The sequence below is a fragment of the Irregularibacter muris genome (assembly GCF_024622505.1).
Lineage (GTDB): Bacteria > Bacillota > Clostridia > Eubacteriales > Garciellaceae > Irregularibacter > Irregularibacter muris.
In genome coordinates this window covers 1-49,350 of the sequence record NZ_JANKAS010000018.1, presented here as the reverse complement: position 1 = coordinate 49,350, position 49,350 = coordinate 1, and the positions used below count along the sequence as shown (strand labels likewise).

The window sequence follows — 49,350 nt, the reverse complement described above, 5'->3', positions numbered from 1 at the left end:
AAAGCTAATAATTCACCCTATGCAAGTGAGAAATTCAACCTGTATATAAAAGGATATGAGTTATACCCAAATGATAGTAGATTTAAAGAAGGTGTAGCCAGCAGTGCAGTAAATATATTAAATTTAGGAAAAAAATATCACAGGCAAGAAAGTTTTAATACAGCGATTGATTACTATGATCGAATTATAAATATAGATTCAGTACCAGAAAATATTAAGAATAAATCACGGGAATACAGAAATCTAGCGAATCATGGTATAACCAGGGAAAAGCTTTATGCACAGGCCAATACTTCACCCTACGCTAGTGAAAAATTTAGCCTGTACATTCAAGGATATGAATTGTATAGTGGAGAAGAATTTAAAGAAGGTATAGCTAGTAGTGCAATAAGCATGTTAAATTTAGCCAAGAGGTATCATAGTCAAAGAAATTTTGATACAGCTATATCGTACTATAATAGAATTTTAATAGCGCCTGCAGTGCCTAGTGGGATACTCAATCAAACAAAGGAATTGCTAAAACTAGCCCAGGACGGAAAGATATATAATTCATTGCCTCTCACTGGTAAAACCATAATCCTTGATATAGGTCATGGAGGGATAGATGGGGGAGCCCATCGTTCAGGAATTAATGAAAAAGATTTAAATCTTTCTATGGGACTAAAGTTAAGGGATGCACTTGTTGCCCAGGGGGCCACAGTTATTACCACTAGAACTACTGATAAATATGTAGATCTTTACGACAGAGCAATGATTGCTAATAAGATTATTGTAGAACGTGAATTGTCGAAAGCAAAAAACTCGGGAGATAAAGCAAAGATATCCGATTTACAGTATAAGTTACAGTTAATACAACAAGTGTTGGACAATAGCCATCGTGTAGGAACCAGAGAAAATGTGGGAATTGTTAAGGCAGAGCAGAATAGTAAAGGTGACTATGTCATCCCTAAGAATCTTAAGGAAGTATTTGATATACAAAAACAATACAAAGATACTATTTTTCTATCTCTACATAACAATGCCTCAACATCAACAACATCTAGAGGTACACAGGTATATGTAGCAACCAATAAAACTTTTACTGGAAAATTGCAAACACCATATTTAGGATATTACAATGGATATGATGATGCTAATCGATTGAAACTAGCAAATAATATCTTTAATGCTATGCATGGGAAACTTGGTCTTGATGGTAAAAATGCTGGAGTATATCAAGACTTTCATGCAGTAACTAGAGAAACCAATGTAATAAGCGCAATACTGGAAGTTGGTTTTATGAGCAATCCTTCAGAATTAGAAATTTTAAAACAAAAATCAACTCATGATAAGGTTGCAAAATATGTTACTGAAGGAATTATTAATTATTTTGAATAAAGACAATAAAATATCAAAAGAGCGTTCGGATCTATTATCTTGAACGCTCTTTTCTTGTAGGGCTATTAATTTTCTAGATTATTTATTATAATAGATATATAAATAATTGAAGGGAGAACTACAGATGAGAGTGCGAAAGGCAATTATACCAGCAGCAGGTCTAGGAACACGTTTCTTACCAGCTACCAAAGCTCAACCAAAGGAAATGTTACCAATAGTGGACAAACCCACTATTCAATATATTATAGAAGAAGCTATAGCCTCTGGCATAGAAGAAATATTAATTATTACTGGACGAAACAAGCGTTCCATAGAAGATCACTTTGATAAAAATATCGAACTAGAAATGTCCTTAAAAGAAAAGGGGAAAGCAGATCTATTAGAATTAGTAGAAGATATTTCCAACATGGTAGATATTCACTATATCAGGCAAAAAGAAGCCAAAGGACTGGGACATGCTATATTACAGGCTAAATCCTTTGTAGGCAATGAACCCTTTGCAGTACTATTAGGAGACGATATTGTAGATGCTCAAAAACCCTGCTTAAAACAACTCATCGATATATATGATGAATATAAAACCCCTGTTTTAGGAGTACAAGAAGTAGCAGATCAAGATGTTTCGAAATATGGTATTGTCAATGGAAAGCATATTGAAGATAGCGTCTATAAAGTGAAGGGGTTAGTAGAAAAACCCAGCTTAGAAGAAGCCCCATCCAATGTGGCGATTTTAGGTAGATATATTATTACCCCTAGAATTTTTGAAATTCTAGAGCACACTAAGCCTGGAGCGGGAGGAGAAATTCAACTTACCGACGCCTTAAAAGAGTTAGCTAGAGAAGAAGCTATGTACGCCTATATCTTTAGTGGAAAGCGATACGATGTAGGAGACAAATTAGGCTTTTTGTCCGCTACCATTGAATTTGCTCTAAAAAGAGATGATCTGAGGGACGACTTTGTAAAATATTTAAAGGATTTGGTCCATGATGAAACCTTTAAAGATATTTTAACAGAGGTTGCAGCTTCTAAGGTCGAGTAATAAATCTTGGAAAAATGAGATAAAATTATTATAGAGAATATTTTGGTAAGTATAGGAAGTTTTTAAAACGAGGTATGAATGAAGTATAATAATAAGGGTAGCTTTAATCTTAAAGCTACCCTTATTATTAAGAAAACTTAAAGAATTATCGTATAAAATGTTACAAAACAGTATTGTTTCTACTTAAAGAATGCTTCATAATATAAAGAGACGGAATAATACCCTAGAAAGAAGGGAAAACAAAATGGGAAAAAGGAAAATAAAAAATAAAAAAAGATTCTATACTACCTTAGTCATTATAATTGTTTTATTAACTTCTGGAGTTGCCTATGGGGCTTATACCTATTTCCAATTAAAAAACCCTCAGGATTTATTTTCTCCTATAGAGGAAGAAAAAGGGATAAATATTGGTGACCAATTTGATAAGAACATCATTAATATTATGTTTGTAGGTTTTGATAAAAATTCTGCTAGAAGCAGGAAGAGTGAGTTATTTCGTACAGATACAAATATTGTAATGACCATTAATTTACGAGAAAAGACAATAGATATGGTATCCATCCCTAGGGATAGTTATGTAACTATAGCTCATAGTGGCGGAAAAGATAAATTTAATGCTGCTTATGGTCATGGTTATTTAAATGGCTCTAATGGTGAGAAGGAAAAGGATGGATTTAAATATTTGATGGATACTGCCAGTGAATTATTAGGGGACATACCTATTTACCATTATGTAGCGGTGGACATGGATGTAGTACAGCAAATCGTAGATGCTATAGGGGGAGTAGAAATAGAAGTCCCAACAGACCTATATAAAGAACATGGTAAAGATAGAAGTGGAATTGTGGTTAATAAAGGTTATCAAAAGCTAGATGGAGAAGCACTTTTATATTATGCACGATATAGACATTATCCCAGAGGAGATATTGAAAGAGCAGAAAATCAACAAAAAATCATGATGGCTATATTCGATTCTCTCAAAAAATCTAATATGTTTTCATCTTTACCCAAGATCTATCAAAGTGTACAAGAAAATGTGAAAACAAATCTGAACTTAAATCAGATTGCAGCACTAGCTCTATTTGCTAAAGATATGGATAAATCAAATATCAATGCTCATATGATGCCAGGGGATTTTGGAGAGTTAAATGCCCTATCCTATTGGATTATTAATCAAGAGGAACGGGTAAATCTTATTAAGGAACTATATGGTGTAACCGTGCAGGCAGAAAAACAAGACCCTTACGAAGAAAAATTAGTCTCCTTAAAAGCATCGGTTACACAAAATATACTAGAAATAGGACAAAGCGCTCATATTGCTGTAAGTGGAACTACTAGCTTAGGACATAATAAATTATTTGACCCAGGTGATGTAGGCTATAGCAGTTCTAATAACAAGATAGTAACTGTAAGCAGTGGCGGTGTCGTTTCTGCCGTAGGTTCTGGAAATGGAACGATCACAGTAAAAGTTCAAGAGGTTATACAGACTATAAATGTTACTGTAAAGCAACTTAAGGATATAACACCACCCGTTTTAACTTTAAAAGGGAGTGAAACTATCACTATAAAGGCAGGAGAAAACTTTACTGATCCAGGAGCAATAGCCAGGGATGAACAAGATGGGAATTTAACAGGTTCTATCAAGAAATCTGGAACAGTAAATACCCAGAGAGCTGGAAGCTATAAAATAATATATAGTGTTGCAGATAAATCTGGAAATACTGCTCAGAAGATTAGGACCATAATTGTAGAAAAAAGGGAGACTCCACCACTTCCTGAGAACAATGCTCCTGTCATTAAATTAAATGGAAATCAAAATATAAAGCTAAATATTGGAGATGCTTTTACTGATCCAGGAGCTACTGCAATAGATAATGAAGATGGTAATTTAACAAACTCAATTAAAACACATGGTTTGGTAAATACTAATACAGAAGGAACCTATACCATTACCTATACGGTAGAGGATAGTGGTGGAAAGACAGCATCTGTTGTAAGGAAAATAATTGTAGAATTAAATAAGAGTGATTCAGAGAAAAGTAGATAAAAACTTTCCAATATAACTCTATAAAGGTTAAGTAGAAAACTGCATATGCACTGTGATTAAGTAACATATGGAATAGTAATAATATTATAGAAGGGAAAAATTGCATTTACTTATGAAATGCTTAATCCTTTATTTATCATTATAAAAGTGGTATTATTATGTAGGAGTTTTAAAAATGCTATTTTTAGATATTATTTTTATAAGAAGTAACTATAAAAAGGAATCTTATAAATAATGTCGAAATAAATAGTTTAGAGAATGATTTAATAAAGTTGTAATTCACATAAAATCACGTCAGATAATTAAGAGGATGGTGAATAATGGGTAATTTAGGCAGTGAAAGTTTATATGATTATCAAAAGAACCTCACTTCACACTCTGGGTCCATTAACAATATAGAAAATAAGGTTATACAATTTACCACATCTATTGAAGAAGATAATATTAAAAATGAGGATATTCGTATATCTATCAATACTAATAGATACGTCTCATATTATTTTTGGAAGGGGGTTCTAGATCGAGTACTTGCGGTTCTGGGGCTAATAATTACGCTGCCAATTTTTCTATTAGTTGCTATTTTAATAAAATTCAGCTCTAGAGGCCCTATCTTATTCAAGCAGGAAAGAATAGGTATTAACAGTAAATCATTTAAAATATATAAATTCCGTACTATGCTTACAAATGCACCAAATGTTCCAACCAATAGTATGAAGAATGATAAGAATTATGTAACAAAAATAGGATCGATATTAAGGAAATTAAGTATCGATGAAATGCCTCAATTAATCAATATCCTTAAAGGGGAAATGAGTTTTATAGGCCCTAGACCAATGATTAAAGATCATCAATATCTAATAAAAATGAGGCAGTTAAAAGGAATTGATATTCTAAAACCAGGAATAAGTGGACTAGCTCAGATAAATGGTAGGGATGAAATCACCGATAGGGAAAAATTTAAATATGATCAACAGTATTTGGAAGATTTTAATATTAAAACAGATATAAAAGTATTAATAAAGACAGTTAGCAAGGTGCTACGTAAGGAAGATATTTCTATATAGATATTTTTAAATTAATAATCTATAAGATAAGGTATTCCATTCCTTATATTTCCATAGTAAGATAAATCAATTTTGTGAATCAACTAACAGTAAGAGGGATAACTAATGAAAAATAGATCGTTATTTATAGATAAAGTAATTTGCTATATGTTACTATTCGTTACACTTATTGACTCTATTAATGGATTTTTATTAAGAAGTTCAATTGATTTACCCGTAAGTCTTTCCCAATTTTACAAATTAATAATTATTCTATTAGTCATATGTAGGCTGACTATCGACAATAAAACTAGTAAATTATACTTATGGTTATTAAGTTGCTTTATATTCATTTCAGGAAGTGGAAATTACTATTTTGGCCAATCATTATTGGATATTGCACAAAGTTTTTTAGTTTTTTTTAAATTTTTTACTATTGCTCTAATATTTTATTATTTTAGGAACATAATGACTATTTGTGGCTTGGATAAAATAAAGGAAATTCATAGAATATTTAAATATAATTATGCAGTTATATTAGCAAATATAGTATTAGGACTTTTGGGACTAGGATTTAATTCCTATAAGCAAGGTATTGGCATTAAGGGATTCTTCTACTCAGGGAATGAGTTTTCCGCTTTATTTATACTTTTTACAGCATATTTTTTATATTATATTTGGAACAAATGTAAGAACATATATGTTCCATTTTCAATTTTTTCGATAATATTGGGATTTATGATTTCCACGAAGGTTGCGATATTTGGAAGTGTAATTTTAGCAACGAGTGTTCCTCTGATTTCGGGTTATAAACTTCCTACCTTTAATACAAAGAAGTTTGCTAGGATAGGAGTATTTTTTTTACTTATGTTGGCATTGGTAGTTGGGTATTTAGCGAACACAGAATTACTTCACAGATGGGTGTACTTTTATAAGAAGCAAGGGTTAGCTGGTGTGCTATTATCGGGAAGAAATAATTTTGTAAAAGAGGCTATCAATTATTCATTGAATGAGTATAATATTTTTCAATTTCTATTTGGTGGTGGCTCTGTGCAAACTGTGGAGATGGATTTATTTGATACTCTTTTTAATTATGGCATATTTGGTTTTATAATAATAATTAGTTTCTGGATTTGTATTATATATAAGTCTTTTATACTTGCAAAAGCTAATAAGAATGAGTATGCAGCATTAATATTTTTGATTAATACATTATTGCTAATTGTGGCTAGCATATCAGGGCACGTTATTTATTCGGGATTAATAGGGATATATATTGGCCTGTTTAACAGTTTGCTATATTATCAAGATAATCATAAAAAATCATATAGTGGGAAAGAGAAGGACAAATTAAGGATTCTTTTAATTTCAAATATGTTTCCTTCTGACAAAGATCCTACCTATGGAGTATTTGTAAAGAATTTTAAGGATGGTTTAGAGAAAGAGGGAGTAGAATTTCCTCATATGGCTGTAATTTGTGGAAAAGGAACAAATATCTTTCAAAAAATTATTAAATATCTAAAATTCTATTATGACATCATTAAATATGGACTCAGTGAAGATTATGATGTTATTTATGCACACTATATTATCCATTCCGCAATTCCATTAATTTTTGTCCAATTATTCATAGACAAACCAATTATTCTAAATGCTCACGGTAGTGATGTCATACCAATTAAAACCTTAAGTAAGTATTTACAGGTATTTACAAAGGTTATAATAAAACAAAGTGATTTAATTGTTGTACCATCAGAGTTTTTTAAGGAAGTTGTAATGGATAAATTTTCTGTAGGGAAAGAAAAGATTTATATATCTCCATCTTCAGGAATAGATGTAGAATTGTTTCATGAAAAGGATATTATGCTTCCCAATATAGATGTGGAAAATAAGTTTATAATAGGATATGTATCCAGAATAGATGAAGGGAAGGGATGGGATACCTATCTGCAGGCCCTATATACATTAAAGAAAAAACAGGGCATTGATTTTGGGAGTCTTGTAATAGGAGATGGATCCCAGAGAGAGGATTTCTTAGCAAAAATTGAAGAATTAGGTTTACAGGATAAAGTCCTATATTTAGGCAGAAAAAGCCATGAAGAATTGGCAGATTATTATTCCATGATGGATATCTTCATCTTTCCTACAAGAAGACTAGAAAGTCTTGGCTTGGTAGGGGTGGAAGCTATGGCTTGCGGGACACCGGTTATTGGTTCAAATATTGGCGGATTAAAGGGATACATTAAAGATTCTGATAATGGTTATCTTTTTGAAGCAAATAATCCTATTGAATTATACAATAAAATTCTTCAATATTATGAATTAAATGCTCATAAAAAGGCAGAGATGAAAAAGAATGCCAAGGATACTGCACAGAATTATCGTTCGGATATAGTAGTAAACAAGTTGTATGAAAAAATATACTCATTTATAAAAATAGAGAAGAATTAATCCAAAACTATTTATTGTATTGAGAGGATGGAACTATATTATGAAAAAGAAGGTAATGTTTATTTCTTCATGCGGAGGACATCTTACCCAACTAATGCAGTTTAAAGAACTTTTTGGCAAATACGATTATCATATAGTAACAGAAAAGCTTTGCTATACGGAAGATTTATCTGAAAAATATCCAACTTCATACCTAGTTTATGGAGCTAGGAATTATTTATTTAAATATATTTTTAAATTTCTATATAACTGTATAAAATCATTTTTTATCTTTCTAAAGGTAAGGCCTGATATTGTGATTACAACTGGTGCCCATACTGCTGTGCCTATGTGTTATATTGCTAAAGTATTTGGAAGAAAAGTAATTTTCATGGAGAGTTTTGCAAAAATTAAAACTCCTACTTTATCAGGTAGAATAGTTTATCCGATTTCAGATGTTTTTATTGTACAATGGGAATCCTTAAAGAGTTATTACCCTAAAGCTGTATATTTAGGTGGTGGAATTTATTGATATTAGTTACCTTAGGTACTCATGAATTGCCTTTTATTAGATTAGTTAAACAAGTTGAAGAGTTAAAAATAAATAATGTTGTTGACGATGAAATCATCGTTCAAAGTGGGAATACTCCTTATGAGAGTAAAAATCTAAATATACAACCATTTTTTAGTTCCGATGAAATGGACAGACTCTACGATGATGCAGATATTATTATAACCCATGGTGGGACAGGATCTATCATACAAGGGGTAAAAAAAAGGAAGAGAGTAATTGCTACAGCAAGGCTAAAGAAATATAATGAGCACAACGATGACCATCAGGTAGAAATAATTGATCAATTTGTAGAAGCTGGATATATACTAGATCTGAAAGAAGATGAAAATATCGGAGATAAAATTAGAGAAGCGAAAATTTTTCAGCCAAAAATATTTATAAGTGGTAGAGATAAAATAATACAATTTATTAATGATTATATACAAAATATATGATATAGATAAACTAGTTTATTAAAAGGAGAAAAAATGGATAAAAAAGTTTCTATTATAATTCCAATATATAAAGTTGAGAAATATTTAAGAAAGTGTTTAGATTCTATCTTGGCACAAACAAATAAGGAATTTATTGTATACTTAGTTAATGATGGATCTCCAGATAAATGTGATGAAATTATTAATGAATACAAATTGAAATATCCAGAATTATTTATTGTTCTTAATAAAGAAAATGGAGGTCTTTCTAGTGCTAGAAATCTTGCATTACAAGAAGTAAATACTAAATATGTTATGTTTATCGATTCCGATGATTATGTGCATAAACAATATGTTGAAGTATTGCTTAAAAATGCTGAAAAGTATGATGCTGATATAGTAGAATGTGGGCATAAAATTGTTTATATAGATAATGATTGGAAAAAAGACATTAAGCCAAAACTTTCTGGAGTATATAGTGTCCAAAATGATCCTGATGTTATATGTGATATGTTAGTAGAGGCATGTGGAAAGATATATAAAAGTGAATTGTTCTTAAAACATAATATTTTTTATCCTATAGGTTTGATTTATGAGGATACAGCCACCACACCAAGATTAATCGCACGTAGTAAAATCATCGTAAGTATCCAAGATTGCTTATATTATTATCTTCAGCGTCAAGGTTCTATTATGTCTGAAATGGATCACAGAATATATCAGCTATATAATATATCAGACTTGTTGGGTGAGGATAGGCATGCAGATATTTTCCCTAAACAGTTTGAACTTTGTCGTATAAACCGTATATTAATATTAATTCAAAAAATAATAATGTCAAACGGTTCCAAAAAAGAAGTTTGTAGAGCATATGATTATCTGGATTCGAAAATACCAAACTGGAAAAATAATGAGATTTTTATCAAAAACACAAAAAATTCTCCATTGCCAACTAAGCTATATAGATTTTTAGTTATAAATAGATATTTGTCATTAATGAAAATTGCTATTAAAATGAAATATAAGTTAAAACTTAGGTATTAGTTAATTTTATTGTATAATAGCAAATAAAGACAAATTTTTCATTTGATTTTTAAATGGAGGCAAGCTAGAAATGAATACAAATATACGTAATATAGTTAAAAAGGCTTTACCTCAAAAACTTATTGAATTCATAAAACGATTTGTTAATGGAAATTACAGTTATTTTTTTTGGATTTTTCCAGTAAAAAGAAATAAGATAGTTGTTTGCAACTATTACGGTAAAGGTTATGGGGATAATGGTAAATATATTGTAGAGGAAATTTTAAGACAAAAGCTTAATTATGATATTGTATGGTTGCTGAAAAATGATTTAATTGGAAGATCAGAGTTACCCTTGCAAGTGCGTGTAGCTAAATATGGGTCACTAAGAGCGTTGTATGAATTAGCTACAGCGAAAATATGGATTAACAATAGTAGAATTGCGTTTAATCCCCCTAAGAGAAAAAAACAATACTATATTCAGACATGGCATGGAGGAATTGCTTTAAAGCAAGTTGAAAAAGACGTAGAATCTAGGCTTAATAAGGACTATATTGAAAGTGCAAAGTATGATTCTTATATAGCTAATTTATTTATATCTAATAGTACCTTTTGTACTAATATGTATCGTTCAGCATTTTGGTATAATAGTGAAATTTTGGAAATTGGATCTCCAAGATGTGATATCTTAGTAAATCAAGATAAAGAAATTATAAAACGAGTAAGAAAACATTTTAAAATAGACGAAAATTCTCACATTCTTATCTATGCTCCTACTTTTAGGGCAGATTCTAGTACACAGGTATATAATATTGATTTTAATAGATTGATGAAAGTTTTAGATGGAAAATTTGGAGGTCAGTGGAATATCTTGGTTAGATTGCATCCCAATATATCATCTAAAGATAGTTTTATGCAGTATACATCAAAGATAATAAATGCAACGAATTATACGGATATGTATGATTTATTAGTAGCTGGTGATATCTTAATTACTGATTATTCTAGTACAATGTTTGAATTTTCTTTTACTCATAAACCTGTTATTTTATATGCAGCAGACATAGAGTCTTATGTGCAGGACAGAAATTTTTATTTTGATATTCGGTCTTTACCTTATCCTCTAGCGGAAAACAATGATCAGTTGATTAATATTATAGAGAAATTTGATTTGAATAAATATTCGAAAAGTCTAAAAAATTTTTTGACAGATTTAGGAATTAAGGAAAATGGAACTGCATCACATCAAATTGTTGAAAGAATCAAAAAAATTATATCATAATTAATTCGAAAATATGCAGAAAGTGTGGAATATCAATGAAAATTAAGAAACATAGTACCCTTATAAATAATACATTAATGTTATATATATTAATATTTTCAAATTATTTCTTTGGGTTTATTACTGTCCCTTATCAAACTAGAATTCTTGGACCGGAATATTACGGGAAATTAGGCTTTGCAACAGCCTTCACGGTATACTTTCAATTATTCCTAGACTTTGGATTTATTTTATCAGCAACAGCAGAAGTGGCAAAGCATAGAAATAATAAAGAAAAACTATCTAAGATAATGAGCTCGGTAGTTATAGCAAAGATATTATTAATGATCACATCTTTTTTATTATTGTTAATACTATGTCTATCTATACCAAAACTTAAAGAGGATGCATGGTTGTATATCTTATTTTTTATTTATGTTTCTATAAACTCAATGTTGCCTGACTATTTATACAGAGGTTTAGAAAATATGAAAATTATAACGTATAGAACAGTTACGGTGAAATTATTTTTTACAATAATGGTTTTCGTATTTCTAAAGGAAAAGTCACAGTATTACTATGTTCCAATTTTGAATATTATTGGATCAACAGGTGCGGTTATTACTGTTTATGCACATGTATTGCATAAGCTTAAAATTAAGTTTGTAAGGGTAGATAGTACTTATATATGGGAAACTTTAAAAAATTCAAGTTATTACTTTTACTCAAGGATAGCTACTTCAATCTATGATGCGACAAACACTTTTATACTCGGTTTTCTTTACCCTACAGGAAATATAGTAGGATATTTTACTTCTTCAAATAAATTAGTTACAACTGCGCGTAGTGCATTTTCACCGATCGCAGATAGTTTATATCCACATATGATAAAAAGTAGAGATTATAAACTCATAAAAAAGATTTTAATAATTTTTATGCCTATCATAATAGGAGGTTGTATTATAGTTAGTATTTTCGCTGAGCCCATTTGCATTTTATTATTTGGCGATGAGTTTAAAAATACAGCACCTATATTGAGACTATTACTGCCTCTTATTGCGCTAGCTTTACCAAATTATCTACTAGGTTTTCCTACATTGACTCCATTAGGATTAGCTAAATATGCTAATATTTCAACTATATTAGGTGCAATAATACAGGTAGTAGGGTTAATAATACTGTATATTATAAGTATATTGAATGTATATACAATATGCATTCTTACATGTGTAACAGAATTTTGTGTATTATTAATAAGAGTATGGGCTATTTTGGTGAAGGGTAGGAACCAATTTTCTTTATCAAGTGGGCATGATCGTATATAATATTGATCACTTCTGGGGTAGAAAACCTGTTTTATTACGGAAATAAAGCAAAACTCTCTTCTCTATTTTATCGTTGGTGGCACATATTCTGATTACCAAAGTCTTACACTTTCCAGGCCTTCCCGTTTTTGACGATTTTAAAATATAAGGTTCTAATAATAATTCCCCGTATATTTATCAGAATATTTATGCAAAAAAGTATCTTGATTCCTAGTAATTCAAAGCTACATCTTCCCTAGCCTATAGGTTTAATAAGCTTTACTTTATTAATCGTACCTTTCACTTTCAAAGAGCTGTTGGTGTATTTTGGCTTCATGCTGTTTCCAATGGCATAAATGTCTCTAGATATTCTAATAGTAAAGCTGTCTAATTCATGTATTTTAAAATTTTTAGCATTTGTTATCCAGTAATTTAGATTTAACCAATTACTTTCTTTAAAGAGACCTTTAAACTCATTAATAAACGTATATAAGTTTTTGAGCTAGGGATAATTTATAATTATTTTATGTAAATTATCAGCTTCATTGAACTGCCCCCTGTCAAGTAGACAGTGGAAATAATTAAAAAACGTGTAGCGTCAATCCATCGATTGGCGCTATTTCCAAGCACTTAATTCTTTAAGATGATCCTGATACTCCAACGGTACCATGCAATTTATGCGCTTTTGATAGCGTTTAGTATTGTAGTATTCGATATAATCTTTAATAGCAAACTTAAGGCTTTCATAATCACTAAACCTCTTAGCATGATATACTATTTCTGATTTTAACATGCCCCAAAATCCTTCCATAGGTCCATTATCAATACAATGACCCACCTGTGGCATGCTTTGAACCATTTCTGCTTTATCTAGTTTCTATTTAAATACTTTATTTGTATATTGAAAACCACGGTCACTATGGAATATGGGCTTTGCATTAGGGTAAGTCTCGATAGCTTTATCAAATATTTTAAATCCCAGTACATTATTGTTTGATTTTCCGATTACATAAGACACTATGCTTCTATCTTGGAGGTCTAAAATTGCACTTAAATATGCTTTCTTTGCATTTTGATACTTAAATTCTGTAACATCAGTAAGCCACTTTTTATGAATATTATTTGCTTTAAAATCTCTATTTAATATATTTTCCGCTGTGATCTGTGGGGTAGATTTAATATATTTTTTCCTTTTTTACGGCATACAGACTTCAGTCCAAGACCTTTCATAATCCGATATATCCTTTTATGATTAACGATTAAGTCTTTCTTACGGGCAAATCTTGATATTCATTTGACGATAGCCTAAAATGCCATCTCTTTCTTCATATGCATTCTTTATCATTTGTGATAGATGCCCATTTTCTAGCTCTCTTTGGCTTTTTTCTTGCTTAAGCCATTTATAATATGAAGATCGGCTAATCTCTATTACTTTACAAAGAGTTGCTATTGGATAACCCTTTTTGCTGGCTAATGATTTGATAGAAAGATATTTATTTTCCTGTTTAATAGTATTTAATCTCGTCCCCTTTGATTTAGTAGGTTCTCCATCTCTAAACGCTTATTTTGAGCTTCAAGTAGTTTCATTTCTGTTTTAAGTTTATCAACTTGAATCAGTTCTCCTTCTGATTTACGTTTCCTTCTACGATCTAAAAGTCCATTAACTCCTAACTCTTCATACTTTAATACCCAACTACGAACTTGCTGGTAAGAAACCTGATATTTTGTCGCAGTTTTATTATAATTTTTACTATTTTCTATACAATACTTAACAATGGCTCTTTTATTGTTGTAGATTTTCCTTTAGTCATGATTTGGTCACCCCCTGTAGATGATTTAATCTTTTCATGACTATTATACTTCATTATCCAGTCTCAAAGCTGTGCGTGAGAAGATAATCCATATTTTAGACTGATATCCCATTGAGAATCTTTACCTGCAAAATAATCTTCTATAGCTGCTTGTTTTAACTCTTTTGAATATGTGTTATGTATCTTCTTTGGTAGCAGTCCAGATTCACCTTTTGTACAATAAATCTTAACCGACGTTTTAACTGTACTAACATTAATATTTAATTCTTCACTTATTCTCTTAACACTTTTTAATCCTTTAAAATAGTCTTTCATAGCCATTACTTTTACTTCATATAATATATTGTTTTTTCTTCCCATAATAAAACTCCCCTTATAATAAACAATTGGGGAGTACATCAATTATTTTTTTCGTAGAAAGACTACAAATAATATCGGCATACTTATTACCTTTTTAATATAAAATCATCTTTACTCATCTGCAATCACTTACCAATAAAAGTGAGAGAGAACCACTTTTTACTGACAAAAGCAAAAAGTGAGAAATTGTATCTTTCTACATTGAAGATAATGAAAATTATCTAGTTTCTTATCAGCAAGTTTATTACTGAGTAATAAAATACAAAAAAGGCGGCGTGGAAGTACTTGATGATCAACAAGGAAAAATCTAGAGATGATATCAGAAAGTGAAAAGCTTACTGCATAAGTTAAACTTCTTAAGGTAAAAACAAGCAATTACAACTGGAGGTTGGATTTAAAAAAACTGATAGCAGGAAAACTAAAAGGTCTAACTCCATTCGAGTATAGAAATCAGACCCTTATAATATTTTTTTACTTTTGATCTGTCCACTTGACAGATCAAAAGTATTATATTCTAATTCTTTCTTGTTGTTACTTTCATATCTTCATAAATAAATTGATTTAATAATTTAATATTATCTTCTAAAGTATTTGGAACAATATAGGAAACTCCATTAATTTTTTGCCCACCACCATACCCATCAACAGGAATTCGATATTGATCAATAGTCCTGATTCCTGAGGTAAGGGTAGAGGTGCCAAGGGAAACCATGTCGGTTTTAGAAAGACTAGTCTCTACATAGGGTAACATTGTATTTAATAATTTAGGATACTTAGTTATACCTGCGTTCATTCCCTTATGAATAACTTGTTCTAAAACTAGTCTCTGTCTTTCAGTTCTTTGATAATCACCATTACCTATATTACGGATTCTTGCATAGGCTACGGCTTGTCTACCCGTCAAGGTTTGTAAACCAGAATTATTTACTTTAGGGGAATTTTCCTTTGTAATATCATTGATTTCAGTAATATTTTTATTTAAAGAATTCACTTCATTAGAAGCAATTTCAATCTCTATTCCACCCATAGCATCTATAATTTTTTCTAATCCATAAAAGTCTACTGTTACAAAGTCCCTTATATTCATAGCAAAGTTTTGATTAATGGTCTTGATAGCTAATTCAGGACCGCCAAAGGCATAGGCGTGATTAATTTTATCCATTCCTCTACCCGGAATGTCTACATAAGTGTCCCGCATAATAGAGGTAAGTTTGATTTTTTTATGTTCTTTATCTAAAGAAGCAATCATAATAGTATCAGATCGAGTATTCCCTTTACTTTCTCTACGGTCTAGACCAAAGAGGGCAATATTTACCACCTTGCTGCTTTTGTTGTCTTCATTATTAATACCCAGGTCTTCATCACTTTGAGATATCTTGGTATTATTGATTTTATCTAACATACTAAATCCATAGGCGCCAAAGGCACCACCAAGAAGACCGACTATAATAAATAACAATAATAATTTGCTAGTTTTTTTCCTCTTATTCCTTTTGTTTCTTCGTGCCATGATTATCCCCCTTGCATAATATAAAAGTGTTTTTGGTAAAGGCTATAATTCAAAGAATATTATGCTATTACTATGAATTATTATATCAGATAGTAAAGGCAATACCAATAAAGTAATTGTTAAGAAATGTCGGAGAATGTAAAGAAGTTATTACAAACTATTAAATGAGTAAATGAAATTACAAGAAAAAAGAAATTTGTAGTATAATGACTATAGAAAATATTTATAGGATAATTTTGATTAAAATATATCGTAGGAGGAATTTAATATGAAGATTGCAGTGGCTGGTACCGGGTATGTAGGATTGTCTAATGCTGTCTTATTAGCCCAGAGTGATGAAGTAGTAGCACTAGATATTATTCAGGAAAAGGTAGAATTAATAAATGCTAGACAATCTCCAATAGTAGATAAAGAAATTGAAGAATTTTTAACCACTAGGAATTTAAATTTGGTAGCAACTACGGATAAAAATAAAGCCTATGAAGGTGCAGAGTTTGTTATTATAGCTACCCCTACGGACTACGATCCTGAAAGGAATTTTTTTGATACAAGTACTGTGGAAGGCGTGATAGAAGATGTTTTGTATATTAATTCAGAAGCCACAATGATTATTAAATCCACAGTACCAGTAGGCTATACTAAAGAAATTAAGGAGAAGTTTAATACAAATAACATTATATTTTCCCCTGAATTTCTTAGGGAAGGACAAGCCTTATATGATAATCTCTATCCATCTAGAATTATAGTAGGAGAAAAGTCGGAAAGGGCAAAAAAGTTTGCAGACTTATTGGTACAAGGAGCTATTAAAGAAGATATCCCTGTTTTGTTTACTGATTCCACAGAAGCGGAAGCTGTAAAACTATTTTCCAATACCTATCTCGCCCTTAGGGTGGCATATTTTAATGAGTTAGACACCTATGCTGAGCTTAGAGGGCTAAATACAAAGGAAATTATAGAAGGTGTTGGGCTTGATCCTAGAATTGGGAATCATTATAATAATCCTTCCTTTGGTTATGGAGGATATTGTCTACCTAAGGATACCAAACAATTAAGAGCAAATTATGCAGATGTTCCCAATAATATTATAGGAGCAATAGTTGATGCCAATAGGACTAGGAAAGATCATATCGCTGATATGATTACAAAAAGAAAACCTAAAACAGTAGGAATATATAGATTAACCATGAAAACCAATTCTGATAACTTTAGAGCTTCATCCATACAGGGCGTTATGAAAAGAATAAAGGCTAAGGGGATAGAGGTCATAGTGTATGAGCCAGTTCTTGAAGAAGATTCTTTTTATAATTCACGGGTAATTAAAGATTTAGAAGAATTTAAGAAAATATCCGATATTATTGTATCCAATAGATTGTCCAAGGAACTTAAAGATGTGAAGGAAAAGGTTTATACAAGGGATTTATTTAACAGGGATTAGGAACATTTTTATATAAAAGCTTAAATTGGTCTGGGTATAATACAATAATTTTGCAAAAAAATTATATCGGAGAGGGGATTATAAAATGAAAAAGATTATAACCTATGGAACATTCGATTTATTGCACTATGGACATATTAATCTATTAAAAGCTGCAAAGGAGTTAGGTGACTATTTAATTGTGGCTCTAGCTACCAATGAATTTAATGCTATTAAAGGGAAAAAATGCTATTTTTCTTACGAGGACAGAAAAAATCTTTTAGAAGCTATTAGATATGTAGATCTAGTTATTCCAGAAACTTGTTGGGAGCAGAAAATAAGTGATGTGCAAGAATATAAAGTAGATACTTTTGTTATAGGAGAAGATTGGAAGGGGAAATTTGATTTTTTAGAGGATTATTGTGAAGTTATTTATTTACCGAGAACTCCTGAAATATCTACTACGAAGATAAAGCAAGATTTAGGATTAGGGGAAAGCCTAGATTTTAAATAATATTTATAATTTAAAATAACAAAAGGATAATTATTATTTAGGTAAATAATAATATTTTAATACATAAAGCATGCTCATAATTGTATGGATGGAGAATAGTAAATGGAGAGATTTATACAACGCATATTTAATTTTTAAGTTGTTGAATTAGCAGTTATACCCATAGAAGTATTACTAATTATCAAACTAAAAGAGGGAATTCTTATAGGAATATCCTTTGGTCTATCACCTATATAATCTACTATCTTAGGTTTTATAGGACCATAGCAATACATTTATATACTATTCACTATTAGACTAGTTTTAAATTTTCTAAAGTATACAGAATTATCTAAAAGACCGTAGAAAAATTTACAAGAAAATCCTTAAGTAAAAGTATAAAGATTAAAAAATATAGTGTATAGAGATTGATGCTGTTTGTAAATATTCCTTTATCGGGAAAAGGGATATGGAGTGTTATGTTAGTAACTACTTTATTAGAGTTTAAAATGGACCTTTTCCGCCATTGAATTTGGAAATTTCATTGTTTCCATTTTTATCATAATCCGTAAAAAATAATTAATTACAAAATAATAGTTATTCTAGAATAGAACTACATAGAATAGCTAATAGTTCTATTTTTATATTAACTTTTTCTAGATTACAATGTGAGCAACTTTTGTAAAAATCTGTATCTAAACTATTATGTAGAAAGAATTATTCTTAGAAAACTAATATAAAGTTTATGCCTATAATTTATGAAAAAAGGAAGTTAATTGAAATGAGGAAAATTTAAAATAAAAAAATAGATATTCTTTTAATGATAATTACAATACTATCTAAATTGTCGATACTTTTGAGTTCCAAAACAAACATAATCATTCTAGCTATCGGGAGTGTTATTGCTACTGCACCTCAACTATTATTGTTAATCTCTTTTATCTATAAAGAGAGAGATAAATATTGTTTTATTATAGATTTCAAAGATAAGCATGTTAAAATATGGTATATCTTGCTCTACCCATTACTATTTTGGCAGAGGGAATTTTGATCAAAAAGCAATATTTATGACTTCAAGTGCATTATTTTATTATTCGCTAGGAATGATTGGTTTTGGGCTTAGACAAATCATATCCAGAGGATTTTATTCACTCCAAGATACCAAGACCTCAATGATTAATGCTGCTTTATCCATGGGATTAAATATAGTATTAAACTATCATTCTTTCGAGATTTATAGGCATAGGTGGTCTTGCCTTGGCTACCAGTATATCTGCCATTGTTTGTACAATATTATTATTTGTAAGCTTTAGAAAGAAGGTTGGTTCCTTTGGTTTAAAGGATATAAGTATTTCATTTGTAAAAATTTTGGTGGCTTCATTACTAATGGGCATAATAGCTAAAGGAACATATAATATTCTATTTAAGATGATAAGTGGAAATTTATCTCTTATAATTTCTATAGGGGTGGGAGCATTGGTCTACTTCATCGTTATTTACTTTATGAAGATCGAAGAAGTAGAGACATTGGTTAGTGCTGTAAAAAAGAAATTTGCTAGAAATTAGATTATAATACTTAGATGAGTTTTCAGGAGGTAAGCAAATGAAAAAAGTTATCACTTACGGTACTTATGATTTTTTCCATGAGGGACATTATCGTCTATTAAAACGTGCCAAAGAGTTGGGAGATTATCTTATTGTAGGAGTCACTACTGATAATTATGATGATAGTCGGGGGAAATTGAATGTTCAGCAAGATATTATGAAACGTATTGAAAACATTAAAAATAGTGGTTTAGCAGATGAAATCATTATTGAGGAATATGAGGGCCAGAAGATCAATGATATTCTTAAATATAATATTGATATTTTTGCTATAGGATCTGATTGGATAGGCAAATTTGATTATCTAAAAGAATATTGTGAGGTAGTGTATTTAGAAAGAACAAAGGGAATATCGAGTACAGAACTTCGAGCAAAAAACAATGGAATACTTAGTTTAGGGCTAGTAGGATATGGAAGAATTGCTAATAGATTTATTAAAGAATCAAAGTTTGTTAGTGGAGTAAATGTTGAAGGGGTTTTTGGACCTAATCCTATTTCCCTTGATCATTTTGTGAAAGAGCATGAACTGGCCTTTTATTCTTTAGATTATGATGAGTTTCTAGAAAAAATAGATGCAGTATATATCGCATCTCCTCACCTGACTCATTACGAGTATGTAAAGAAGGCACTTGCTAAAGGAAAACATGTATTATGTGAAAAGCCTATGGTCTTATCAGCGCAGCAATCACAGGAAGTATATCGTTTAGCAAAAAGACAAGATTGTGTTCTTTTAGAAGCTATCAAAACAGCCTATGCACCAGGATTTATAAGGTTGATAAGTGTGGCTAAAAGTGGCCTTATAGGTAAAATTAAAAATATTGATGCTACCTTTACAAAATTGGTGGAAGGGAATCTAAGAGAATTAAATCCCAAACATGCAGGTGGTAGTGTTACAGAATTGGCATCGTATCCTTTATTAGCAATTATTAAACTATTAGGACAGGATATAGAAAATACTACTTTTTACTCCTATTATGATAGTGAGAAAGAAATAGATTTATTTACAAAGATTAATTTGGAATATAAAGACGCTATTGCTACAGCTAAGGTAGGATTAGGAGTTAAGTCAGAGGGTGATTTAATTATCTCAGGTACTAAAGGATATATTTATGTGCCCTCTCCCTGGTGGAAAACAGAATACTTTGAAATGCGTTTTGAAAATTTTGGAGAGAATAAAAAATATTATCAAAAATTTGAAGGCGATGGGTTAAGATATGAATTAGCAGAATTTGTTTCCATGATAAATAAGGGGAATATGAAAACATATAAACTTAACCCGGATGAATCAACGAAAATTAATAGTATTATCGAAGAATTTTTATTAGGAAAAAATATAAAAAAAATATAATAGTTGTAGTAAAAACACCAACCATGAAAACCAATTCCAATAATTTTAGAGTCTCATCCATACAGGGAGTCATGAAAAGGATAAAGGTCGTAGTCTATGAACCAGTTCTTCAGGAAGATTTTTTTATAATTCACGGGTGGTAAAGGACTTCGAAGAATTATAAGAAGATATCTGATGTAATAGTGTCCAATAGATTGTCTAAGGAACTTGAGGATGTAAAGGAAAAGGTTTATACAAGGGACTTGTATTGCTTAGATTAGAGGGGATTAGGTGTTGATACCAATCTAGGAGACTAGAGGAATATATATAAGAGGAAAAACCTTTCGTTGAATTTATCCTTCAACGAAAGGTTTCTCTTATAATACAAGATATTCAATAAATAAAAAAATGAAATCCTATATTGTACATGTGCACAAAGATAGGGGATTTCTTTTTTTTATCTCTCAAAGGAAAATCAAGCAAGATTAATGAATTCCTTAATAAGAATAGACCAATAATAGAAGAGATAATAACAAAAAATGGAGGGATAATGATGAAATTTGAAAAGTTGTTAGAGCCAGGGAAAATTGGAAATTTAGAATTAAAAAACCGCATGATTATGCCGGGTATGGGCACAAATCTTGCGGCAGCAGATGGTACGGTATCTGATGTCATTGTGAACTATTATGCAAGAAGGGCAAATGGAGGAGTAGGATTGATTATTACCGAGGTTTGTTGTCCCGATCCCTTAGGAAGGGTCATTCCGGGAGAGATTGAAATCACCAAGGTTGGTTTTATGCCAGGACTTAGTCGTATACCTCATGCTGCACATTCTGGAGGAGCAAAAGTTTGTCTGCAGTTGGCCCATGGTGGATGCTTTGCTAGTGAGGGAGTAACCGGTGAACAACCCATATCTCCATCAGGAGTAGGAACTTTTCAACTACCTGATGATACTCCTAGGGAAATGACTATAGAAGAAATTAAAGAGTTAATTGAAAAATACGCAATGGCAGCTCAAAGAGCTCGACAATGTGGCTTTGATGCAGTAGAACTACATGGTGCCCATGGGTACATGCCATTACAGTTTCTCTCAGCCTATACCAACAGAAGAACAGATGAATATGGGGGGAGTCTTGAAAATAGGGCACGATTTGCCTTAGAAACCATTCGAGCTATGAAGAAACATGCGGGGGAAGATTTTCCATTAATCTATCGTCTATCTGCCGATGAAGATGTTCCCAATGGTATAACCCTTGAAGAAGCCTGCACTTTTGCAAAATGGGCTGAGGAAGCAGGAGCAGATGCTATCCATGTTTCTGCAGGAACATGGGATTCAAGATTACACAAATATAATGCGGTCATGGCTGGGGAAGAATCAGCAGAGGGGAAAAACCTAAGTCAAGGAGTAGCCACATCGATGTGGGTACCACCAAACTATACTCCAAGAGGATCCTTAAAACATCTTGCGGCAGCGGTGAAAAAATATGTAAAAGTACCAGTGATCACCGTAGGAAGTATACCTCCTGAGATGGCAGAGGAGATTCTAGAAAAGAATGAAGCTGATTTTGTATCTATAGGACGTCAGACTATTGCAGATCCTGACTATGCCAACAAGATTGCTGAGGGAGAAGCAGAAACGATACGTCGTTGTCTTCGCTGTAACGAATGTTTAGGAGAAGTAATGGCTTTTCGAGGAATTTCCTGTGCAGTAAATGCTGAGGCAGGAAAGGAATTTGAGGGATTTGTTCAAGTATCTCCTACCCAAAGGAAGAAAAAGGTTGCCATTGTAGGATCGGGACCGGCAGGCATGCAAGCTACTTTAACAGCTATGGAAAGAGGACATGATGTGACTTTATTTGAAAAAGACGATAGACTAGGTGGAGCCTTATATTATGTAGGCTTGCCAGACTTTAAAATAGACTATCGTGATTATACCAAATATTTAATTCATGCAGTAGAAAATAGTGGGGCTAAGATTAAAACGGGAACAGAGGTTACTGCACAAATGATTAAGAAAGGGAACTTTGATACGGTCATTGTAGCCACAGGAGCAGTTACTTATAAACCGGGGATAAAGGGTGCAGAAGATACCACAATAGTTGATCCCCTGAAGGTACTAGATGGGAATATCCCTGAAGGAAAGGACATTATCGTATGTGGTGCCGGTCTAATAGGTTGTGAAGTGGCAATGTTCTTAGCAGAATTAGGGAAAAATGTTACTATGATTGATAAGTTACCTGAGCCTGCTATGGATCTAGCCATCTATACCAAGTGGGTATTAAACTCTAAACTTGCAGAATTAGGAGTAAAGGTAAGGGTAGACCATAAAATTGATGAAATGACTGGAAAATATGTAAAATGTACAGTAGACAATCAAGAAGTTGAATATAAGGGAGATGCAGTAGTTTGTGCCTTAGGTTTAAAGGCTGAAAGAAAATTATTGGAGGATTTAAGGAGAAATGGCAAAGAGATGGAAATTATTCCTGTAGGAGATGTAAACAATCCACGGAAAATCATACAAGCTGTTCATGAAGGCTTCCACGCGGCCAGAAGAATATAATATAAATAAATGCATATAAAACGTCCTCCAGCGGATTTTGACTGGAGGGCGTTTTATATGGCCAAGGTTTCTAGTGAAGAAAAGGAATAACCTTCCTGAAGGGCATAAAACCATAGACATATACTATTAAACATATTAAAATAGTAAAAGGATAGTTATTATTCGCAAAAATAGTAATATTTTAAAAAATACAGCAAATTTAAATTTGCATCAAAGGAGAACACTAAATGGGGGAACTTATACAGGAAATATTTAATTTTTTATCCGTTGAAACTGCAGTTATACTCATCGCAGCCTTACCAATCATCGAACTAAGGGGAGCCATTCCTATAGGGGTATCCTTTGGCTTATCTCCTTTGCATTCCACAATTCTTAGCTTTATTGGAAGTATAGCTGTGGTACCTATATTGCTCTTTGGCATTAGACCCGCCTTTGATCTTTTAAAAAAAACCAAACTATTTAGGAAAACCATAGAAAGACTGACCGATAGATCCTTAAGTAAAAGTGACAAGATTCAAAAATATGGGGCATGGGGACTAGTGTTATTTGTGGCTATTCCTTTACCAGGGACAGGAGTATGGACTGGCACCTTAATAGCAGCCCTACTGAATATCCGATTTAAATGGGCTTTTCCTGCTATTTTATTTGGCAATTTGATTGCAGCCATCCTCATTATGACCCTAAGCCATGGAGTGGTGAATGTTCTTTCCTAACCCGTAAAGGCTGATTTATCTAGAAGAATAATGCTATAATAGAAATAGAACGATATGGCTTTGAGCCATATCGTTCTATTTCTATTATATAAATCTTTTATAGTTTTTTCTTAGTATAAGCTTTCTAATAAATTGTTTATTCAAATAGAATCTAGATCTATGATCTTCCGTTTTCGCTATTGCTTTCTGCAGTATTTTCTTGTACTCCATAAATATATTCATGCAACAATTTCACGTTGCTACTTAAATCCTGAGGCACTAAATAATAAACCCCATTCATCTTTTGTCCTTTAGCATAACCATCCACAGGAATTCGATACTGATCTATGGTCCGTACTCCATGAGTAAAGGCAGAAGTACCTAGTTTGAGCATTTCAGGCTTAGTCAGACTTGTCTCTACATGGGGTAGCAGCTTACTGATCATTTTAGGGTATTGCATAGCTCCAGCTCCCATTATCTTATTCATGATCTGCTCTAGTACGACTCTTTGTCTCTCTGTTCTTTCATAATCTCCATTTCCTGCATAACGAATTCTAGAATAGGCCAGGGCCTGCTCCCCATTTAGTGTTTGCACACCCGTTCCACTGACTTTGGCTCTAGATACTTCATAATCCTTAATGTCAATTTCTATTCCGCCTAAGTCATCAACAATATCCATAAGACCAAAAAAGTCTACCATGACATAATCTCTAATATTCATATCAAAGTTTTCATTGATGGTTTTGAGGGCCAATTGAGGGCCACCAAAGGCATAGGCATGATTGATTTTATCCATCCCTCTGCCGGGAATATTCACATAAGTATCTCTCATAATAGAAGTCAGCTTAATTTTCTTGGTATTTAGATCTAAAGTGGCAATCATAATACTATCGGATCGACTATTCTCATTGGGATTTCGCCTATCTAATCCAAAGAGAGCAATATTGGTCACTTTTGGTGTCTTGTTATCTTCCTTTATCCCCAATTCCTCATTGGAATCAATTATAGGGCCAGTCGCCACCTGATTGAGCAGATTGTAGACATAATAGCCTGTACCCAGTACAAGACATAAAAGAATGACCAGCGTCCCCAATATATATTTTTTAAAAGAAGATTTCTTTTTCTTTGTCATTGATTAACCCCCTTGATTTGTGTAAAAGTTCATTGATAACTTATCTATCTATTATAATTGATTCCCACCTTCTATACAATATTGTATAGAAGGTGGGAATCAATTATATAATAGGAAAGCGGTTATCACTGCTCTGGTGCGGCAGGAAAACCCAACCTATTGAGAATAAACCTTTCTCTTGCAAAATAAAAAGGATAAATAGAGAGTGACTATGATGAATATTTATACGCGTTGTCGGTTGGTGTCGTATTATGTAAAATAAAAAAATTGAAAAAAACACAATAATTTGGTATAATTTAACTGCTATAAATACACATAATCTTCCTAAGAAATGGAAAAGTGTTTTGCGGAAGTTTACATAAGAGGAGGACATCATGGATTTTCAAGAAGAAATAGATTTGCGAGAAATGTTTAATATGCTCAAAAAAGGGTGGAAGATCATAGCCCTAATAACAGTTCTATCTATTGTTATTAGTGGAGTGATCAGTTTTTTTATTATGGCCCCTGTTTATGAAGCATCTACCACTATGCTAGTGGGGAAGGCTCAGGGTTATGATGCCCAAGTGGATTATCAAGATGTACTGTTGTCCCAAAAACTAGTTAAAACCTATGGGGAGATCATTAAGAAAAAGATTATTTTACAACAAGTCATCACCAATGAAAATCTAGATTTGACTGTGGAAGAATTGTCAGAGAAGGTATCGGTAAATCCTGTGGGAGATACTGAACTGATTCAAATAAAGGTAACAGATAGATATCCTCTACAAGCAACAAAGATTGCTAATGGTATAGGGGTTGTCTTTAGACATCGAATTCAAGACATTATGAATGTGGACAATGTTAGTATTATTGAAGAAGCTACACCCCCTGTACATCCTATTAAGCCCAATAAAAAGCTAAATGTAGCTATTGCAGCGATATTAGGGTTTATGGTAAGTGTGTTCATTATATTCATTAAAGAATACTTAGATAACACCATGAAAACTCCAGAGGATGTGGCTAAGTATTTAGATTTACCAGTGCTAGGATCCATACCTCAGACTCAAGAATAGAAAGTGGAGGATAACCATGAAAGTCAATAATTTATTTACCATACAAAACCCAAAATCTGTTCAGGCAGAAGCCTATAGAATATTAAGAACAAATTTACAGTTTTCCAGTGCAGGAAAGCTAAAAACCATTGTAGTGACCAGTGCAGCACCAGGAGATGGTAAAAGCACCAGTTCTATCAATATGGCCATTACCTTGGCTCAAGCAGAGAAAAGGGTACTCCTCATAGACTGTGATTTGAGAAAGTCAACTATACATAAATATCTGCGGATATCCAATCAAGAGGGATTAACCAATGTACTAGCGGGGATGACTACTCAAGATAAAGTCCTCTTGGCTACAGATATAAAGGGATTACAAGTGATTACAGCAGGACCTACCCCGCCCAACCCAGCAGAATTGCTTCATTCCCAAAGAATGAAAGACTTATTAAAGGAAGTTAGAGAGCAGTATGACTATGTCATCTTAGATACCCCTCCAGTGGTGGCGGTTACCGATGGATCTTTGCTTTCTACCCTAGTAGATGGGACCATTTTGGTGGTATCGGCAGGCAATACTCCCATCGATATTGCGAAAAAAGCAAAGGAAAATCTAGAGAAAGTCCATGCCAATATCTTAGGAGTAGTTTTAAACAAAATAAAGGTAGATAGTGAACAATATTACTACTATGATTATGGGACAAGTCCTGTACCCCAAAAGGGTAACAGGAAAAAGAGGCGTAAAGATAAGAAAATGGAGTGGGCCTAAATGTGGGATTTTCATAGTCATATTTTGCCTAATATAGATGATGGAGCTAAGGACAGTAATGAAACCATAAAAATGGCAAAGATAGCTGTACAAGAAGGAATACATACGATGGTGGCTACACCCCACTATATTCCCTTTGATCACGAAGTACATAAAGATGAAATTTTAGAGAGTATAAAAAAAATCAATGAAGCTTTAAAACGAGAAAATATACCCATAAAAATTTTACCGGGAATGGAAGTCTTTGCAGACTGGGAAATTTTAAAAAGAATAGATCAAGGACAAATCTTAACCATAAATGACACAAGGTATATCCTAATAGAACTACCTATGCATAATATCCCTGACGATATAGATGATCTATTCTTTGAAATAGAAGTAAGAGGACTACTTCCTATCCTGGCGCACCCAGAACGCAACAGGAAAATTCAGAATAATCAAAACATTGTTGCTAAATGGATAGAGAAGGGTGTCCTTACCCAAATAAACACAGGGAGCTTAATGGGTATCTTAGGACAAGCTTCTCAAGAAACAGCTGGAATTCTTCTAAAGCACAATATGGTCCATCTTCTAGGGACTGACGCCCATACATCGGGCAGAAGATCACCTGAAATAAAGGAAGCTATAAATACCATTAAAGAAATATTAACACTTGAACAATGTAAGTTAATTTTAGAAGAATATCCTAAGCAAATTTTAGCCAATGAAATAGTTACTCCAGGGAAACCTGTTTTAGTCAGAAAAAAGAAAAGATTTTTCTTTTTTTAGTATATATGACATAACTAAAGGTCCCCAGGCCTTATGATAAAGATGAGGTAATGAACTATATTCTATATTTGGGCACTTGGAATGTAGGGAGCCAGTAGTGCAACCGGCTTCTTTTAGTATTTTGCTTTTGAATTTGGGGAAAGGCAAAGGCAAAATAATTACTAAAGGGGGAAAAGCGATGAAATCTGTAAAACGCAAATCTATATTAATCCTGTCTGATATTTTTTTTGTTAATCTTTCTGTTGTATTATCTCTACTTTTAATCTTGCCAGTGGAACAATTTAAAACTCAATTTTTAAATTACCTGCCCATTGCCATTTTTACTATTGCCATAAGAATTATCATCTATTATCTTTCAGGACTATATTCTAGCCTTTGGAGATATGCTAGTATTGATGAATTGCTTAATGTAGTGATGGCTGTTACCCTAGGAAGCATAGGCAGTTATTTTTTTGCCCGTCTTGGAAGCTATCACTCTCTAATACAAATACATACCATTATTTGGATGCTAAACATTTTTTTCATTGGAGGAAGCCGCTTTGCCTATCGGATTTTAAGAAGATTAAAATTTAAGGTTTATAAATATGCCTCCCAGAGAAAAAATGTTTTAGTTTATGGAGCTGGAGATGCAGGCTCTATCGTCATTAAAGAATTGGAGACCCATCGGGAATTAGATACCAATATTGTGGCTATGATTGATGATGATCCCGCAAAATTTCGAAGAAGGATCAATGGTGTACCAGTAGTGGGTGGAAAAGACAAATTGATGGAAGCAGTGAAAAAGTATGATGTGGAAGAAATCATTATTGCATTACCTTCTGCCAATCGAAAAAGGATAAAGGAAATCATAGAGTTATGTAACCAAACAGGGTGCAAATTAAAAACTCTTCCAGGAGTATATGAACTTATCGATGGAAAGGTAGATATAAAAAATATCAGAGATGTAGAGATAGAGGACTTATTGGGAAGAGACCCCATAACCTTAAATAACAAAGAAATTAATGATTATATCAAGGGAAAAGTGGTATTGGTTACCGGAGGTGGTGGATCTATAGGTTCAGAACTTTGTCGACAAATTGCCACCTTTGGTCCCCAAAAACTCATTATCTTCGATATTTATGAGAATAATGCCTATGATTTACAATTAGAGCTAAAAAAGAAATATCCAAATCTAGATTTATCTGTACTCATAGGGTCAGTGAGGGATAAAGCTAGAGTCAATAACATTTTTGAAATCTATAAACCTCATGTAGTATTTCATGCGGCGGCCCATAAACACGTACCCTTGATGGAGGATAGCCCTGCCGAGGCCATAAAGAATAATGTTTTTGGCACCATCAATGTGGCAGAGGCTGCCAATCAATACAAAAGTAATAAATTCGTATTGATATCTACGGATAAAGCGGTAAATCCTACTAATATCATGGGGACTACTAAGAGAATAGCAGAGATTACTATTCAAATTATGAACAAACAAAGTGATACTGAATACGTAGCTGTACGCTTTGGCAATGTCCTAGGAAGCAATGGCAGCGTCATTCCAGTATTTCGAAAACAAATAGCTGCTGGGGGACCTGTTACCGTCACCCATCCGGATATTATTAGATACTTTATGACTATTCCAGAAGCCAGTCAACTTGTCCTACAAGCAGGGGGTATGGCTAGGGGTGGGGAGATCTTTATTTTAGACATGGGAGATCCTGTAAAGATAGTGGACTTAGCAAGAGATCTTATTAGGCTGTCAGGATTTATCCCTGATGAAGATATCAAGATAGAATTTACTGGCCTGAGGCCAGGAGAAAAACTCTATGAAGAACTTCTTACGGCCGAAGAAGGATTAGTAGCTACGAAGCATGCGAAGATTCTAATTAGCCAACCCATAAGTCACAATGCCATAGAGTTTATGAAGGAATTAGAAAAGCTTAAGGGAGTACTGAGTAAATCAGGAGAGGAAATAGCCCAGGTGATGAAGGAGATTGTGCCTAGTTTTAGTAGGGTGGGGTAGAAAAAGCTTTTGCTTTAGTAAGTATATTTATGGGGAACACCATCGGGAGTCTTTAAAAGACGCTAAAAAAGAGTTGACTAAGATCTTGGGAACTTGTAGGTGTTATAAAAATGTGTAATGGTACTAAAAGTGCACATGGCAAGATTTATGTTGATGGATTTACTCTAATAGAGTTGATAATGGTAATTACTATTTTAGCCATTTTAGTTCTCATAGCAATACCGTTTTTTCTAGGATATGTAAAAGCTGCTAAAGAGGAAGTTTGTAATGCTAATTGCCCACAGTTAGATAGGAAGTATCAGATGTATTTGCTTATGGAAGAAGCAAAACATACAGAAATTATTTTTGATAAGTTTATGCAGGAACATAGCATAGAAACATGTCCAGATAATGGTGCTATTGATTATAAGGATGGTAAAGTTCAGTGTGAAGTTCATTGCAAACACAATGATGAAAACAGTGGTAACGATGATGGTAGCACTCCTTTTATATGATGGTAATAGTTCTGTTTTTATCGAAGGATTGAATGGTGAGGACGACGTGAGTATGGTGAAAGGATAAAGAGGCTACAACACAGTGATATAAATGGATTCAGCACAACTACTAAATGTACTAATGTTACAGAAGCATTACACGTCTATCCATCCAATCAAGAGATAGAATTATGCAAGATATAGTACTTAAAATCAATCAAATCACTACATAAAGAAGAAAATAAGGTGTACTACACACCACAAATATACATAACCGAAGCAGGAGGAACTATCATGGTTTATTTAAAGATCAAAAGATTAATAGATATCATACTTTCAACACTGGGACTTATCTTATTATCTCCTGTTTTTTTAGTACTCATTATAGCAATCAAGGTTGACTCCCCTGGACCTGTCCTCTTTAAACAGAAGAGAGTCGGGACCCATAAGATTCATTTTCATATATTGAAGTTTAGAACCATGAGAATCGATACACCGAAGGACACACCAACGCATCTTCTTGAAAATCCGGACCAGTGGATTACAACGGTAGGTAAGTTCCTACGTAAAACATCTCTGGATGAGCTACCGCAGATCATCAATACCTTTAAGGGTGAGATGAGTATCATTGGACCTCGTCCAGCGCTCTGGAACCAGTATGATCTGATTGAAGAAAGAGATAAGTACGGTGCTAATGATGTGCCGGTTGGTCTTACAGGCTGGGCGCAGATTAATGGTAGAGATGAACTTGAGATTGATGTTAAGGCTACACTTGATGGAGAATACGCTGAGAAGATGGGACTTCTGATGGATATGAGATGCTTCTTCGGGACAATATTTAGTGTTCTTAGAAGTGATGGTGTTGTTGAAGGTGGGACTGGAACAAAGAAAGCTGATAAAGAGTCAGTGAAACAGTAGGGGTGAGCAGATGTTATTAGTGACAGGGATTACAGGACATACAGGAAGATATTTCTTACAAGAACTTATTGATCATAAATATGAAGGACCAATCCGCTGCATCGTTAGGGAAACATCTGACACTTCAATGTTAGATAACAGCGGATTAAATATTGAGAAGGTTTATGGAGATCTCAACAACAAGGAGTTCGTAAGAAAAGCTGTCAATGGAGTAGACAATATCATGCACATTTATAACATCCATCATTCACCGATGATTGTGGAAGCAGCTATCGAGAACAATGTGAAACGAGCAATCTTAGTACATACAACAGGTATATATTCAAACTTTAAATATGCTTCTCAAGACTATAAAAATATTGAGAAGAAAGTCACAGAAATGACTGCAGATCCAAACTGCCCCACAAAAGTCACGATTCTTAGGCCAACGATGATCTATGGTGATCTTTGTGACAGCAATATGAGTAAGTTTATAAAGATGATAGATAAATTGAGAATACTGCCAGTCATTAACGGCGGCAAGAGTTTAATACAGCCAGTTAATGCTAGAGACTTGGGAAAAGCATTCTATACAGTTCTCATATCTCCTGAAAAAACAGCTGGAAAAGCATATGACTTATCAGGTGAAAAACCTCTAAAGATGATAGAAGTTTTTAAGATGATAAGCGATATGATCAATAAGAAAACAACATTTGTCAGTGTTCCTTTAGGGTTTGGGGTTGTACTTGCCCAAATTGCTAAAGTGCTGACTCTTGGGAAAATAGATTATGTAGAAAGAGTTCAACGTATGGGTGAAGACAGAAGTTATCCTCATGCTGAAGCCAAGAAAGATTTCGACTATAATCCGATGAGTTTTGAAGAGGGCATTCAACTTGAAGTGAATCAGTATTTAAAGAAGTAACTAGATGATGAAAGTAGGATTGACAATATGAAAATAGCTGTACTCTCAAGCCATACGTCATCACTATTTTGGTTTCGTATGGATATGATGAAAGATTTTATAAAACATGGACATTCTGTCATAGCTTTAGGACCAGAACCTGAATCAAACTGGAAGAGCAAGTTTGAGGAAAATGGAATTCATTATAAGCAACTCTTTGTGGAAAGAAATGGCATAAATCCGTTTAGTGATTTAGAAACTTATCGAGAGCTTAAGCAGTTTATGAAAGAAGAGAGGCCAGACAAAATATTTGCATACCAAGCAAAAACTGTAGTTTACGGAAGTCTGGCAGCAAAAGCTAATGGCATTAATGAAGTATATCCACTGATAGCGGGTCTTGGATCGATTTTCAGAGGAGAAGGGCTTAAAAACAAAATAATCAAAACAATAATGAAGACAGAATATCGTTTGGCATGTAATGCAAGCAAGAAGGTGTTTTTCCAAAATAATGATGATAAAAATGAGTTTGTAAATAACGGACTTATTAAAGAAGATAAAATCGTGATTATAAATGGATCTGGTGTGAACCTTGAGAAGTTTAGACCAGAATCATTGCCTGATACACCAGCATTCTTGTTTATAGGTAGACTAATAAAAGATAAAGGTGTTATGGAGTATTTAGAGGCTTGCAAGAGAATTAAGATTGAATATCCTGAAGTAAGGTGTTTACTTGTTGGGCCTTATGATAGCAATCCATCAGCATTACAACCAGAAGAGTTGCAGCCTTTTATAGACGAAAGTATTATCGAGTATTTTGGAGAACAGACCGATGTTAGGCCTTATTTGAAACAGTGTAGCACTTATATATTACCTTCGTATCATGAAGGAACACCTAAGACTGTCCTTGAAGCCATGGCAATAGGACGACCAATTATAACCAGTGATGCTCCAGGATGTAGGGAAACTGTAACAGATGGATACAATGGGTTCCTTGTGTCTATTAAAGATGTAAATGGGTTAGTTGATAAGATGAGAGTCCTAATAGAAGATCGAGAAACAAATAGGATTATGGCAGAACGCAGTTTGAAACTTGCTAAAGAAAAGTATGATGTGAAATTAGTCAATAAATCTATTATGAAAACTATGGAATTATTATAGTGAAAAGGAGAAATTGAAATGAACTTATTTGAAAAAATCAAAAACAGAGAAGAAAAAATTTCACTTGTAGGTCTTGGTTATGTTGGAATGCCAATTGCAGTAGCATTTGCTAAAAAGGCAGAGGTTATTGGATTCGATATTAGTACGGACAAAGTTGAGTTATATAAAAAAGGCATCGATCCAACTAAAGAGGTTGGAGATGATGTGATAAAAGATACAATTGTAGAGTTCACAGCAGATGAGACTAAGCTTAAAGAAGCCAAATTTCACATCGTTGCAGTTCCGACCCCTGTAAATGCTGATCATACACCAAACTTAAAACCAGTAGAATCAGCAAGCAGAACAGTTGGACGAAATCTTACTAAAGGATCAATTGTTGTATTTGAATCTACTGTTTACCCAGGTGTTACAGAAGAAATCTGTATTCCAATTCTTGAAAAAGAGTCTGGAATGAAATGTGGTGAAGATTTCAAAGTAGGATACTCTCCTGAGAGAATCAATCCTGGTGATAAAGTACATAGACTTGAGACAATCGTAAAAGTTGTATCCGGTATGGATGAAGAGTCTCTTGATATTATAGCAAAAGTGTACGAGCTAGTAGTTGATGCCGGAGTACATAGAGCAGAGTCAATTAAAGTTGCTGAAGCTGCAAAGGTTATTGAGAATTCACAGAGAGATATTAATATAGCATTTATGAATGAGCTTTCTATCATTTTTAGTAAGATGGGAATTGATACAAAGGCAGTTCTAAAAGCTGCAGGCACAAAGTGGAACTTCCTAAACTTCTTCCCTGGACTAGTTGGTGGACATTGTATTGGCGTAGATCCATACTACCTCACATACAAAGCTGAACAACTAGGATACCATTCACAAATTATCCTTTCAGGTAGAAGAATCAATGATGATATGGGGAAATATGTGGTTGAGAATTTAATAAAAAATCTCATTAAAGCAGATGTCCCAGTAAAAGATGCAAGAGTTGCTATTCTCGGCTTTACGTTCAAAGAAAACTGTCCTGATACGAGAAATACGAGAGTTATCGATATTGTCAACGAGCTAAAAGAATATGGAATCAATCCGATGATTGCAGATCCGGAGGCAGATGCTGAGGAAGCAAAACATGAGTATGGCATTGTATTTGATTCAGTAGAAGATATAAAAGAGATGGATGCAATAGTTGTAGCTGTTGGCCATGACCAGTTCTTAAGATTTACTCAAAAAGATTTTAATAATATGTTTAAAGAAGGATCTAATGAAAGCAAAGTATTGCTCGATATCAAAGGAATCTTAGATAGAAAAGCATACGAAGTAGCAGGATATAAATACTGGAGACTTTAAGGAAGGGTAGTGCATATCATGGGTTATGGAAATATAACATTTCAACAAGATAGTATTTTTCTCGTAACAGGTGGAGCTGGTTTCATTGGCTCTAACTTGTGTGAAGTTTTATTAGCTAAAGGTTATAAGGTAAGATGCCTAGATGATCTTTCTAATGGTAAACAAGCTAATGTAGACTTATTCATTGTTAATCCTAACTATAATTTTATCAAAGGAGATATAAGAGATCTAGATACTTGCATGAAGGCTTGTGAGGGTGTTGATTATGTACTTAATCAAGCAGCTTGGGGAAGTGTTCCTAGAAGCATTGAGATGCCGTTGCTTTATGAAGAAATCAATATCCGAGGAACACTAAATATGATGGAAGCTGCTAGACAAAACGGAGTGAAGAAGTTTGTCTATGCTTCAAGTTCTTCTGTTTACGGTGATGAACCCAATCTCCCAAAACAAGAGGGGAGAGAAGGTAATTTATTGTCGCCATATGCTTTAACAAAAATGGTTGATGAAGAATATGGAAAGTTATATACAAAACTTTATGGATTAGATACTTATGGTTTAAGATACTTTAACGTATTCGGCAAAAGACAAGATCCAAATGGAGCTTATGCAGCTGTTATTCCTAAGTTTATAAAACAATTACTAAATGATGAAAGGCCTACTATTAATGGTGACGGGAAGCAAAGTAGAGACTTTACTTATATTGAGAATGTAATTGAGGCTAATTTAAAGGCATGTAAAGCAACTTCTAAAGCTGCCGGTGAAGCTTTCAATGTCGCTTATGGTGGAAGAGAGTATTTGATTGATGTTTATCATTCTCTGTGTAAAGCTCTTGGAAAAGAAATTGAACCAATATTTGGACCTGATAGGAAAGGTGATATAAAGCATAGTAATGCTGATATCAATAAAGCGAAAGAGATGCTTGGATATGACCCGAGTTGGAGTTTTGAAAGAGGAATTGAAGCTGCAATAGAATGGTATAGGGAGAATTTATAAAATGACTGAGCCGATTAGGATTTTGCAAGTTTTTGCTGAAATGAATAGAGGTGGAGCAGAGACAATGATTATGAATCTGTATAGGCATATTGATCGAGGAAAAATTCAGTTTGATTTTATTGTACATACCCAAGAAAAATGTGCATTTGACGAAGAGATAGAACAACTTGGAGGTAGAATCTATAGAGTTCCAAAATATGTTGGAAAAAATCATTTAGCCTATAATAATGCTTGGAAAGATTTCTTTATAAGTCATCCTGGTTATAGGATTATTCATGGTCATGTTAGAAGCACTGCGTCAATATATCTTAAAATAGCTAAAAAATATAATTTAACTACGATTGCACATAGTCATAGCACTAATTCGAGAGGAAACAGTATAAGCAGAATAGCGAAAAGAATCTTACAATATTCAATAAGGTATAAATCAGATTATTTATTTGCTTGTTCACATGAGGCTGGATTATGGTTATTTGGTTCAAGGGCAATTAAAAAAGATAATTTCAAGATAATAAAAAATGCAATTGATCTAGAAAAACACACATTTAATCTTGAAGAACGTGATTATGCAAGAAACGAATTAGGGGTTGGAGATAAAATTGTAATAGGGCATGTAGGCAGTTTCACACCTCCTAAAAATCATGATTTTTTAATTGATGTATTTTATGAACTGAGTAAAACTAGCAAAGATTATGTTCTTTTATTGGTAGGGGATGGATATTTAAAAAACATGGTTTTTGATAAGGTTGAAAATCTTGGTTTAAGTGATAAGGTTATATTCACTGGTTCAAGATCTGATGTATACAGAATACTTAAAGCAATGGATATATTTGTATTTCCGTCAATTTTTGAAGGTGTTCCAGTTACTTTGATTGAAGCTCAAGCAATGGGATTACCGTGTCTAATATCAGATAGAATTACAGATGAAATTAAAATATCTAGTAATCTCAAGCACCTATCACTTGACGATACGATAAAGGGTTGGGTAGAACAAATTAGTAAAATGAAATATTATGATAAAGACCAAGAGATATATAGAATGATTAAAGACAAAGGTTACGATATTAGAGAATCAAGTCGAGAGTACCAAAATCTAATAATTGAAATGATAAAAAGAATTGAAAATTAAGTTTCGTTAATTATTTTTTGCTTTGGAGAAAACTTATCTAAAGATTAAAGGCGTGGAGGTGAATAGATGAAAAATTTAAAACTTTTAACTGGTATACTTATTATTGTCATATTCCTTATATCCGTGCTTTTTTCAGAAAATAATAATATGAATCTTAGCATGGTTTTAATTATACTTTCCAGTTCTATGATGCTTTTTTGGGTAAAGGGCATTGTTGGTAATTATACAAATATGACTTTTTTTTTCGTAGCATTTCATATTTTATATGGGATTTCTGGGCCTATTAATGTATTGTGGGGCGATGGACTCCACCGTATATTCTCTCAATCATATAATCTGGAGCCATTCATTTTAGCATACTCTTTGGCAAGTATTGGATTAGTAATTGGTATTGCTTATTTTAATTTGTTGAAAAAAAGATCTTCAGATTATTCAATTGAAGAAAATGCTTTGAGCACAATACAACATAAAAATACATCGTTTTATAAAATTTCGATTCTCTTTTCAATAATTGCCTCGAGCTTTGAAGTTATCAATTTGATTAGGGTTGGTGGTATTGAAATTTTGTTTGGAGGAAAGGCGACATATCAAAGTCTAATCTCAACTCTACCATTAACTTTACCTTCAACTGAGATAATAGTACTTTCATATACGCTATTTGGATTGTATTTGAGTACAGCTGATGAAAAGAAACATAAGAGAAAAATAATTAATAGTATTATGTTTTTAATTATTACATTACCATTCCTATCAATCAAAATGTTGCTAGGGCAGAGGGGGATTTTACTTACTTTATTTGTGTGCCTATTTATAGGTATTACTTATTTTAAACCGATTAGAAAAATTAAACCTAAGATAGTAGTAATCATGTTAGTTTTGTATTTATTCATGAGTTTTTTATTTGCAAATAGATCAATTGCTTTCTTGATTGTAGAAAATCCAAGTTTATTTATAGAGCAAGCGTTTAGTAAAGAAAGACTTTTAGATGCTCTTAATCCTGGTTCGAGCGAATTTGGAACGACTTTTGGGAATTTTAATGAATTTTATAATAAGTATAATGTTGATTTTCAATTAGAGCTTGGTTCTAGTTATCTCGAAGGTTTAGTTATTCCGATACCCTCTTTCATTTACCCTGGTTCTAAACCAAAGCAGATTACGTATGTATTTAGAGATGAGTTTTTTCTTAGTGAAGCAAGTAGAGGTTCTATTGCAGGAACAGGTTTTTCATCATTACTAGAAGCGTACATGAATTTCCACTATATAGGGATTTTTATAGTTTATGCGATATTAGCTTTTTATTTACAAAAAACAGATAAGATTTATAGATATAGATCGTTATACATGATGCTATTATATTTATCAACGATTTCATTAACTATTAGTTTTCATCGAAGTGCTTTTGGGACGGTATTTTCAAGTATATTTTTGATTGCTGTATTAGTTTTTATATTAACCAAAACACTTAAAATTACCGTGAAAACAAACCAATAAATAGTTTATTGTGAGAGGTGTAAAATGAAAAAAAAGATCGTGTTTATTGTTCCCTCTTTAAGAGGCGGTGGAGCTGAGAGAGTTATTACAAATATTCTGCGTAACATCAATAAAAACAAGTTTGACATAGTACTTGTACTAATAAAAAAAGAGGGTGTTTTTCTTAGTATGATACCTGAAAATGTTGAAATTGTTGATTTAAAATCTAATAGGGTTAGGTATGCTTTTTTTAAATTAATAAAAGTAATAAATAACCACAAACCTGACGTGATATTGTCTACATTGGGTCATATGAATCTGGCTCTGTTGTTAATTCGACCATTTTTAAAAAGTAACCCGAGGATACTAGTGAGAGAAGCGAGTACTCCTTCAATGAGTTTATTAGAAATGTCAAAATTTAAGAGAGCAATGTTTAAGTTTTTATACAATTATTTGTATCCTAAAGCCGATCTTGTTATCGCGCAGTGTAACGAAATGAAGGATGACCTAGTTGAGAATTTTAATATTAGAAGTGAAAAAATACAAGCTATTTTCAACCCAATAGATGTTGAAAATATCAAAAATAAACGGGATTTATTTAATCCTTATAATAAGAATGAAGTAAATATTATAGCTGTTGGAAGACTTACTCTTGCGAAAGGCTTTGATACCCTAATTGAGGCTTTTGAAATTGTCAGCAAGAGCATACCCACGGCTCGCCTCTCTATATTAGGAGAGGGGGAATTAAGAGACTCTCTATTACTAAAAGCAAAAGAAAAAAACATTGACAATAAAATTAATATTTTAGGATTTGATGAAAACCCATATCCTTATTACTATTACTCAGATACTTATGTACTTTCCTCTAGGTGGGAGGGTTTCCCCAATACATTGTTAGAAGCGCTAGCTTGTGAAGCGAAAGTCGTTGCAACTGCATGTAAAAGTGGTCCCAAAGAAATAATTGAAAATAATAAATACGGAATATTAGCTGAAGTCAATAATCCAGAAAGCCTTGCTTATGGGATACTGAAATCGTTAGAAGAAAATAACAAGTCAAACAATCGTGCCTTAGTCTTTAGTATTGAGAATATTGTAAAAAAGTATGAAGAGGTATTTTTGATAGAAATAAATGAACTCAAATACAGGTAGCTAGATCTAAAACATCATCAATTTATTGATTTGTTCTGAAGATTCAGTTTGAATAAGGGGTCAAATATCTATGTTTAGACTAATAGAATATTTTAGAAAGAGACAAAATTTTATTATTTATGTGTCACTAAGGGTTCTTGTTATGGCACTCAGTTTAATAACGAATATATTTATTGTTAGGAAATTGTCCGTAAATGATTATGGCATTTTTTCTGTAGCACTTATGTTCATTGGCTTGATTACAACATTTGGATTTAGTTGGAGTTCTTCCTCAATATTATATTTCGGTAGCCGTGAAAAGCTCAAAAGAGGTAATTTAAATCAAACATTTTGGGCGAGAAATATAATAATTGCTGCAAGCTTAGTTATTACGACGATTTTATTTATAGTTTTTAGAAATCAAATTAATTCGTATATAGGATTTGAAGTATCTTTTTTAATTTTAATCTGGCTTTATGTAAGTGTAGCGGAAGATTATTTAAATCAATACTTTCTAGCAATAAAAAAACAACTTTTGTCTAGTTTGTTATCCGTTACTGCAAAGGTTATTTATTTAGGTCTAATATTATTATTTTCTTTTGACATTAAGACACTAATAATAATGAATATAATCAGTCATGCCACTGTTCTATTATATATCTTAGGTATTAATAAGCGAGATGTAGGAAAATTTGAATTTGATAAAAATTGGTTTAAAGAAATATTGAACTTTTCATTATGGCAGTTGTTTGGGTTCTCGGGGCTTTATCTCATAAATTTCGGTGATACTTCAGTTATAAAATACTTTATGACAACAGAAGATGTTGGGCTATACAACGCTGCTTACAAGCTATTCGATGCCATTGCAAATTTTGCATTTGTCATAAGTAGTTATTATGCTGGAAGTGTATCGCAATATTTCGAAAAAACAGAACATAAAAATATTAAAAGTTTTTTTTATAGAGATAGAATAATAATTTTTGGGTTGAGTACAGCTTTACATATAGCTGTAATGGTGTTTTCAAAGCCTATAATTTTATTGTTGTATGGAGAAAAATATATTGATTCAATATTAATTTTCAATGTGTTAATGATTGGTAGTATTTTTAGGTATCTTTCTGTATTCTATATGTTATATTTCAATACCAACAGAAAACATAAGTTGCAGCAGAACATTAACATATTTAGAGCGATTCTCAATTTGGTCTTAGATATTATTTTCATAAAAATGTTCGGACTTGTTGGGCCGGCAATAGGTACAACTGTTGCAATGATTTTAACTTTTATTATTTCTGCTTTCTATTGTGAAAAGAGAATTAAGATAGCATCTGAAGCTTAAAAATCCTTTGTATTATATTTGATTTAAAATAATAACGATATACAATGCAAGAAAGGGGTGTTCTAGAATGATACCAAATTGGAATTATCTTGTTACACAATATAAATATTATAACTTAAATAACTTAACTAAATATTATGATAGTTTTAATGAAGTTATATTAGACGCGGAAAAAAGCATGTTAGATCCAACTGCGATTTTAGAATATATGAAATGGGGATACATACTATCAGACAGGACTATCATCAAAAACATTAGACGGACACCATGGATATCAAAGCCAGATGGAGAACAGTGGGAACATAGTCTTATAAATGAATATAATATCAATAATATTTCCGATGAAAGTACGTTAATTAATAAATTTGTTGCACTATTATTAGATGAAATATCCAAGTTTCTAGATAATAAGGATAGCATTGGAATCTTATTATCAGGTGGCATGGATAGCCGTATTTGTGCAATGCTTATTAATGAGTTAATTAACAGAGGTGATTTTAAAGGAAGCGTGGTTGGGATTACATGGGGTGATGAGAATTCGAGAGATGTTCAATATTCTAGGGAAATTTGTAAGTTATTTAACTGGGAAAGTGTTGTCTTGCCAATCGATGAAAATATTCTTTTAAAGAATATTGATGTTGCTGCTGGATATGGTGCTATGGCTTCACCTATACATCTGCATAATATGGTAGGTGTAAGCAAATTAGAAGGGTTAGATGGAATTTTAGCAGCAAGTTATGGGGATAGTATTGGGCGCGCAGAATATTCAGGAATGCACATTTCAAATTTAAAACCAATGGCAGAGAAAAAGCTTTACAATAAAGAATTATTACTCAACAAGGAAATGGTAAAAATAAGAAAAAGTGAAGCTTATAATGATATAGTGGACTATTATTATAATAAAGATGAGTGGAACGGAAGAACTGAATTTGATTATCAAGCTTTTTACATGAGAAACAAGCTACAATGGTGTATGGATATTATTAATGAAAAGATTCCGTTACATCAATTATTTACTTCACCTGAAGTATATCAGTTCATTTTTTCGTTGAAATGGGAGTTAAGAAATAATCGGATTTACGAAAAAATGTTAAAACTAATGGAACCTCGATTGTTAGAGATACCTTGGGCAAGAACTGGTGCAATCTATGGAAGTTCCAGTACTAGACCATTGGATAGTTACAAAAAGAATTTCCATGAATACCATAGATGGATTCGTAATGATTTAAGAAAACCAATTAAAGATCTAATTCTATCAAAAGAGATTGAAAATACAGGCATTTTTGATATGGATGCTATTGAAACAATCTACTCAATTTATCCCAAACGATCAAAGGAAGGTTTAAATATTTATGATGAATGGTTTATTTGGATAGCATCTATATCTAAGATGATCAAAACTTATGACGACAATTTATTAGTTGATGAGTTACCACAATCGTCTCGGAACTCTAGATTGAATACTATCAGAGCCAAATTTAGTTATAATATACTTGAATTAAGTCAATCAAGTAAGCTGCATTTATATAATTTGAAGAATAAATTTAAATAACCTCTTATAACAATTAACACACTGAAAAGGCTAACGGAGGTGACCATAACCAATGAACATATTAGTAACTGGAGGTTTAGACTTTATCGGCAGCCATACAACAATAGAACTAATCAAAAATAACCATACCGTTTTCATAGCTGATAATCTTATCAACTCTAAGATTGAAGTACTGGACAAGCTATTTACTATAATGGGCATCAAACCAACTTTCTATCAGATTGATGCGATGGATGAAGCGAAGTTAGAAGAAATCTTCGTTAAGCATAAAATCGATGGTGTGATTCACTTCGCTGGTCTAAAAGCTGTTGGGGAGTCTGTTTCCAAGCCACTTGAGTATTACTATAATAATTTGGTAAGTACGGTGGTGCTAAGCAGAATGTGTGTGGAGTACGGAGTTAGGAAGTTTGTGTTCGGTTCATCGGCAACAGTGTATGGTGATCAGCCATCTCCGCTGAAAGAAGATATGGAGCTTAGGGAGACAACTAATCCATACGGTGAGACCAAAGCTATGAGAGAGCGAATTTTGACAGATACGGTTCATGCTAATGATGGATTTTCAGTGAGTCTACTTAGATATTTCAATCCAGTGGGTGCCCATGAGAGTGGATTGATTGGAGAAGATCCTAACGGTATTCTGAACAATCTTATGCCTGTCGTGACAAAAGTGGCTAAGGGTCAATTAGAGAAGTTAAGTGTATTCGGAAACGACTATGATACAATAGATGGGACAGGCGTTCGTGATTATATCCATGTGGTTGATCTTGCCAAAGGTCATGTAAAGGCCATTGAAAATCTTAAAGATGGTGTTAACATCTATAACCTTGGAACCGGCAGAGGAACTTCTGTTTTAGAACTTGTTAATTCCTTTATGAAGGTCAATGACGCAGATGTTCCTTTTGAGATTGTTGGAAGACGTCCGGGTGATATTGCAATCTGCTATGCGGATGCGAGTAAAGCTGAGCAGGAGCTTGGTTGGAAAGCAGAACTTGGGATCGAAGAAATGGTTAGGGATGCATGGAAGTTTGAGCAGAATAATAGATAAGTCGATAGAAGTAGTTGATTCACCTGTTGTATCTTCCCCAGATCGCCAATCCCCTGAGCCCCAAGTTACCAAGATACCATTCATCACATAGGGGGATCTGATAAAGCGTAGATGTTACATTAGTTGATTAGGGTGATGGAGAGAATGGGTGTTTAATATGATTCTGGTTGACTTTCCGGATAGGTAGTGAAAGAGTACGGACAATATAAGAATACTGACATAATACATCAAAGAGAACGGGCATGAAAAGAGTAAGTTAGATAGCTTTGCCCGTTCCACTATTTGATGAAAAGTGCAGCTTTTATTATGATGAGACCGGGAACGTTCGCAAGTTTAGATTGACAGAGAATGGTGTGAATGCAGAAGAAGGCATTGCTAAAGATTTTATTCTCGGAGGTGTGTTATTCAAGAGTGATACCCCTCCATGCAACGTAGACTTGTTGTTTGATGAGCTGAAAATAAACACACCAGAAATTAAGTTTAGGACATTAGCGGGTAAAAAATCAAACTTCTGGACAGCAATAAGCAAGAAACCGATTCAGCAATTTCTTTCATGGCTTGATAGCAGCGGACTCTATGTCCATTATGCTACGTTAAATAATATGTACTTTTCTGTCGTAGATATTGTTGATTCCCTATTTGCTGCCCAGCCACAGTTCAACTTCGGACTAGAGTGGGCACAAGCTCTGAAGGCCAGTTTACATAGATTTGTTATAACCCATATAGATGAGATCCTTTCAATACTCCATAGCTATAATTATCCAAGTTTAGATAAAGAAGATATTAAGAATTTTTGCTATGAGCTAAGCGATCTTATACAATCCTATGGTGACGAAGATTTCTATCTAGAGAATTTCGGGCAATTACTGAAAGTAAATGGACGTAAGGGAGAGTTGGTCTTTATTGAAGATAACACACCTGGCTTATTAGTGGAGGAATATTTCGGACTAAGAGATGGTAGATGTGCATTCTATAAAGATTCTATATATTTTTTTGATGAAGAAGCTGAGGCAGAATTAGCATTAAAGAATACGATTTACACTCTAAATGGCGAGAAGCTGTCCAATTTCAAATTCATTGATTCTAAGAATGAGCGACTGATCCAGATATCTGATGTTTGGGTGGGCTTGCTCGGAAAGTTATTTGCAGAGTTAGATCAGTCTACGCCAGAAATGATCATAAGAAAAATGGAATCACTTACTCAGGAGCAGAAGGAATGTATCCGTATAATAAACTCACTAATAGACAGTGCTGAAAGGCTTTGCAGGGGATTGATTCAGAGTGTGAATAGTATTGAGATGATTCAGAATAGAGGATCGTTATTGGCGTTGATGGATAAATTAATCTGATGGTTTGCTGATAAATGTGAAAACGGTTATTGTATGGGAGGGATATTCATTGAAGAAAGAATATTATTTGTCTGATGCGAAGTTCATTTATTCTAAGGATGAGTTAGGATATCAGGAAGTTTTGGATGATTTTAAAAATGCTGAAGAAATTATCATTGTCACTTTCAATATTTCTGAGAAACAGTCCTTGCTCATTCAACAGCTATCTGAAACTTCTTCAGATACAGAAATAAGTATATTTACGAATATACCTTCGAGGTGGGATACATATTATGGAGACAGTTATAAGAATGCAGCGAGGAAGAAGATAAATATATATCTGACTAAATTAAAACCAGATAGTATTGGGCAGAAAGTTAGTGTTTTCTTTAATTTTGAAAACCACGGAAAAATCATAATGACAAATAATCTGGCATATGTTGGTTCAGCAAATTATTCTGAGGAAAGCAAACATAACATTGAATTTGGAATTATAAGTCGTGATATTGATTTTATTACATTTTTGAAAGAAGAAGTTACTAAAGAACTTGAAAAGTCATCAACTCCATATTTTGAATATGATTATCTTCCATTGCTACTGGAAATAAAAATGCATTTATCAAACTTGTTTGCCCTTAAAGAAGAGTTGTTTGATCAGGTATACTCTTATTATGACGATTTAGATGGAAAAGGGTATTTTTATAATAATACAGAAGAAAGACTAAACCAGAGAACAATAGATAACATTATTGGAGAGTTAGATAATTGTTCAGAACTCATGAGCAAAATTTATGATGCTGCTGATCAATTGACAGAGGATAAGGACCTCTTAGAGGAACTAAATGATTATTATAAGATCTTAAGAACTTTAGAAAATCAATTTGAAGACTTATCCTCAAACGAAGAAGTATATGAATTAGCTTGTTTTGACTCTTCAGAACGGGCAAATCAGAAAATTCAAGATAAATATAGTGTAGAAGCTTATGACGAATATTTAGAGGGTTATGTTCAGAAGGCAATGGATAGCGTCCATGAAGCATTTCAGGATTTATGTCAGGAAGCAAAAGGGTCATTAGATGAAATGCTTAAAATATTAGATGATTATTTAGATTCATCAAAAATAGCACTAGAAAAATTTGAAGAATTAGAGTTTAGAAAGGTAAATGAAAATATAGATAACACATAATGTTAAAGGAGGCCTCAATTCATGGACACAAAGTCAACCTTCAAAGGCACTATAATTTCAATACAGCCTCGCATTCGTTTAACCAGGTCCTTCGACGAGTCCTCTCATACATACCCAGGCTATGCCATTACCTTGGAGGGAGAACTGGACAACACAAATACCACCTTCTCCATCGGCATCGGCAAAACGGTCCATGCCAAACATCAATTCAAAGTAAATGACATTATCCCCGGTGAATGTGTTCCAGTACCGGATCCTGACACCGAACCTACTCAATATTACAAAGTTTCAAAGCTTAAAGTCATCTCATGGTACCATCACTAACACATCATCACCTTGAGAACTGGTGTCGCCGGAGCTGGAAGTTTACAGAGAAAGAGGAAACCGCAGACTAGCAGCCGGGACATATGAGGTTTTCTGTAGTAGCTGCACGTGGGGAGCTAGGATGCCGATTGAGATTATTATTGATAATTGGAATCCAAGAGGCAGGAAGAAATATAGATTTGAGACATTCTGTTATGGTCCATTAGGTTGTAAGCTGTATAAGGCTGGCCCCAATCGTAAGGTGGAAGGCCGGAACGGTATAGTGTACATCGAGGAAGATTGGGTTGATGGTATGAATGTGGAGCATAGGGATCCAGACGAACAGGAATCAATAGAAGAAACGGAGGGATATGAGTGGGATTATTTGACTTTCTTAAAAAGCGAAACAATCAAAATAAACAGATTAGCAAATCAAAAGACAAGAAGGATTTCGACATCAGCTCTATGATAAGTATTAAGTCAGAGATTATCAATACCCCATCCGAGCCTGAGGTTATTCCTGTTGAGAAGATAATCAAAGGCATGAAACTAAATGATGTAGGCTTATATCCACATGAAATACTTCTACTTTCTTATGCACCCAAATATTATCTTGAAGGCAATTCTTATCCTGGATTCTGGTGGTATAAGTACGGTGTTAAAGATGTTGATAAGTGCTTGATATCATTGAAAGATAGAGGCTTTCTCCAAATTGGATCGTTGCGATCGGCAATTGAAAAAGAGATAGCTGCTGTGCTAAAGGATGTATTAAAAGATAATGGATTAAAAGTCTCAGGCAAGAAGGCTGAGTTAGTTCAGCGTCTTATGGATGAAGTACCTGAAGCAACACTGAAAGACATATTCACAAAATATACATACGAGCTGACAGATGCAGGCAAAGAAATTCTAAAGAAAGAAGAATACATTCCATATATCCATCTTCATGGAATTGAGGATCTGGATATCTGGTCTTTAAGTAAGAAAGTGCAGGATAAACCTGGCTACCCATACAGAGATGTTATTTGGGGATATTTGAATGAAAGAAGTATGGTTCATATAAAAAATAAAGACTTTGGATTGTATAGAAACTGTCGTTTTTCAATGTCAGAGTTTGTAAAGGAAGAAGGCAAGCTAGACAATGCTTTTTCTCTTTTAGCAGAGGTCATCCTTTATGATTTAAGTGGATTATCAAACGGTTTTAGTATGCAGTTTATGGATATTTATGGTGATAACTACTTTCCCTACAAGAATTCAATTGTTACAATGGCTCCGGGAATAACTAGCAGAGTTGTTGATTATCAAGAGAAGAAAGGCTTATCTGATGATGGACTAAAGAATAAGTTGTTAGAAGAGATGAGTAGAATTCAATTATCTTTCAGTTTATTTTCAGCAGACGAATGTGTTGAGATTGTACACATGGAAATACATAAGGATGAAGAGAACCTTCAAAAACTTTATAATAAAGTAAAGAGACGGCTTAAGAAGGAGTACGGGTTGAAGAAATAAGAAAATGTAATTGGAGGTGACAGTAAATTGGAAATGCTAATATTTTATTTTTTACTGGCATTGGGAGTAATTGTGCTACCTAGATATATAAGGTATAAAGGTTCTACTTATAAGATTACCAGTGGAAACAGCTTTTTTAAAACAGTATTTGATAAAGGGAACTATGGAGAATTCCTTACATTTAATAAACTCGAGAAGCTGAATGGTCACCATAAGTTAATGACTAACCTATATATACCAAAGGAAGATGGGTCTACTACTGAAATAGATTTGGTTATGATATCAGAAACAGGAATTTATGTCTTTGAATCAAAGAATTATAGTGGATGGATCTTCGGAGATGAAAAGCAAAAGAACTGGACTCAAACTTTACAAAATAAACAGAAGAATAAGTTCTTTAATCCAATCTGGCAGAACAAAGGGCATATAGGTGCTTTGAAATCTGAAGTAGGAATTGATGATGTGGACTTATATAAATCCTATATCATATTCAGCGAAAGGTGCACACTTAAGAAGGTTAACGTAGAATCTAAGAATGTCAAAGTCATTAAAAGAGACAGTCTTTTGAATCATATAAAGAGAGACTTGCTTGAATCAACTAAAGTGTTAAGTATAGAGCAGATTGATGGTATTTATGAAAATCTAGGCAAGTATTGCCTGGCTGATGATAGGCTTAAGCAAGGTCATATTGACGAAATAAAATTGAAAAAAGTTAATAAGTTCTAAAGCAAATTGGACTGTCTGTGTCGAATATATTCTATGTCGAATATATAAAGTATATTTATTTTATATTATAAGCGCTTCCGCGCTCCCATTGAGGGTGTAAATAAGTCTGTGTCTAAGAAAAAGTTTATATCCTAACTGACAAGAAATAATTGATTTGAATCAAGTAAATTTTTGCTAAAACTTATTGGTTTTATATTTGCTAGGGTTATGGATTTTATGCATAAAATCTTATCATTCTAGCAATAGTTTTTATAATTGGGTAAATATGTCTAAATACCAGTCATTAATGTTTTTCCGAAGCTTTATTGGCTTTCTTTTTAATAAAAGATAGGTCTTTAAAATATTTTGGTGTTACCTTTGATATTCAGAGATCCTATCTTCAAAGAAGATCATAAGCTGATTTACGACCATGTCCCAGTTTCTATATCTTTGGGTCCATTTTTTTATGATGTTCTGGCTAGCTAGATAGAGCATTTTCTCTAGAGTCTGATCGGATGGGAAAATGGACTTTGTTTTTGTCACCTTCCTAAACTGGCGATGCAAGCCTTCTATGACGTTTGTAGTGTACATAATTCTTCTAATTTCTGAAGGGAACTTGAAAAAGGGTGATAGTACATCCCAGTTGGTATCCCAGCTCTTTATGGCATAAGGATACTTTTTGCCCCATTTTTCTTCTAGCTGGGTTAGTTTTTCATAGGCTAATTCTTCATTAACTGCAGTATATACTTCTTTAAAATCAGCAGCAAATGCCTTCCTATCTTTATAGTGTAAGCGTCCAATAATCTCATGGATTTAAAATCAATAAAAGGCATGAGACAATAGACTTCAAAAGAGTACTTTTATAGTTCACCGAGTACTCGGTGAACTATAAAAGCTTGAAAGGAGAGATCTCA

Annotated in this window: 46 protein-coding genes, 1 pseudogene and 1 riboswitch; of the genes and pseudogenes, 39 read left to right on the top strand and 8 right to left on the bottom strand. The window is 33.0% G+C overall.

Annotated elements, in window-relative coordinates; all coding sequences use genetic code 11:
• From NSA47_RS14085 to NSA47_RS14040, 10 genes are all read left to right on the top strand, one after another.
• Positions 1-1,377, top strand: a 1,377-nt coding sequence (locus NSA47_RS14085; RefSeq protein WP_257533062.1) for an N-acetylmuramoyl-L-alanine amidase family protein, incomplete at its 5' end; no start/stop codon positions are given.
• Between the two features lie 124 nt (positions 1,378-1,501).
• A complete protein-coding gene (galU, locus tag NSA47_RS14080) occupies positions 1,502-2,416 on the top strand; it encodes a UTP--glucose-1-phosphate uridylyltransferase GalU (protein ID WP_257533059.1) in 915 nt (304 codons plus the stop codon).
• Between the two features lie 244 nt (positions 2,417-2,660).
• The gene (locus NSA47_RS14075; RefSeq protein WP_257533057.1) at positions 2,661-4,463 is read left to right on the top strand and encodes an LCP family glycopolymer transferase; all 1,803 of its coding nucleotides are present in this window, start codon (positions 2,661-2,663) and stop codon (positions 4,461-4,463) included.
• A gap of 320 nt (positions 4,464-4,783) precedes the next feature.
• Complete coding sequence (locus tag NSA47_RS14070; RefSeq protein WP_257533055.1) at positions 4,784-5,527, top strand: sugar transferase; 744 nt, start codon at positions 4,784-4,786, stop codon at positions 5,525-5,527.
• Positions 5,528-5,632: 105 nt separating this feature from the next.
• Positions 5,633-7,957: a glycosyltransferase gene (locus NSA47_RS14065; RefSeq protein ID WP_257533053.1), complete on the top strand. Its 2,325-nt coding sequence runs from the start codon at positions 5,633-5,635 to the stop codon at positions 7,955-7,957.
• Between the two features lie 40 nt (positions 7,958-7,997).
• Positions 7,998-8,468 (top strand): PssD/Cps14F family polysaccharide biosynthesis glycosyltransferase, encoded by a 471-nt coding sequence (pssD, locus tag NSA47_RS14060; protein WP_257533051.1) that lies wholly within the window; start codon positions 7,998-8,000, stop codon positions 8,466-8,468.
• Entirely contained in the window at positions 8,465-8,944 is a 480-nt protein-coding gene (pssE, locus tag NSA47_RS14055; RefSeq protein ID WP_257533049.1) for a PssE/Cps14G family polysaccharide biosynthesis glycosyltransferase, read from the top strand. Before pssD ends, pssE begins: the two co-directional genes overlap by 4 nt.
• Positions 8,945-8,977: 33 nt before the next feature.
• Complete coding sequence (locus NSA47_RS14050; RefSeq protein ID WP_257533047.1) at positions 8,978-9,967, top strand: glycosyltransferase family 2 protein; 990 nt, start codon at positions 8,978-8,980, stop codon at positions 9,965-9,967.
• 70 nt (positions 9,968-10,037) lie between these two features.
• Positions 10,038-11,228, top strand: coding sequence for a CDP-glycerol glycerophosphotransferase family protein (locus NSA47_RS14045; protein ID WP_257533045.1), 1,191 nt, complete (start codon positions 10,038-10,040; stop codon positions 11,226-11,228).
• A 35-nt stretch (positions 11,229-11,263) separates the two neighbouring features.
• Entirely contained in the window at positions 11,264-12,532 is a 1,269-nt protein-coding gene (locus tag NSA47_RS14040; RefSeq protein ID WP_257533043.1) for an oligosaccharide flippase family protein, read from the top strand.
• Between the two features lie 595 nt (positions 12,533-13,127).
• Here NSA47_RS14040 and NSA47_RS14035 read toward each other — a convergent pair.
• The 6 genes from NSA47_RS14035 to NSA47_RS14025 form a co-directional block, all read right to left on the bottom strand.
• Positions 13,128-13,370, bottom strand: a complete 243-nt coding sequence (locus tag NSA47_RS14035; RefSeq protein WP_257533041.1) for an IS3 family transposase — start codon at positions 13,368-13,370, stop codon at positions 13,128-13,130.
• A gap of 18 nt (positions 13,371-13,388) precedes the next feature.
• Complete coding sequence (locus tag NSA47_RS15530; RefSeq protein WP_373370335.1) at positions 13,389-13,628, bottom strand: DDE-type integrase/transposase/recombinase; 240 nt, start codon at positions 13,626-13,628, stop codon at positions 13,389-13,391.
• A 23-nt stretch (positions 13,629-13,651) separates the two neighbouring features.
• Complete coding sequence (locus tag NSA47_RS15525) at positions 13,652-13,771, bottom strand: IS3 family transposase (RefSeq protein ID WP_373370334.1); 120 nt, start codon at positions 13,769-13,771, stop codon at positions 13,652-13,654.
• A 255-nt stretch (positions 13,772-14,026) separates the two neighbouring features.
• Positions 14,027-14,287: a helix-turn-helix domain-containing protein gene (locus tag NSA47_RS15520; RefSeq protein WP_373370333.1), complete on the bottom strand. Its 261-nt coding sequence runs from the start codon at positions 14,285-14,287 to the stop codon at positions 14,027-14,029.
• A 98-nt stretch (positions 14,288-14,385) separates the two neighbouring features.
• Positions 14,386-14,682, bottom strand: a complete 297-nt coding sequence (locus tag NSA47_RS14030; RefSeq protein WP_257533039.1) for a helix-turn-helix domain-containing protein — start codon at positions 14,680-14,682, stop codon at positions 14,386-14,388.
• Between the two features lie 514 nt (positions 14,683-15,196).
• Entirely contained in the window at positions 15,197-16,192 is a 996-nt protein-coding gene (locus tag NSA47_RS14025) for an LCP family protein (RefSeq protein ID WP_257533037.1), read from the bottom strand.
• A gap of 268 nt (positions 16,193-16,460) precedes the next feature.
• Between NSA47_RS14025 and NSA47_RS14020 the strand changes: the two genes are divergently transcribed.
• The 7 genes from NSA47_RS14020 (at position 16,461) to NSA47_RS13990 (ending at position 24,304) form a co-directional block, all read left to right on the top strand.
• On the top strand, positions 16,461-17,627 hold the full coding sequence (locus NSA47_RS14020; RefSeq protein ID WP_257533035.1) for a nucleotide sugar dehydrogenase: 1,167 nt from the start codon (positions 16,461-16,463) through the stop codon (positions 17,625-17,627).
• 85 nt (positions 17,628-17,712) lie between these two features.
• Complete coding sequence (gene tagD / locus NSA47_RS14015) at positions 17,713-18,120, top strand: glycerol-3-phosphate cytidylyltransferase (protein WP_257533033.1); 408 nt, start codon at positions 17,713-17,715, stop codon at positions 18,118-18,120.
• A gap of 971 nt (positions 18,121-19,091) precedes the next feature.
• Complete coding sequence (locus NSA47_RS14010; protein ID WP_306811192.1) at positions 19,092-19,412, top strand: lipid II flippase MurJ; 321 nt, start codon at positions 19,092-19,094, stop codon at positions 19,410-19,412.
• The gene (locus NSA47_RS14005; protein ID WP_257533030.1) at positions 19,357-19,665 is read left to right on the top strand and encodes a polysaccharide biosynthesis C-terminal domain-containing protein; all 309 of its coding nucleotides are present in this window, start codon (positions 19,357-19,359) and stop codon (positions 19,663-19,665) included. The genes NSA47_RS14010 and NSA47_RS14005 overlap by 56 nt, the downstream gene beginning before the upstream one ends.
• Before the next feature lie 37 nt (positions 19,666-19,702).
• A complete protein-coding gene (locus NSA47_RS14000) occupies positions 19,703-21,052 on the top strand; it encodes a Gfo/Idh/MocA family oxidoreductase (RefSeq protein WP_257533028.1) in 1,350 nt (449 codons plus the stop codon).
• Positions 21,053-21,584: 532 nt separating this feature from the next.
• Entirely contained in the window at positions 21,585-23,591 is a 2,007-nt protein-coding gene (locus NSA47_RS13995; RefSeq protein WP_257533026.1) for an oxidoreductase, read from the top strand.
• Between the two features lie 227 nt (positions 23,592-23,818).
• The gene (locus NSA47_RS13990; protein ID WP_257533024.1) at positions 23,819-24,304 is read left to right on the top strand and encodes a COG2426 family protein; all 486 of its coding nucleotides are present in this window, start codon (positions 23,819-23,821) and stop codon (positions 24,302-24,304) included.
• A 157-nt stretch (positions 24,305-24,461) separates the two neighbouring features.
• Here NSA47_RS13990 and NSA47_RS13985 read toward each other — a convergent pair whose 3' ends face one another.
• Positions 24,462-25,415, bottom strand: a complete 954-nt coding sequence (locus NSA47_RS13985) for an LCP family protein (protein ID WP_257533023.1) — start codon at positions 25,413-25,415, stop codon at positions 24,462-24,464.
• Positions 25,416-25,789: 374 nt separating this feature from the next.
• On the opposite strand from NSA47_RS13985, the gene NSA47_RS13980 reads away from it, so the two are divergent.
• The 22 genes from NSA47_RS13980 (at position 25,790) to NSA47_RS13875 (ending at position 48,457) form a co-directional block, all read left to right on the top strand.
• A complete protein-coding gene (locus tag NSA47_RS13980) occupies positions 25,790-26,467 on the top strand; it encodes a YveK family protein (protein WP_257533021.1) in 678 nt (225 codons plus the stop codon).
• 16 nt (positions 26,468-26,483) lie between these two features.
• Positions 26,484-27,212 carry a CpsD/CapB family tyrosine-protein kinase gene (locus tag NSA47_RS13975; protein WP_257533019.1) on the top strand — a complete coding sequence of 243 codons (729 nt, stop codon included), beginning with the start codon at positions 26,484-26,486 and terminating at the stop codon, positions 27,210-27,212.
• Entirely contained in the window at positions 27,213-27,980 is a 768-nt protein-coding gene (locus tag NSA47_RS13970) for a tyrosine-protein phosphatase (protein ID WP_257533017.1), read from the top strand. It abuts the gene before it with no gap.
• A gap of 34 nt (positions 27,981-28,014) precedes the next feature.
• A riboswitch (cyclic di-GMP riboswitch) is annotated at positions 28,015-28,098 on the top strand.
• A gap of 60 nt (positions 28,099-28,158) precedes the next feature.
• A complete protein-coding gene (locus tag NSA47_RS13965; RefSeq protein WP_257533015.1) occupies positions 28,159-29,985 on the top strand; it encodes a polysaccharide biosynthesis protein in 1,827 nt (608 codons plus the stop codon).
• Positions 29,986-30,095: 110 nt separating this feature from the next.
• The gene (locus tag NSA47_RS13960) at positions 30,096-30,479 is read left to right on the top strand and encodes a type II secretion system protein (protein ID WP_257533013.1); all 384 of its coding nucleotides are present in this window, start codon (positions 30,096-30,098) and stop codon (positions 30,477-30,479) included.
• Between the two features lie 273 nt (positions 30,480-30,752).
• Positions 30,753-31,376 carry a sugar transferase gene (locus NSA47_RS13955; RefSeq protein WP_257533011.1) on the top strand — a complete coding sequence of 208 codons (624 nt, stop codon included), beginning with the start codon at positions 30,753-30,755 and terminating at the stop codon, positions 31,374-31,376.
• 10 nt (positions 31,377-31,386) lie between these two features.
• Positions 31,387-32,277, top strand: coding sequence for an SDR family oxidoreductase (locus tag NSA47_RS13950; RefSeq protein ID WP_257533009.1), 891 nt, complete (start codon positions 31,387-31,389; stop codon positions 32,275-32,277).
• Positions 32,278-32,304: 27 nt separating this feature from the next.
• Positions 32,305-33,414: a glycosyltransferase family 4 protein gene (locus NSA47_RS13945; RefSeq protein ID WP_257533007.1), complete on the top strand. Its 1,110-nt coding sequence runs from the start codon at positions 32,305-32,307 to the stop codon at positions 33,412-33,414.
• Positions 33,415-33,432: 18 nt separating this feature from the next.
• Positions 33,433-34,752, top strand: coding sequence for a nucleotide sugar dehydrogenase (locus tag NSA47_RS13940; RefSeq protein ID WP_257533006.1), 1,320 nt, complete (start codon positions 33,433-33,435; stop codon positions 34,750-34,752).
• 18 nt (positions 34,753-34,770) lie between these two features.
• Positions 34,771-35,745, top strand: coding sequence for an SDR family oxidoreductase (locus NSA47_RS13935; protein ID WP_257533003.1), 975 nt, complete (start codon positions 34,771-34,773; stop codon positions 35,743-35,745).
• Between the two features lies 1 nt (position 35,746).
• On the top strand, positions 35,747-36,874 hold the full coding sequence (locus NSA47_RS13930) for a glycosyltransferase family 1 protein (protein ID WP_257533001.1): 1,128 nt from the start codon (positions 35,747-35,749) through the stop codon (positions 36,872-36,874).
• Positions 36,875-36,940: 66 nt separating this feature from the next.
• Positions 36,941-38,365, top strand: coding sequence for an O-antigen polymerase (locus NSA47_RS13925; RefSeq protein ID WP_257532999.1), 1,425 nt, complete (start codon positions 36,941-36,943; stop codon positions 38,363-38,365).
• A 24-nt stretch (positions 38,366-38,389) separates the two neighbouring features.
• The gene (locus tag NSA47_RS13920; RefSeq protein WP_257532997.1) at positions 38,390-39,493 is read left to right on the top strand and encodes a glycosyltransferase; all 1,104 of its coding nucleotides are present in this window, start codon (positions 38,390-38,392) and stop codon (positions 39,491-39,493) included.
• A 70-nt stretch (positions 39,494-39,563) separates the two neighbouring features.
• Positions 39,564-40,811, top strand: coding sequence for a lipopolysaccharide biosynthesis protein (locus tag NSA47_RS13915; RefSeq protein WP_257532995.1), 1,248 nt, complete (start codon positions 39,564-39,566; stop codon positions 40,809-40,811).
• A 67-nt stretch (positions 40,812-40,878) separates the two neighbouring features.
• Positions 40,879-42,363 (top strand): asparagine synthetase B family protein, encoded by a 1,485-nt coding sequence (locus tag NSA47_RS13910; protein ID WP_257532993.1) that lies wholly within the window; start codon positions 40,879-40,881, stop codon positions 42,361-42,363.
• A gap of 52 nt (positions 42,364-42,415) precedes the next feature.
• On the top strand, positions 42,416-43,408 hold the full coding sequence (gene galE / locus NSA47_RS13905; protein WP_257532991.1) for a UDP-glucose 4-epimerase GalE: 993 nt from the start codon (positions 42,416-42,418) through the stop codon (positions 43,406-43,408).
• Between the two features lie 266 nt (positions 43,409-43,674).
• Positions 43,675-44,757, top strand: a complete 1,083-nt coding sequence (locus NSA47_RS13900; RefSeq protein ID WP_257532989.1) for a DUF3800 domain-containing protein — start codon at positions 43,675-43,677, stop codon at positions 44,755-44,757.
• 49 nt (positions 44,758-44,806) lie between these two features.
• A complete protein-coding gene (locus tag NSA47_RS13895) occupies positions 44,807-45,922 on the top strand; it encodes a phospholipase D-like domain-containing protein (RefSeq protein WP_257532988.1) in 1,116 nt (371 codons plus the stop codon).
• A gap of 21 nt (positions 45,923-45,943) precedes the next feature.
• A complete protein-coding gene (locus NSA47_RS13890) occupies positions 45,944-46,246 on the top strand; it encodes a hypothetical protein (RefSeq protein ID WP_257532986.1) in 303 nt (100 codons plus the stop codon).
• A gap of 121 nt (positions 46,247-46,367) precedes the next feature.
• Positions 46,368-46,694: a hypothetical protein gene (locus NSA47_RS13885; protein WP_257532984.1), complete on the top strand. Its 327-nt coding sequence runs from the start codon at positions 46,368-46,370 to the stop codon at positions 46,692-46,694.
• A complete protein-coding gene (locus tag NSA47_RS13880; protein WP_257532982.1) occupies positions 46,691-47,731 on the top strand; it encodes an SAP domain-containing protein in 1,041 nt (346 codons plus the stop codon). Before NSA47_RS13885 ends, NSA47_RS13880 begins: the two co-directional genes overlap by 4 nt.
• 33 nt (positions 47,732-47,764) lie before the next feature.
• Positions 47,765-48,457 carry a nuclease-related domain-containing protein gene (locus NSA47_RS13875; protein WP_257533064.1) on the top strand — a complete coding sequence of 231 codons (693 nt, stop codon included), beginning with the start codon at positions 47,765-47,767 and terminating at the stop codon, positions 48,455-48,457.
• Positions 48,458-48,808: 351 nt separating this feature from the next.
• On the opposite strand, the pseudogene NSA47_RS13870 reads toward NSA47_RS13875, so the two are convergent.
• Positions 48,809-49,228: pseudogene (locus tag NSA47_RS13870) on the bottom strand (transposase); the annotation flags it as partial.
• Between the last annotated feature and the right edge of the window lie 122 nt (positions 49,229-49,350).

Bases quoted from the DNA above. Each gene is read 5' to 3' on its own strand.
- NSA47_RS14010 (WP_306811192.1), top strand. From the start codon at position 19,092: ATGTTAAAATATGGTATATCTTGCTCTACCCATTACTATTTTGGCAGA.
- galU (WP_257533059.1), top strand. From the start codon at position 1,502: ATGAGAGTGCGAAAGGCAATTATACCAGCAGCAGGTCTAGGAACACGT.
- tagD (WP_257533033.1), top strand. From the start codon at position 17,713: ATGAAAAAGATTATAACCTATGGAACATTCGATTTATTGCACTATGGA.
- NSA47_RS14000 (WP_257533028.1), top strand. From the start codon at position 19,703: ATGAAAAAAGTTATCACTTACGGTACTTATGATTTTTTCCATGAGGGA.
- NSA47_RS14065 (WP_257533053.1), top strand. From the start codon at position 5,633: ATGAAAAATAGATCGTTATTTATAGATAAAGTAATTTGCTATATGTTA.
- NSA47_RS13880 (WP_257532982.1), top strand. From the start codon at position 46,691: ATGATAAGTATTAAGTCAGAGATTATCAATACCCCATCCGAGCCTGAG.
- NSA47_RS13925 (WP_257532999.1), top strand. From the start codon at position 36,941: ATGAAAAATTTAAAACTTTTAACTGGTATACTTATTATTGTCATATTC.
- galE (WP_257532991.1), top strand. From the start codon at position 42,416: ATGAACATATTAGTAACTGGAGGTTTAGACTTTATCGGCAGCCATACA.
- pssD (WP_257533051.1), top strand. From the start codon at position 7,998: ATGAAAAAGAAGGTAATGTTTATTTCTTCATGCGGAGGACATCTTACC.
- NSA47_RS13970 (WP_257533017.1), top strand. From the start codon at position 27,213: ATGTGGGATTTTCATAGTCATATTTTGCCTAATATAGATGATGGAGCT.
- NSA47_RS14035 (WP_257533041.1), bottom strand. From the start codon at position 13,370: ATGGTTCAAAGCATGCCACAGGTGGGTCATTGTATTGATAATGGACCT.
- NSA47_RS13935 (WP_257533003.1), top strand. From the start codon at position 34,771: ATGGGTTATGGAAATATAACATTTCAACAAGATAGTATTTTTCTCGTA.
- NSA47_RS13990 (WP_257533024.1), top strand. From the start codon at position 23,819: ATGGGGGAACTTATACAGGAAATATTTAATTTTTTATCCGTTGAAACT.
- NSA47_RS13930 (WP_257533001.1), top strand. From the start codon at position 35,747: ATGACTGAGCCGATTAGGATTTTGCAAGTTTTTGCTGAAATGAATAGA.
- NSA47_RS13915 (WP_257532995.1), top strand. From the start codon at position 39,564: ATGTTTAGACTAATAGAATATTTTAGAAAGAGACAAAATTTTATTATT.
- NSA47_RS13960 (WP_257533013.1), top strand. From the start codon at position 30,096: ATGTGTAATGGTACTAAAAGTGCACATGGCAAGATTTATGTTGATGGA.
- NSA47_RS14045 (WP_257533045.1), top strand. From the start codon at position 10,038: ATGAATACAAATATACGTAATATAGTTAAAAAGGCTTTACCTCAAAAA.
- NSA47_RS13940 (WP_257533006.1), top strand. From the start codon at position 33,433: ATGAACTTATTTGAAAAAATCAAAAACAGAGAAGAAAAAATTTCACTT.
- NSA47_RS13985 (WP_257533023.1), bottom strand. From the start codon at position 25,415: ATGACAAAGAAAAAGAAATCTTCTTTTAAAAAATATATATTGGGGACG.
- NSA47_RS13875 (WP_257533064.1), top strand. From the start codon at position 47,765: ATGCTAATATTTTATTTTTTACTGGCATTGGGAGTAATTGTGCTACCT.
- NSA47_RS13955 (WP_257533011.1), top strand. From the start codon at position 30,753: ATGGTTTATTTAAAGATCAAAAGATTAATAGATATCATACTTTCAACA.
- NSA47_RS14050 (WP_257533047.1), top strand. From the start codon at position 8,978: ATGGATAAAAAAGTTTCTATTATAATTCCAATATATAAAGTTGAGAAA.
- NSA47_RS13950 (WP_257533009.1), top strand. From the start codon at position 31,387: ATGTTATTAGTGACAGGGATTACAGGACATACAGGAAGATATTTCTTA.
- NSA47_RS14075 (WP_257533057.1), top strand. From the start codon at position 2,661: ATGGGAAAAAGGAAAATAAAAAATAAAAAAAGATTCTATACTACCTTA.
- NSA47_RS14070 (WP_257533055.1), top strand. From the start codon at position 4,784: ATGGGTAATTTAGGCAGTGAAAGTTTATATGATTATCAAAAGAACCTC.
- NSA47_RS13920 (WP_257532997.1), top strand. From the start codon at position 38,390: ATGAAAAAAAAGATCGTGTTTATTGTTCCCTCTTTAAGAGGCGGTGGA.
- NSA47_RS13980 (WP_257533021.1), top strand. From the start codon at position 25,790: ATGGATTTTCAAGAAGAAATAGATTTGCGAGAAATGTTTAATATGCTC.
- NSA47_RS13995 (WP_257533026.1), top strand. From the start codon at position 21,585: ATGAAATTTGAAAAGTTGTTAGAGCCAGGGAAAATTGGAAATTTAGAA.
- NSA47_RS14040 (WP_257533043.1), top strand. From the start codon at position 11,264: ATGAAAATTAAGAAACATAGTACCCTTATAAATAATACATTAATGTTA.
- NSA47_RS13965 (WP_257533015.1), top strand. From the start codon at position 28,159: ATGAAATCTGTAAAACGCAAATCTATATTAATCCTGTCTGATATTTTT.
- NSA47_RS14025 (WP_257533037.1), bottom strand. From the start codon at position 16,192: ATGGCACGAAGAAACAAAAGGAATAAGAGGAAAAAAACTAGCAAATTA.
- NSA47_RS13885 (WP_257532984.1), top strand. From the start codon at position 46,368: ATGCCGATTGAGATTATTATTGATAATTGGAATCCAAGAGGCAGGAAG.
- NSA47_RS13890 (WP_257532986.1), top strand. From the start codon at position 45,944: ATGGACACAAAGTCAACCTTCAAAGGCACTATAATTTCAATACAGCCT.
- NSA47_RS14030 (WP_257533039.1), bottom strand. From the start codon at position 14,682: ATGGGAAGAAAAAACAATATATTATATGAAGTAAAAGTAATGGCTATG.
- NSA47_RS13945 (WP_257533007.1), top strand. From the start codon at position 32,305: ATGAAAATAGCTGTACTCTCAAGCCATACGTCATCACTATTTTGGTTT.
- NSA47_RS14020 (WP_257533035.1), top strand. From the start codon at position 16,461: ATGAAGATTGCAGTGGCTGGTACCGGGTATGTAGGATTGTCTAATGCT.
- NSA47_RS13975 (WP_257533019.1), top strand. From the start codon at position 26,484: ATGAAAGTCAATAATTTATTTACCATACAAAACCCAAAATCTGTTCAG.
- NSA47_RS13910 (WP_257532993.1), top strand. From the start codon at position 40,879: ATGATACCAAATTGGAATTATCTTGTTACACAATATAAATATTATAAC.